The sequence below is a fragment of the Lysinibacillus sp. NPDC095746 genome (assembly GCF_044763535.1).
In the GTDB taxonomy this organism is placed as follows: Bacteria; Bacillota; Bacilli; order Bacillales_A; family Planococcaceae; genus Lysinibacillus.
Genome location: NZ_JBIWGL010000010.1, coordinates 1 through 57,671 on the forward strand (window position 1 = coordinate 1; position 57,671 = coordinate 57,671).

Genomic DNA, 57,671 nt, shown 5'->3' on the forward strand with positions numbered 1-57,671 from the left:
CGTTCTGATATGGTAAGATGGGTATAGCTCATAACGATTCCTCCGTTTGAATGTTTGTGTGGTAACTACATTTTACACGAGGTCGTTATGGGCTTCCTTTATATTGACTTCTGGGTGTTGCACTTAATATTACAATCCGTCTTTTATAATAATTCTCCTTTCTTTACTTATGTTAGTACCAAATCATCATTATCAATGTTTCAAAATAATCTTTTGCTATTTTGTTAACATAACTCGACTTAACTCATTCTTTAATGCTTTACTTCCAATTCAAAAGAGGGTTTTTTAGATCACTGCTCTCCCGCTTTTCTTTTCTTGCTTAGTACAAAATAAAGTTTCAAACTCATTTTTTTCTACAAACTTTGAAAATGAAAGAGCATTAGCTACAGCTCTGGCATTCACGCACGTTACATACAGAATAAGGTGATTAAAATATGTAGATTCCAGCTGACCACAACAGGAGTCTTTGAACAATGGAGATAGTTATTTCTAACGTTTTTATTATCAATGTAGCATATCATTTTAAAATACTTACTAAAAATCTTATGTATAAAAGGCATTATAAAAATATGTGTAGTATAGGGGATTCTCAAAAGATGAATCAGACAAAAGCAAATTTCAATTGGCGACCTAGAGGTTTTCTTCAGTGGCTACTCACAATCCTCTCTGTGGTAGTATGTTTTATTATTATTATAGTGGCCTACTATATTTTTAACCCGAGTAATATGGATAAAATAATGAGTCTCCTTGCATGGGGAGCTTCTATATTTCCGGTTATTCTAGTAGTGACAGCATTAATAATAATCGTTTTATTAGCTCTTTCTTTTTGGAAGAAAACTTTCATTGCTCTTACAGTGTTATTTCCTATTTTGTTGTTATTGATGTTTTTAACTGTGCAGTCAATTAGTAATATGAAAAGCTATGCTAAAAGCGAGAATGTATCGGTTGCTCTTAGCTCACATTTTTTTTATAAACAAACTATCTCAACAAAACCAAGTGTAGATGTGGTGTATGGGAAAACTAAGGACGGCATTGAACTAAAGCTTGATGTGTGGCCAGCGAAGAAAAAATCAGAGGATGCTTTAACACCGGTCATTGTTCAAGTGCATGGTGGTGGTTGGGTAAGTGGAGATAAAGGCCAAGTGCAAGACTGGAATCAGTGGATGAATGATCAAGGGTACACTGTTTTTGATGTCCGATATCGTATGCCTCCTGAAGCAGGTTGGAAAGATGAAGTAGGGGATGTTAAATCGGCGATTGGTTGGATCGTGCAAAATGCAGTTACGTATAAGATTGATCCGAACAGAATCATTTTAATGGGAGAGTCTGCTGGGGGAAATCTAGCTATGCTTGCTGCATATAGTTTGGGAGATAAGTATTTACTGCCATCAACGGATGTTCCGGATGTACCGATCAAGGCAGTGATTAACATGTATGGGCCGTCAGATATGACCGCGTTTTACAAGAACAATCCAAGTAAGAATTATGTCCAAGATGTTATGGATAAGTACATTGGAGGTTCACCATCCGATTACCCTGAGCGTTATAAGATACTTTCCCCTATAAGCTATATCCATGAACATACGCCACCAACTATTATGTTTTTAGGGACGGGTGATCGTATTGTTCCTGTAGAGCAGGCGAACATCTTGGATGAGAAACTGACTACAAGTGGTGTAGCGCATGAACTTTATCTTCTTCCAAAGGTCGATCATGGCTTTGATGCAAATCCAGGTAGTTTGAGCACGCAATTTGCCAAGGAGAAAGTAAAAGTATTTCTTCAAAAATATAATAAATAATCATTACGCGTAGCTCCAGTTATAGTAATAGGAAAAGCCTTTGCAGGAATTAATCATCCTTCAAAGGCCTTTATATTTAGAAAGTACATGTAGGATTATTATTATCCGTCTTAAAATATATATGAAAATGCTTACTGCAATTTGGATTGAAAAGAGTATGACAATGTTTACAGTTTGTGTGATTCATATAGTCATGAATCGTTAATTCACTTTTACATACACCACAAAATATTGCCTTTTCATGAAAGTCCTCTTTCTTCCATGGCTGAATTTTATGATTTGAATTTTCCTCATGACATTTATAGCAAGGATAATACTCCCCACAACATTTAAATTTAATTGAAATGGTATCTTGCTTTTTAAAATAGTGCTTACATCTTCCTTGATCATCAATAACATTTCCTAGAATCTTCATATGTCAAACCTCTTTTCATTTTAAAACGCTTAAATTAAAACTTCACTTGATGCAATCAATCGATTATATTGCTCCTTTATTATTGTAAAATGATGCTTTTCATGGATGGCAAGTAGCTGGATAGATTGAATAAGGTTAGGGTAGTGAGCGATAGGGTCTGGAAAGACAATATGCCCGGCAATATCCTCCTCAATATTTTTTACTAATTCTTGCATTGCGCTCGTTTCGTTTACTAGTAATTGTTCGATGTCGTTGCTGCTTAGCGTAAAACGAATTTTAGAGGGAGGCACTAATATTCCTGGAGCTCTCATGCCGCTTCCTTTTTTATTTTTATATTCCTCGTATATATCATGTATTTCTGTAGCGAAAGGCTTGTTTCTTCGCATTTTTGCGTAAGGCGTCAGTAGTAAGGAAAACTTTGTTGCTGTTTTTAGCATTTTTAAGATTAGATAAAGGTGATAGAAGTGTTCACCGATAGACCATTTTTCTTCTTTCTCGCGGTGCCATAGTTGTTCCTCTGGGAGTGAATGAATGCAAGGTACATAGTGAATTCGCTGCTCTTGTAATAGATGAAAATGGTGCGCCATACTGTTCGATTTCATATTTTAATCTTCTCCTTTGTACTGTTATTCCCATTTTAGGGAACTATCTTGTGGAAGTACATAAAAAACGATTAAGAATTGGCGATAAAAATGGAAAGTATCGTAGGAGGGATAAAAATGAATAGTAGACTTTTAATAGCTGCAGATGCTGAAGTCTATCGGAATTTAAGATTAGAAGCGCTACAAAATAATCCTGAAGCATTTGGCTCTAGCTTTGAGGAGGAAAAGGATAATCCGATTGAGCTGTTTGCCAGCAGATTTGAATCACAAGGCTCTTTTACGTTAGGGGTATTTGATCATGAACAATTAGTGGGCGTTGCGACGCTAGTGCAGGAAAGTAAGCTTAAGTTAAAGCATAAAGCGAGCATCTTTGCGGTGTATGTTTCTCCGAAAAAGCGCGGGCTTGGTATTGGTAAGCGTTTAATGGTCGAAGTAATTAACAAAGCGAGGGAGTTAAAGGGAGTTGAACAGCTTCATCTAACGGTTGTATCAACGAATGCTTCAGCAAAAAGACTGTATTCTTCTTTAGGGTTTGAGGTTTTTGGAACAGAGAAAAGGGCATTAAAAATAGATCAGCAATATTTTGATGAGGATTATATGACTTTGTATCTATAATTTATTTCAGTGGATGTTTGAACAGCCATTGAAGCGAAAACTCCAAGAGCTTTTACCCTTGGAGTTTTTTGATTTTTATGGCGTGGTCCAATGAAACAATAAAAATAAAGCAATGATTAAAAGAATGACAGCAATCGTAAAAGTGACGTAGCTACTAGCATTACCCGTTTTATTTTTCAATAGTTTTAAGCTCAGTACTATATTGATGATCGATAATGGGAATACTAGCCAAAATCCTAAATTGCCTAAGAGTTCAATTTGAATTGGTACATGGTTGTAAAAATAATTATAGGTGATACCTAAAGCAAGTAAAATTACCAGCACAATATTGACCTTTGCAATTTTATTGTTGCTAATCATAATTGCCTCCAATCGATCCCTTTATAGTTGTATAGTATGCTTAAAATAAAAATCTGATAAAGCATGTAAGCTTCCAGCATTTGATCACATTCCTTAGTTTATTCATCTGAATATTCAGTAAAATGAATGTATAAATCTTTAGTTTCTAGGACCTATTCTTCCACCTTTCGTTAACCAATTCCAACATATCTCGAAAAACTTTACCTTTTCTTGTAGTAAATAAGGAAAACCAATAAACAACCAATACAAAAAAGCAAGAACCAATACACCAGTTAATATACTGTTCACTTGTGTTGCAATAAAAATGCTAAGGAACATAATTAGAAAATATAGTACAGCAATTCTCCTGTAGGCTATCATAAATTTCCCCTCCCATTATTTACAATCATACAGAAGAGATAACCTTTTTAGCAATTAATTATATGTTGGTCAAAATAAAAAGTGAAAGAAAATAATACACCCACCAACGCGAGTTAGTAGAAAATGCAAGCGTAAGTCAATTACCTGCACAATAATAAATATAAGCGTTAAATGAAAGTCATATGAAAAGCAATAAAAGCTGTTACGCATCCGTTGGCTTAATAGATTTAGCTTTTCCTTTTTTAAAAATTCCTAAAAGAAGAAGCACAAGTCCAGTTAAAAATAGAAGTGGAAACATGACCATCATTAGTGCGACCGCCGCAAATCCCTCACCTGCATATCTCCCATACAGAATAGAAACAACCCCTGAGAATAAAGGAGCAATTACTAACATCATAGTTATTCCCCAAATTATATATTTCTTTTTATTCGATTTACCAAGACTTATCATAATAGCTATTCCTAGTACCAATACTAATCCCAAAGCAACTAATCCAATTCCCAATTTAGACCCTCCCACCCTTCATTTAAATTTTAGCAGATGTTTGAATACCCGCCAATAATTTTCCAATTTCCGTGTGGCTCACCCTCCTTTTTTGTAATTAAGAGATTTTATAACTTCCGATAACTCCATAATGACCGCTTCTAATTTATCTATTTTCCTTTCAAAGCGAATGAATAGATAGACTGTAATGGCAATAGGGAATCCAAAATTTCCTATTAGGCTAATCCAAATTGGAACATTTTCTGGTGTCATAATGTAAATCACCCTCCCTCTTACTCCAAATTAGTAATATAAGGTGATACTCGGATTCGAACCGAGGATCCAGGTTTTGCAGACCCTTGCCTTACCGCTTGGCTATATCACCAAAATTGTAACCGTACTATGTAAAGAGGATCCTTCTGTAATAAAAACAACCTTCCTGTAAAAAAAATTATTTTGTCACGGTTTCCATTTCTTATGTTTTAGACCTCTTTAAGGTCTCTAAGATGAAATATGATATAACGGTATATTCAAGCAAGGAATGTCACTATTGTGTTAGGGTTACAAGAAAATAATATTACGTATATCAATAAGATATTAATGAAGAGCACGTATTAAAGGAGTTTAAGCATTTTAACAGTAGTGCTATCCCATTTACTTTAATAGTCGCTGATCATAATTCAGCCAGAAAAAATAAAAGCTATTTTAGATATTTGAAAGAGTTGGATTAAATCACCTTTTTTGTATAAAAGGTGTTTTTTTTATTCTTTTTAAGAACATTTGTTCCTATTTTGGTTTATAATATAGATACAACATTCACTTTAAATAGAAAGAAGGCGGAAGTATTGGAGGGATAATTAAATGGAGAAACAAAAAATAGAGGAATTCTTCTATAGAAATAATGCGCAGGTTAACAATCCAATCATAAAAAGCTTTTTGTCGGATTCCAATAATCTTTATTTGGTGCAAAAGGCGATCTTATATCCAACCGAACAAAATAAGAAACTTGTCGATGAATCTTTCCAATCTCACTATATAAATGTTAGGAAAATCAAATATGTCAGTAATTTAATTTATTTTTTTAGCTTAGATTTTGATAAAAAAAGGAGAAGGCTACAAAATCGTGCTTTATTAATATTAGATAAAGGCTTATCAGAAGAAGGCGGCACGACCGCGAAAGAGCTAATAGAAGATGCAAGCGTTGAAATTGAACTGGATCATATAGTTGATGGAGGATTATTTGACAATATTGAAGATGAACTGCTTTTAAAGTCTTTGCAAAAACTAACGGTTAAACAACTTCAAATATTAGAGATGATTTATGTAAAAGAGCTTTCTATAAAAGAAATAGCTCACACATTACAAACTACACCGCAGAATATATCAAACCTTCATAGGAAGGCTTTAAATAAACTCAAAACTACACTCAGCAAAAAGGGGGAATAATATATGACGATTTTAGAAAATCAATACAATGAAGAGACGCTAACGATTATAGAGAATTTCATACCGAAAATAAAACAATGTCTGCACAATACAGACTTTCAGGAAAGGGAAGACTTGGAACAAGAAATTAAATTAAAAATTATAGAGAAGCTGGCAACAGTAGAATTTCAGGATGCACCTAGTTTTTGGGATTTTTTCTCGTGAACTTTATACCCGGTTGTTTCGGGTGGCTACCCGGCAACCTAAATTCCAACACCTTGAAATAAAAAACGATGCACATAGTGAAGACACTATGTACATCGTTTTTATTAATTAATTAGCCTTTTAGGAAATCAGGTTTTGCGAAGTTTGGGTTTGGATATTTATAGAAACCTTCGCCTGTAGCGCGGCCTAGTTTGCCTTTTTCGATATACTCTGTTTTTAAGAGATTGGCTAATTTTTTAAAGTTTTCTTCACCTGTAGCAGCGGCTTTTGCCTCTACAATGTTGAAGGCAGTGTTAATGCCGACAATGTCAAGGATGGCGAATGGACCTAGTGGTGCTCCTGTTCCAATCATCCATGTTTTATCGATTGTTTCTGGGTCTGCTACTTCTTTTACTAATAGTGATTCAGCAGCATCTAAAAATGGAACTAGTAATGAATTCAAAATATAGCCTGGTTGTTCTTTATATAATGGAAGTGGAACCATGCCGATTGAACGTGCAAATTCTACGACTTCATCGAACACTTTCATATCAGTTCCTGGATGCTTCATAATTTCGGCTGTGTTGTTTTTCCAAATCGTATTTGCAAAGTGAAGCGCTATAAACTTTTCTGGACGACCAGTTGCTTCAGCAAATTGGCTTGGTAATAATGTAGATGAGTTTGTCGCAAAGATTGTTTTAGCAGGGGCAACTTTGCCAAGGTTTGTGTAAAATTCCGTTTTAATTTTAACAACCTCAGGAATCGCCTCAATCACAAGATCGGCATTTGCAACCGCTTCTGACAAATCACTTTTAAATGATAATCGTGCATATGCAGCATCAACTTCTTCTAGCGTCGCGCCTAAGTCTTGTTGGTATAACGGTTTTAATTTTGTGATACGATCTTGTGCATTTGTTAAGGCCTCATCATTAATATCGTATACGGTTACATTAAATCCTTTAAAAGCGGATTGATAAGCAATTTGACTACCTAGAACACCGCTACCTGCAACTGTAATATTTTGATAATTCATCCTAAATTCCTCCTTTGAAATTGTTACATTAATATAATTGTATGGGTATGTGTTGTATCCCTAATTACACCTCCATACTACTTCTTCTAATATTGAAAAATCAAATGAAAGCCTCAATTATTATAATGATATAACGCCTTTATTAATTTCCCCAAAAGTAAAAAACGTCACCCGAGAGAGTGACATTTAATGTTCAATAGCCGCTAATGCTTTGTCCATTTGGCGTTCATTATATTTTATTGCATGACTATTAATGGATTCGAGTTCCTTAAAAGTATAATTAGCGTTTTGATAAAACCCAAAGACAAAATCGTTGATCGGCGATTCTTCTTCTCCATAGTATCTATTCACTACATATGCCTTAAAAATATTTTCTAGCATATATTCATTATTTTGTACGTCTGCTAAATATTTTTTAGTTTTATATTCGGCTTTCATGTAATCCTCGAATTCTTTAATTTCAGCCTTTGTAGCGGGGTACTTTTTAGCGTAGGCTTCAATTGTATCGAACTTTTTAGAAGGTGTGCTATTAAGAGAAGCAACCTCTTTTACTTTAGTTTGCCAAGTTGCACCTTCTATTGATTCTGCTTTAGCTACGGGTTTTTCTTCATATGTAACAGTCACCTTTTCTTTATTTGCTTTATATTCAGGTGAAATATCCCAAAAGCCAATCATACAAAAAATCATAATGATAATTGGGATTGCGGCTAATTTCAGCATTTTCAGAGCTTTAATTTTATCCATCTTTATGAAATTGAACACTGCAAGAAGAAGAAAAACAATTGCTATAACAATACTGAATAGAGTTATAAGGACAAATATATTTACAAGAGTATTTACCAAGTACTAAAACTCCTTTCTTTAGATCGAAATCTTCTATTTATCAAATATTTTAATATATAGAATCAAATAGAACTATACTTAACATTGAATTTTTCCCCATGCAAAGAAAATCCTTTGATTTTTCAATTTAAAGAGCGGCTATCTACTTTATACCTACTAAAGAATAAACTAATTTACTAATTTTTCTGCATAAATAAAAAGAGGCATAAAGCATATTTATGATATGGTGTTTATTCTAAACGAAGAATAATAGTACTTTTCGTTGGATTTATTGAAAAAAGTACTTAATGCATTGTAGAAATTATGTAATATACTTCCTGATAGTTTTGGAGATTTAGTAATTTTATATTTCTAAGAAAATAGGACTTTTTTATAATTTTGAATAATTTACATATTTTTATAGATTTACTAACAGTTGTTTTAGTACACTGAATTTATGAATGGAAAGGGGCAGGTATAATGAAAAAGACGTTTTTAGCTGGTGCGCTTAGTATTGCATGTTTTACAGGAGGTTTTGGATTACAAGCAAATGCTCAAGAAACTGTAGATGTTTCTAGTATTATCCACCCAAAACAGGCAGTTGCAGCGACTAAACAGGTGCAAAAGATGACATACCAAGATCTTTATAAGACACTAGTAATTTCCAAATTATCTTATGAAGATAAAGAGATAACGTTAGTAACGACGAAAAATAATATGACAGTAAAGATTTCGTTACAAGCACTATTGAAAACTACTGAAATGAGTGCACAAGAACAAAAAGAATTTAAAGAGCTTTTCGGTGACTCTATTCAAATGAGATTTACTCCATCTGGAAATGCATTTAAGGCGGAAGTATATGCTGAAGGGAAATGGCAAGCTTTAGCTGATGAGGATTTGAATGATATTATTGGACCAATTCAGGAAGAGGATCTTGTGTTAAAACCAGGTGGTTACTTCACAGATACTATTGGACATTGGGCAGAGGGCTATATCCAATTATTGTTCCAATTAGACATTATTAAAGGTACATCTGCTACAACATTTACTCCAAATGGTCAAGTAACACGCGGACAATTAGTTTCTATGATTTTCCGTGCTTCAGGACTAGATGTGAAGGAAGATTATGAAGGTCCTGCTACATATAAAGATTTGGCAAAATACCCAGGTGCAAAGGAAGTAGCGATTTTAGAGGAATATGGCATAATTGATATTTTTGATGGTGTTAATTTTGAGCCGTATAAACCTGTTACACGTGAGGAAATGGCATTTGTAACTGCAAGATTCCTAGAAGGAAAGGAATTTGATGTAAGTAAGGTTAGCAAAAATAACCCATTTGCAGACAAAAACCAAATGCGTAAGGAAACTGTTGAATCAATCGGATTATTAAAGCAATTAGGTGTAATCGATGGAGCAAACGGTCAATTTAATCCAAAAGGTAATCTTTCACGTGCACAGTTTGCTAAAATCCTATCACTAACATTAATGTTAATTGGTGACGAAGAGTAATTAAAAAGAAGCAATCCACAATTGGGGTGGATTGCTTTTTTATTCGACTAGCATATGAAATACGTGACTTAATAAATAACCTAATAAAACGAATGCTATAAGTGATTTTATTGAAACTGAACGAATATGATGCAAAATAAATTCTGAAATACTGGCTGTTGCTATTAACCCAATCGATACGCCCATTAGTACACCTTGTGCCTTATCAGATAACTCCCAATATTGGCCGATCTGTATGAAAACACTAAAGAAAATCGAAAATGCTATAAAATAAATAAAGAGTCTCCAAAGCCGTTCTCCTTGTGATAGTAATGCTGTAGAAAGTGCAAAGCCTTCTGGTAGATGATGTAGAATAATAGAAGCTGTTATGGCAACACTTAGTGAGGCTTTCCCTAACAACTGTCCGACAGTAAGACTCATCGGAATAGTGTGGATAATGATAGCGATTGCCAATAGTGATACTGAGGGATTTTGAGTATGAGAAGTGTGAAATAAACTATTAAGAACTTCAAACATTAAATAGCCTAACAAAATGCCAAGTAATAGGCCAAATGATTTGTATATTTGAAAAGAAGAAGGAATGACGTCTACTACAAGTAAGCCAACTAAAAATCCACCACATAATAATGATAATCCATGAGTTGTATGCTTGAATAGCCTAGAGAATACCCAAGCTAGAGCTCCTCCAATGCTAGCACTAAAAAAAAGAAAGCCACCAAGTATCATTGCGCTCAACTGCAAAATTCCTCCACCCTATATATTCTTTAAGCTGTTTTTAAAAAATATATGCTAAGTAGAAACGAATATGATAGTCGTAAGTTTTAGAAAAAGGTCCGTTGTATGAATTACTAAAAAGTAAGAGGTTAATTTATCGATAAATCTATTATTAGGGGCTTTATTATCGAAATATGCGTATCAAACCGGAATAGATATTAATCGCAAATTATAATAGGTTCTTTTCCATAATTTAAAAACCCCGAGCGTCAATGCATCGACGCTCGGGGTTTTTAAATCAATTATGCTGCTGCAAATTTTCGTGACACTCACTAAAAGGGTTAAAAGTGAATACCTGGTTTATCGTTTAGCTTACAGCCTGTACCATATTTCGCTTTTAAGGCACCTTTAAAATTAGTTTGTTCAAGTTCAGGGTATGCCTGTTTCCAAAGTTCAAATACATTGTGACTTGAAGCAGTACCCTCTTTTGTTAGTCGAACAATATGGAAACCATATTCATCGTTGCATCGAGCTAATGGGCGATTTTCACGTACTGTAATGATTCGACCGCTCGCCGTAACATCATATAAGCCTTCGTAACCTGAAATAGCACGTCTTTCTTCATCGAAGTCAGCTGTTTTTTCTAGTTTTTCTTTTTTTGCTTCATTTTTTTCTGCAGGTTTAGCAGTTTCTTTAATTTTAGCTTTCTCTACAGGCTCCACCACTTCTTTGATGTCATCTTTCTCTTCAGATTCAGCCTCTTCTTTATTTTGAGTTGAAAGCTGTTCCACAATAACGAAATCCTTGTTAGAAGCTTTGTCGCTCATTGTCGCCATGATGTTCATAATAGAACCTACATAACGGACTGGTTTATCTTTGCCTTCTTCAAATACAAAAATATTATAATCGGTTTTATTCATCTTCTTCATAATAATATTTCCTGTTTTAGTAGTAAAACCGATAAATTTGTTCTTTTTAAGTGCTTGTATTGCTTGTTGCTTTGTTAAAATCATTTTTTTAAATCTCCTAAAGAATTGTTTTTTCTATTTTACCATAAAATTAGTTTTCCTGTTTTTCTTAAATATTGGATGTTTTATTATTGCACTGATAATTCTTTTGGCCAAGGGAAGAATTGCGTTTGTCGCTATCGTGAGGGGGTGATTTCCGTTCGGGTTGGGCGTACGATGATCCCGAAGGAGCGACTATCTTCCATTTCCATAAAATTACTTTATAACTTGCAAACTGATTAGGCAGATAATAGAATTGGTCGGTAACGAAGAAAACGGAGTTAAGTGATGGAGCAAAGAACTGCTTAGGTCCCTAAAGTAAATGCTCTACTCGTACCCAATATAATCAAAAGGAGGAATTATTTATGGTTCAACATTTATTTACTATGAATTTACAATGGTCGGAGGGGAGAAATGGGACGGGTACTATTGTTGCAGACAATCTAAATACGAAAATTTCTATTCCTCGAGAAATGAATGGGCCAGGGATGGGGACAAATCCTGATGAAATGCTGTTAGGAGCGGCAGCAACCTGCTATTTAATTACACTGGCTACATTACTTGAAAATTCGAAGATTGCTGTATTGGATTTGTCTATGCAAGCTGAAGGCTTTGTTGATGTCACGAACGGTGTTTTTACTTATGAGAAAATCGTACATAAGCCAAAAATTATTGTACAAAATTTATCTGAGCGAGAACGAAAAAGAATTAATCGCTTAGCTGAGAAGGCAGAACAAACATGTATGATTAGTAAGGCATTAAAAGGAAATGTTCAAATTACATGCGAAGTACAGATTATACAAGGGTAAAAGGGAACATCTATATTCATGCTAAAATAGGAGGAGTTATTCAAAAATGATTTTGAAATAACTTCTTTTTTTCATGTATGCATTTTTAGTAGGCAGATTGGAGTGAAGACTTTGCGTCCTGTTGACTGACGCTTCACTTTTGCGCAGATAAAACATTGCCGCTGACGCTTCGCTTTCGCACAGACAAAACATTGCTGCTGACGCTTCGCTTTCGCGCAGTCAAAACATTGCCGCTGACGCTTCACTTTTGCGCAATAAACCTTGTTTCCCCGACATCCCCAAGAAAGCCCTAACTGGAACGGAAATCAACCCACGTTATGGTGTTGACCCTTTTTTCTACATATTATTGATTGCTTCCTCAAAAGTAGTTCTATAAATGTCCCAAATGAATATATAAAGTTAAGTGGTAAAAAATGCGAAGGATGATGTGTTGCACGAGCAGTCAGCTCAGACTATTAAATTTTATAGTCAGTACGGGAAAAGAATGTTTGATATTGCGGGGGCACTCCTAATACTTTTCATTACCATTCCTCTTATGTTAGTAGTATTCCTCGTTTTACTTATTAGCACAGGCCGCCCAGTTTTTTTAAAACAAATCCGTACCGGACAGGATCATCAGCGCTTTGTTATTTGGAAGCTGCGGACAATGACTATACAAGCAGTTCCAGTGAATATGCCTATAATGTGTGCAGACGGAATTCCGGATGATTATTTTTTTAAAACTGAACAGGATGCACGAATCACAAAAGTTGGGGCCGTTCTTCGCAAGTTCAGTATTGATGAAATTCCACAGCTCATTAATGTTTTAAAAGGAGATATGAATATTGTTGGACCACGTCCAGAAGTTCCGTCCATCACAAATGCTTATAACACTTTACAAGCACGGCGTTTAGAAGTAAAGCCTGGTTTAACAGGACTTGCTCAAATTAACGGCCGCTCTTCTTATGGGCAAAAAATTTCATATGACCTAGAATACATTGATCGTTATTCCTTTTGGATGGATTTTAAAATTATCATCAAAACAATTTTCGTAGTTTTAGCGCGAACAGGTGCTTATTAACAATTAAGGAGTGTGAGGTTCTGAAGATCTTTCACGTATGGATAAGATTGGAGGAGCGCAAAAGCATGTGGAGGCACTCGCCATAAAATTAAAGCAAGATAGTCACGAGGTAACTATTGTAGCAGGCCTTTATGATCCATAACTGTGGCGCTTCAGCCATGCAGCGAAATTGCTCCTGCTCATAAAATGCTGACATTCATAATGGCAGCGATCAAATAGAGATGCAAGTAGCACCTATAAAAGAGAATGAGGAGCATCCATTAATCGTGATGGTTGCTCGTTTTGAAGTGCCAAAAAGACAGGATTTATTCTGAGTACCTTGGTGCTTGCAATTGATCGGTGATGGCTCACTGCGCCCACGTTTAGAAGAATTTATTGCCGATAAAGGTTTAATAAATCGTGCTTCATTTTTGGGCAATCAATTGGATGTCACATCCTTACTTGAGGAAAGTCATGTATTTGTCTTGTTATCAGATTGGGAGGGCTTACCGATTTCAATTATTGAAGCAATGCGAGCAGGACTTCCGATTAACGCTACGAATGTGGGCGGTGTCAATGAGTTAATTTCCGATTTAATTAATCGAGATGATAACGATTTACTAAAGAAAAGACTTTAACAAGATGAGCGCTTACGTCAAAAAATGGGGACGCAAGTGAACGCCGCGTTTCTACCAATGTATCAGAAAACGCTATTTATCTACGAACAGGCTACATTAAAATCGGCTAAGAAAGGTGATTAAGTTGCAATTAATTCGCATTCGAACTGATGATGAGCTTATGTGGTACAAGGATATTTGGGATGAAATTTTAGCATCTGAGGACAATGATAATCCATTTATAGAATTTGCTTGGTTTTATAACTGGTGGCAAATTGTTGGACGAAGAGAGCGTGTCGAGCTCTATGCTGTTGAAGAAAATGGTACGATCATTGCCTTTTTCCCCTTCATAGTTCGACTTCGGTGGGGAGTACGAATTTATGCCTTTGCGGGAGAGAATATGGCGAATTATTCAGGTGTTGTAGCAAAAAAAGAATGGCTGTTGCCCGTTATAACCTTTGTGTTTGATCAGCTCATTGAAAAGTACAAACATGTACTATTTTCATTTCATGGATTATTGGAAAGCAAAGACTCTACAAAGGTCATTGAGCAATATTTTGTTGAAAGGCAGTTACGTCCAAGTATTTTTCGTGTAGTGACTCCGTATCTTGCCTTTCATGATGTAGATATTCCTAACTACTTCAATCAACGTAGAACAATGCATGGTATGGACAGCAGAGAACGGAAGCTACAAAAATTAGGCTCCTTAACGAGGAAAATCCCTTCGCGAGATGAACTTTGGCAAATGTTTAGATTATTTGATCGACGGTGGGCTAAAAAAATAGATACAAGTGATTTTACGAAAGGGAAGAAAAAGGACTTTTTCGAACAGTTAACGCTTCTTAAAGGGGAGGCATTGCAAGTGGAGGTAGACGCACTTGTTTTTGAAGACCAATGGATTGCCTTCACATACGGAATTTGCTGTCGTGGACGTTATGTAACTTACGCACTTGCACATGAGCCAACATTTAATATATTCGGGCCTAACAGATTAGTGAATCAAGAAACGATTAAGCGAGCCTATTCTGAAAACTATCGTTTGTTCGATATGAGTATTGGCTATGAGCCGTATAAGTTCGATTGGCGCTTTAATATTGATTTTACGAGGCGTATGCTCGTAAGCGGTGGAACGAAGCGAGCAAGGCTATTGGCAAGTAGCTATACGCTGAAGGAACGGCTCAAGGAATTTTTAAAAGGTAATCATCGTGTCGTGGAATGGAAACGCAATACTCTAGGTCAATTACGTTACTTAGTAAAGTATGGGAAAGTAAAAAATTGGCTAGAATGTGGACAACTATTCGTAGAAAAATTTATTCGTTTTAAGCAAGTGAATTTGTATGAATTATCCCCATCAGATAATGTTACACCGCAACGACCTGTAGGAGATTTATTTGAGGAGTTGTCGATACAGGAGGCGATGCAACTCGATAACGAAGAAATTATTTCTCTATTTTATAAGGGATACACGATTTACAAAGATTCTTATGCAGAAACGAATAAACCTGCGTTTGCATTACATGCGATGAACTGGCATGTAGATAATTTGCAAATTGTTGAAGCATTGCCAAAGCAGACATATTTTTTAACCTATGATGTTTATAAAAATATCGATATTATTACAGCCTTTTTCCAAAAAATGAAACCTGCACAAACACTTTGGGTTACTGCGAGATTTTGGCAATGGCGAAAGCGTAAACAATTATTGCAGCTAGGCTATAAACGTATTTCTCGAATGAAACATTTTAAATGTGCTCGTTATGAGCGAAATCATGTAGAAAAATACACAGAAAGTGGGGGCGATGTTCATTCTGTCCATTAAAAGTAAGCGATGGAATATCGCAATGCAGCATTTTTATTTCGTAGAGAAGCCAGCTAATGTTAGAAAATCAATGAAGGTTATTGGCTATACAAATTCACTTGTACCAAGCCGTAAGCTTGTTAAAAGTAAAACGGTTCATATTCACCTTACAGATAGTGAGTTATCATTATATCTTGCTCTTTCAGAAAGTAATCGGAAAATTCTTCGTCGTGCACAAAAAGAGTCCTATCAAGTTTTTATTTATAAGGAACCATCAGATGACAATTTACGAGCCTTTCAACAGTTTTATAATAACTTCGCAAAAAGAAAAAAGCTCGAGCTAATTAGTAAGTCTCAAATGGAAGCTATTACGCTTTTAAAAAATAAAGGAGCACTATGGTTGTCTGAGATTCGCAGTTTTTGTGGACAAACACTATGCTATAGACTCGATATTATATACGCTAAAAAAGCGATGTCCTATTATGTAGCGACTTGTCATTCACAATCAATGCCAGAGCATTTAATACGACCAATTCGATATGCAAATCGTTTCTTACTTTGGCATAATTTATTGCATTTAAAGGAGCAGGGCTTTGTGTTATATGATATGGGGAAGCTGACAGATGATCAAAATGTTCGCGCGTTTAAACTAGGCTTCGGTGGACAAGTCGTCGATGTATATTCTGGTTACATTACCCAATCCAAAATACGTGCACTGTTACTGGGCGTGCAAAAATGGAGGAAGTAGTTATTGAAGTAAATCGTGGAGGTCTTGTCATATCATTGGATTTTGAGCTAAATTGGGGTGTCCACGATGTATTTAAGCACGGACAATACAATAAAAATTTATATGGCGTCCGTGAAGCATTGCCTAAAATACTAGAGTTGTTTGAACAGTATGGTATTCATGCGACTTGGGCAACAGTAGGTCTATTGTTTGCAGAAACAAAAGCTGAAATGGCTCACTACTTAAGAGGTATTCCAATAAAATATAAAAACATGCGCTACGCAGCACATACACAACTTGCAAAAGTAGGAGAAAATGAGCAAGAGGACCTTTTACATTTCGGCAAATCCTTAATTGAGAAGATTAAACGTACGCCACATCAAGAAATAGGCAGTCATACATTTTCACATTTTTACTGTTTAGAAAATGGACAAACTGAAGCGAATTTTCGTGCAGATTTACATGCTACTGCCATGATTTGTGAAGAAAATATCGGACCAATGAAATCGATTGTCTTTCCGCGTAATCAAGTGAATGAAGCCTATTTCCCAGCATGTAAGGAAGTAGGATTTGTATGCTATCGAGGAAATGAAAAACATCCGTTGTACGATCCTCAAAAATTTACGAGAAAAGGTCGGCTATTAGCTGCAAAAAAATGGCTGGATAGCTATGTTAATATAACGGGAAATCATCTAGTAACGCTAGAAGAAATGCAAAAGGACTCCTTTATTAACATTCGTTCAAGTGCATTTTTAAGGCCCTATTGTAGACCTTTGCGATTTTTTGAAGGCTTAAAAGTCCAGCGTATAAAAGAGGGAATGCATGCAGCTGCAAGGTCTAAAGCCTTTTATCATTTATGGTGGCACCCTCATAATTTTGGCAAGAACATCGAAAAAAATTTAGCGATGCTTGAGGAGCTTTTACAGTATTATCAGGAATTGCGTCATCAATATAACTTTCAAAGCTATACGATGCACGAGGTCGCAGAGCTTTGCCAAACTTTATCCCGCAAAAGCACGATAGGTGAAGACTAATAATCAGTGGGGGTGAAAAAACCCTGCTGAATCAAACATAAAAAGTAGCAAACTAGAAAATGGCTTAGTTTGCTACTTTTTGTGTGTAAAGGGGTAAATGGAGTATATAGATTTTTTAAGAAATTAAGAGGGAAAATACCGAACTTTGACGAAATTGTATGTACTAATGGTACTATTAATGTGGAAAATATTTTACTAGGTATATTTATAGGATCAATAAAAAAGTATAGGGCAATTGACTTTAATTCGACATTGGACGCCCAGCTGATATGAATTGGAAATATTTAAAGATAGTATATAAAAATGACGTAAAGGCGGTCGGTTAACATGTTTATTCAACCAGAATGGCAGTATAAGCAAGAAAATGGTTCAGCTATGCATCAATGGGTGAAGCAAAAAGAAAATCCACTTCCAAATGATGTAGATATTATTTTGTACGGTGCTTTATTATCGTATGCTAGTAAACGATCCGAAAAGGCGCTGTATCCAACAGCATTTCGAAAGGCTTGGCCAAGTTTTCAATCTTATAATTTAGATGAGCAAGTAGATTTGCGTACGTTAGCAGTCGTCGATGTAGGTGATGTGGCCATCCATGAGACGGATAGAATGCTTTCGGAGTCTGCTATAGAAGCTGCAGCTGAAAGTTTAAGCACCGCATATTCTAAAAGTTTCACGTGTCTGATAGGGGGAGATCATGTGATAACAGCTTGCTCTCTTAGAGGAATAAAGAATGCTTTTCCAAAGGATCGCATAGGGATTATTCAAATTGACACGCATTTGGATGCTCGGAATCAAGAGGAAATTGGTTTAGCTATGGATTCTCCAATACAGCAGCTCATTGCAGCAGGCGTTGTAGAGGGGAAACATGTTTATAATGTCGGGTTACACGGCTTTTTTAATTCACCAGAAATGATTCACTATGCGAAAGAACAAGGGATACATATGATTACGTTAAAGCAAATGCGTCGTGATGGCATACAATTAACGATTCGTGAAATGCTCCGTCAGCTTATGTATGAGGTAGATCGTATTTATGTATCTGTTGATTTGGATGTGCTCGATATTACATTCGCCCCAGATGTACCTGCTGCAACACCAGGTGGTTTAACGGCCTATGAATTATTTGATATTCTAAAGCTCATTGGAGAAAATGAAGGGGTCCGCCATATTGACTTTGTCTATGCCGATCCAAAGGAGGGGGACCTACGCCCCGAAACAGTGAAAATGGGTGTGACAGCATTTTTACAATGGCTAACCGGTATTCGACTGGATTACCGCAATCGTATTCAAAAATATAACGTCCATGGTGTCAGTAAATAATCTAGAAAAAGTCGGCATCTTACGCAGGTCGTAAAGTGTGGTGGAATCAACTAAAAAATTTTACAGCCTATAAAAAGCTGTCGTTTTTGCATTAAAATTGTCCAGAACAAGGGGGCATATTGATAACAAAGGGGGAGGAAATATGGTGATAAAATTAGAATCCGAGCGTCTATGTATAGAACCTTTTACTATGGATGACGCAGTCAGAATCAAAGAATTGGCTAATGATAAAAGATTAGCCAATATTCTTGGGCTTCCGTACCCATATGAATTGAAGTTCGCACAAGATTGGATTGATATGCATCCAGAACTTCTAAAACGGGGAGTCGAATACCCCCTAGCAATTGTTTCAAAAGAATCGAGAGAAATTATAGGTACGATTACGTTAAGATTTGATAAGGTCAACAATAGAGGTGAACTTGGCTATTGGCTTGGTCAGGATTATTTGGGGAAAGGTTTCGCAACCGAAGCTGTAAATAGCATGATTCATTTTGGTTTTATCGAACTAGGTCTTAACAAAATTTGGGCATCTGCCATTTCTAGAAACAAACCATCGACTAGGGTGTTAGAAAAGTGTGGATTGCGCAAAGAGGGAACCTTGAGACAACATAGATTTTTAGTGGATACATATGAAGACGTTGATGTTTATGGGCTTTTAAAGACAGAATACCCCGTCTTGGCTCTCTAATAAAATGATGATTATGCCGGGCATAATTGATGAAAGTTTAGGTACTGCATAAAATTAACACTATGCTATATATTGTAGATGTTGTCATATAGTTTGCTATAATAGACAATGCTTTATAAAAGTATGATAGATAAATACAATTATTGTATTGTAATAGAGAGGACTATTTATATGACAACAAAACCAAAACTTTTAATTGTGGATGGCATGGCGCTATTATTCCGTTCATTTTTTGCATCGGCTGCGATGGGGCATTATATTCGCCTGGCGGATGGGACACCTTCTAATGGTGCCCAAGGATTTGTACGTCATGTATTAACGGCACAATCTATTATGAAGCCAACCCATCTTGCTGTTTGTTGGGATATGGGTGCACATACATTCCGTAACGAATTATTTGATGGCTATAAGGCTAATCGTCCATCACCACCAGAGGAAATGCTACCGCAATTTGATATGGCGAAAAATTTATCGCAACAAATAGGCTGGCAAAATTTCGGTGTTAAAGGAATGGAGGCAGATGATTTAATTGGCTCAATGATTACAAAGTTTCAGGATGAGGCTGACATTACGGTAATTAGCGGAGACAAGGATTTACTGCAACTTTTAAGACCATCAGCGGAAATTGCTTTTACGAAAAAAGGCTACACAGAATATGACATTTATACGCATACACGCTTTCAAGAGGAATATGGCATCGAACCTATTCAATTTGCGCAGGTCAAAGCGTTTATGGGAGATACGAGTGACGGTTACCCAGGCGTTAAAGGTATTGGACCAAAGCAGGCACTTACGTTAATTCAAACATATGGTTCTATCGAAAATGTTCTAACGTCGATAGACGAATTAAAGCCAGGTCAACGCACGAAAATTAAAGAGAATATAGACATGCTGAAATTGTCACACGAGCTCGCAACAATTCAAACGAACGTACCAATCGAGGCAGAATTAGCGAGCTTAGTATTACCTAATTACGATCCTCAAACGTTCAAAGAAATAGAAGAACGAGGCTACACATTAATTGCCAAGCAGGCACGTTCGTTATATTCACTGTAATAAAAACCTTAAACATTGGACTGACCTAGTCATTTAAGACACACATAAAACACCCATTAGGCTGCTTGGTAACCGTATTCTACGGGCGCTAAGTAGCCTAATTTTTCTTGTATTCTTCCTCATTATAACATCTCATATAATTTGCTATATGTGTTCTCGTCGTAAGCCCGAAATACAAAAATAAGTAGTGCACCTTCTCGGTACGCACGACGAATGGCCAGCTATCTGAGTTTTTTTCAGATAGCTGGCCATTTTGAATATGTGGCTTGGATATTTTTCGACCAAGGCATGTAATCTTGTAAGATCTCTGGCTGTTTTGGTAGCTCAGTTAATAGCTTCACAAGGTACTGATAGAAATCAATGCCGTTTGTTTTGGCTGTTTCTGCTAAACTCAGATGGCATTTGCTTTAGCACCGGCTTCACTAATGGAAAAAAGTTCCGACAGCCCATTTATATCTTGGTATTGGAAGTGTACATTAGAAGCCAATATCAGTTGGTAAATGAAAAGTGAGAACATCCATGAAACAATAGAGGATGTTCAGGAATTTGGATTAACTCAGGATGAAATAATAGTTTCTGCAAATCAAGAAGCCACTTTAGATTTTAAAGAAAATGAAAAAATGGTGGAGATATTTGGACAGACCCAGAGATTACAGCCGTTCTAATAAATAATGAGAAACAAATTGAAATTGAAATTGAAATAAAGTTACAGCTCAACAAATTATAAAAGACCAGGTACCCGCCCTTTAAATGAGCACCTAATCTAGCCCTAACATATTTGCGAAATCAGTAAGTTTTGAACCCTTGCTATTGCGCAAAAGCAATAAGGTAAACGGTAAAAAGTAAAAAGTAAATCCCCCTAAAACCATTGAAACAATATGGTTTTAGGGGGAAAAGTGAAGGGTTTCGCATTGTATGATGTATTCTTGTAAGTAGACTATATTTTTATTTTTTTAATTGGTCATATAGTTGATCCATTGCCATTGAGTTCCCAAGAGCTGAATAGTCTAACCAAGGTTGATCTGAAACAACAAAAATTTGGCCCTTTTGAACAGCTTTTAGAGATTTCCATATAGATGATTTAGCAAGTTCTTTGTATACTTTTTCAGCTTCTTCGTTGCTATTAACTACAACAAATATAATATCTGCATCGTAATCACCAATAACTTCTTTTGATATCACTTGATAAGGCTCTTCTGTACCCATTTCTGTAATTCCTGTAGCAGGTTCAAGATTTAAGTCTTTAAATAATATTGGGCCCATTGGTCGTGCTGTTGAGAAAACACGTAATTCTTTATCTGTAACACGGATTGCCATTGCTGTTGCATCTTCACCATATTGTTTAGCAAGTAAAGATTTTACTTCCTCCGTTTTCTTTTCGTAATCTGCAATAAATTGTTTCGCTAATTCTTCTTTTTTGAATTTTTCTCCAAGCAATGTTAAATGATCACGCCATGTTCCTTCATCTAAGTTATATAGTTGAACGGGTGCAATTTTTTTGTAGTGTTCTAAATTCGCTGCTGCAAATTCTTCATCTGCAACGATAACATCTGGTTCAGAGGAAAGTAATGATTCCATATCAACATCTTTTGCAGGGCCATATTTTGTAGCTTCTGTTAAGTACGGAGCTGCTTGTGGTAAAAAATCACCTAATGAACCGCCAACTACAGAACCAACGGGGGTAATATCTAGGGCAATTAAGTCATTTGTTAAGTGAATTGATAAAGAGCCAATACGTTGTTCTTCAACTACTTTCGTTGTTGAATTAGATGTTGTTGATTCTTCATTTCCACAAGCACCTAAAACTGCTGTTAATAGAGCTAAAGTTACTGGTAAATACCATTTTTTCATATTGTTATACACTCCTGTTGTTTTTTAATAGTAAATAAATAAAATAAGGTCCTCCAATGAAGGATACCAATATACCTGCTGGGATTGGGTTTGCTTCAAATAGAGAACGACCAATCGTATCAGAAAGTAGTAAAATGCCAGCGCCAATCAATGCAGATAAAGGTAGGTTGAGGCGATAGTCACTGCCAACTAATTGACGTGCCAAATGTGGCGCTAAAAGTCCTAAAAAGCTAATATTACCTACGATGGCTACTGAAACGCTTGATAACACCACAGCCATTATCAATGCGCTATTTTTTGTGCGTTTTACATTAATTCCGGTTGTTTGAGCGAATGCCTCTCCAACTTGTAAAAGGTTTAATCGATGCGCTAAGTGATAGGCAAGAAAACTAAATAGAGCAACCCATGGAATTAAAATAGAAACATGAATCCAATGACGTCCCCAAATATTCCCAAGTAACCAACTAGCTGCAAAAGAATAAGTATCTTTATTTAAACGTAATGATAAAAATAGCGTTATTGCATTAAAAAGTGCCGATACAGCAATACCAATTAAAATCAATTTATTTGTATTGATACCGCCATTTTTTGATTTTGCTAAATAAACAATCGAAACGGCGGCCAAAGCACCACCTGAAAAGGCGAATAAAGGTATTAAAATTTCAGCATATAAAAATTTTTGACTGAAAAAGCTCATGAATATAATTAATCCACATGAAGCACCCGCATGGAGACCTAATAAACCAGTATCCGCTAAATGGTTGCCCGTATAGGATTGGAGTAATGATCCTGCCACAGCGATACCAGCACCACCGACTAATGCCATCAAGATGCGGGGTAATCGATACTCAAATAATACGAGTATATTATGATCCTGCCCTTGACCAAATAGGTTATTCACCACTTCTAGTAAAGAAAGTTGATAGCTTCCTGTGTTAATTGAAAAGAAAAATGTTAGAAAAATGAATATCAAAGTGATCGAGATGTATAAAAGAAATGGAATTCTTCGCTTTGTTGCCATTTAAGTTCCCTCCAGTTTCTTCGCGACAACTAGAAAAAATGGCACACCAATAAAGGCAATTAATATTCCTAATGCAAGCTCTTTAGGTGCAAAAATTATTCGAGCTGATAAATCAGCGATTACTACAAGTGTACTTCCTAATAAAGCGCTTACTGGAATATTCCAACGGTAATCATGTCCAACAAATTTACGTGAAAGATGAGGGATAATTAGTCCAACAAAACTAATAGAACCACCGACTGCAACTCCAACACCACCAAGTAAAACGATAACTCCCATACTTGTGAATAGTAAGAACTTAATGTTAATACCTAAACTCGATGCCATTTCTTGGCCTGTACTTAAAATCGTTAATTGCTTACCAAGTAATGTTGCAATAATGATGGATACGATAACGATAGTAATCAATAAAGGAAGTTGCCTCCACGTAACACCTGCAACTCCACCTGCATACCAAAAAGCCAATTCTTGATTCAAATCAAAATAAATGGCAATACCTGAACTAATTGCATGTAGAAATGCAGCAATCACTGCCCCAGCAATTGTAAATGTTAAAGGGGAAAGATTCCCACGAGCGACTATACCGATTGAAAAGACAAGGAAGGTCGATAGTGCGGCCCCGATGAATGAAAAGAACGTAAGCCAACCGTAGGAAATCGCTGGATAAAATGCAAAACAGATAGTCACAAGAAGTACTGCCCCACCGTTGATTCCTAAAATGCCTATATCAGCAAGGGGATTACGTGTGATTGCTTGAATTACTGTACCAGCGACTGCGAAAGCAGCTCCAACAAATACGGCCCCTAACACTCGTGGTAATCGAACGTCATAAATGATCTGATGTAAGTTATCCTCTGAGTTGAATTGGAAAATGGATGTCCACACTGTGATAAAGGGAATATTTTTAGCCCCTATACTGATTGCAAAAATAATGGAAGCAAAACAGATAATTAAAAGTACGAATATCATGATCCATTTGTGCCAAATTGTCATCTTATCACCTCTTATAAACTAGTGTCGTAAGATAGACAAATTGGTTTTTTAGTATAAGGATCTTCACTAATGACAGCATCTATTTGAAAAACCTGCTTTAAATTATCAGTAGTCATCACTTCATCAACGGCTCCAGCTTTTACGATTTGACCAGAATTCATTGAAATCATATAGTCTGAATATCTAGCTGCTAAATTTAAATCATGTAGTACCATAACAATTGTACGATTTTCTTCCACATTCAATTGTTTAAGAAGTTTCATTAAATCAAGTTGATGTGCAAGGTCCAAATAGGTTGTGGGCTCATCTAAATAAATAATGTCCGTTTGCTGGGCTAATGCTAAAGCGACCCAAACGCGTTGACGTTGCCCACCCGACAATGAATCAACAATAGAATTTTCTACGTCATTTAACTTGGTCTTGGAGATTGCCCAGTTAATAATTTCTTGATCTTGAGAGCTTAAAATACCGAAATTCCCTTGATGGGGATACCTTCCGTAAGCAATAAGTTCACGTACTGAAATGTTAGAAGGTGCAATCTGAGATTGCGGAAGTAATGCCATTTTTTTCGCCAAATCTTTTGTTTTATATGAGGTTAAAGCTTGTCCATCTAATAAAATTTGACCTTTGGAATAAGGCAATATTTTTGTTAGAGCCTTTAATAAAGTTGATTTCCCACAACCATTCGGTCCAATAATTGTTGAAATACTATTATCAGGAATATGTAATAATAGGTCTCTAAGAATAATATTTTTATCATATTTTACTTCGATGTCGTGTGCAGAAATTCGAAACAATTTGTTAGTCTCCTTCTACTGAGAATGATTATCATTATCGAATTGTATTCTATTTGCATTTTTAAGTCAATATAGCATTAAAAAATAAGTTATTTAAATATAAGTTAAATTAAACATCGTTTATTCATTTTCATCCACTTATAAAAGCGTTAAATATAGCTAGGAAAGGTACATTCAGTTTATTCTGCTCTGAAATCTATTCTATTCTTTTCCTTTTAGAACCCCAAAAAACACTATTCATAAGTGGGATGGTGTTCAAGAAATAGTTGTTTAAGTGGGAAGATGTTTATGAAGAGTTCAGTGAATTAACTAAATCAGAGCAAATGGCGTTATTTAATGCGATGAGACAAGACCTGTTTCCAGACGAACCCGATAAAAGAATTTAATCGGAGAAGATTTTTATATTAGTGTTACAGAAAAAAGATATAATACTGATTACAAAGATGTTTTAATCTGTTACAAAATTAAATGTCAAGCTGAATAAATCACATACATCATGGTAATTAATGCAGAGTATAGAATTATGCTCTGCTTTTTTATGTCTCATCACCAAATGTTGAGGTAAATATTTAGTGAAATATGCCATGTTCATGGGTTGATTGGAGTGGAAATAGGTGACTCCTTGGGGCTCAGCAATAGATTGAACGAAGACTAAAACCATCACGTCCTGTAATCACGTTTTGTAATCAACATCGTGTTTGCCCGAGACCCTGAGCGAGCAGCACGAGTGAAGCGGCTCGGCGGACGCCCTCGGGAAGCTTGCTTGCTCTGTTGCGAAAGCGAAGCGTCAGCTACAAAGCCCCCAGCCGGAACGGAAATTAACTACACTTTATGGTGATGAGCATTTTTATATAAAATTTTGTAACCTTTTCCGAACCTCAAACGAATTATAAGCAAATAAGTAAAAGGAGGGGAAAGATTGATCGATTCAAATAACTTAGAATCAAGAATAGTTGAAATTTACAATTTGTATTACTTAGACGTTTATAGATTTCTTGTTTGTTTTACGGGAAATCAAAATGATGCTGAGGATTTGACCCAAGAAGTATTTATTCGGGTATTAAAAGGGTTATCGAATTTTAATGGTAACTATCATTTAAAAACATGGATTTTTTCAATCGCAAAACATGTAGCAATAGATCACTACAGAAAGAAAAGGTTTGCCTCACTATTTAAGGACGCTTTTTTTAATCAGTTATCTTCGAATGAAAAGAAACCTGATGAGGAATTTGAGGTAACAGAATTAAAACAATTTATTCATGAAGCTATCGCTAAATTAAAACCTAATTATAGAGCAGTAGTCATTCTTAGAGGTATTAATGAATTTTCCATAAACGAGACTTCGGAAATTCTTCAATGTAGTGCGGCGAAAGTAAAAGTTGATTATCATAGAGCCCTAAAAGAGCTTAAAAGAAAACTGAATATTGAAATAGAGGGGGTTTTGACAAATGCAAAATGAAAAAGACTTATTTGACATGCTGAAAGAAATGTACCCTCAACATCCTAGAAAGGAATTTGTTTCTGCAACTGAAAATACTCTTAGACAACGAGCACGAAGCTTGGGTAAAAAAAGGATCTTCACAAAATTCTCTGTGATTACAAGCGGTGTTTTAGTTTGTGCATTTATTTTTTCATGGCTAATCTCTTTAAATGGGAGTGGCATAGTTTCAAAGGTAGCCCATAGTGATGGGAGGGGGGCATTGTCTTATGCAATGGAAGAAAAGAAACCTGTGGTATATATTTATCAATCACATAACAGGGAATCATTTTTCCCGGAGCTTCCTGAACAGCGGGCGTATAAAGAGCAGCTACCGTATAGTGATACTAAAAATGTAATACTGGTAGGTAAAGAGTTAAGTAGAGCTTTAAAAGAAATGGATATTAATTCAATTCATGATGAGACAGATATAGATGGAATCTTAAAACAAAGGGGTTCATACTTTCCAGATTCATATAAAGTGTCACGAGAAAATTTACAGAAAGTTTTAGCTGAAAATGACAGCATCCGCATGGTTTTTGATATACATCGCGATTCTCAAAAAAGAAGTGAATCCACAATTGAAATGAAAGGGAAAGATTACGCAAGAATTAAATTTGTCGTATCAAAAACGAGTGGAAACTATGAAACGAATAAAATATTTGCCACTCAGCTTCATGAACAACTAGAAAAATTATATCCGGGACTATCCGTAGGTGTAATAGAAAAAGGGATTGATCCCCAAAATACTTATAATCAAGAACTCCATGATAATTCAGTATTATTAGAAGTTGGAGGTATAGATAATACGTTAGAAGAAACGTATAGATCAATGGATGTTTTTGCAGAAGTTCTAAAAGTTATTCTTGAGAAGAGTAAATAAGCCTTGGTTATTGATGAAAAAAGAGCGTGTCTAACATTGCAGGCACGCTCTTACTTAGTTCGGTGTAATTTTCACGAAGCTCAACACTTTTTCATTATCTTTAAAAGGAGCCGTTCGAATTTTACTTTCACGCTTAGGGCCGCCGTTATCATGGAATATTAACCATAGCTCATCATTGCGTATTTCATAGCCAATGAGGGGGACCCAATGATAGGCGAAAGCAGATTTTTTATCGCACCAATTTAAGCTGAAATAGCGGTCAAAGCGTATGGCGACAGGGCGACCTGCATCGATTTCCTGCATAGCCTCCTTTAACGTACAGTCACGAATATTCCATGTCGGACGAAGCTGGCGCAGATTGCGAATTAGACGCCATTTAAATAACCCGATTTTGGTGCCACCGAGAAGTTTATAAAGCTCATTTACCGAAGGAGCTTGATCTTCTAAATAATTTAAGACTACGTGTACAGTTGTAGGACCACAAGCTGAATTATGGTATTTTGGTGAAATGGATGCATCATATTGAGACTTTCCAAGTAGCGACAGTTGCTGGCGCATCATAATCCCCTTTTTAAAAGAGCCGCATTTCAAAAAGAAATGCAGCTCGTTTTTCCATTATTTTTTGTGCAGATAAAAATTCTGTCCTTGCGGCTGACGCTTCGCTTCGCCACATATTAAGCTGTTCTACATTCACTTTGCTATTTTAGCCTAGTTAATTATTGTTGAGCAGATAAGAATTCTATAACTTGCTGAGGTGTTTTAGCATTTGCACTATGTAAGTGTGCTAATTTTTCACCGTTTTGGAAAATTAGTAGGCTTGGAATACCCATTACATCATATTTGTCCGCGATTTCTGGAAGCTCATCACGGTTAAGTTCATACCAGTCATATTGGCTGTACTCTTCGATAATTGGATCGATGAACATATTCATGCGTGTGCAATCTGGGCACCATCCAGCGTAAAATTTCACTAGAACTTTTTGATCACCTGAGATCAGTTCATTAAATTGTTCAGCAGTTGTAATTGTTTTCATTAGTATTTCACTCTCCTTGCTTTCCATTCTACACATTTTTTCCTCAACCTGAAAGTTTTCTGTTTGGATTTATCGCTATCTACTTATTGTTATGTTTTCGCTCGTAAAAAACAAAAAAAGTTGTATATCGAAAAAATAATTGGTGAAAAAAGATTGCTAAATCAGACAAAATAATCTAAACTAAAAACAGAAAAAGTAGTTTTATCTTTATTCAGCAGAAGATATTAACCTCTAATCCAAAATGGTAGCTGAATGAAGATAAGCCTCAGTCGTATGTCAAAGATTACGCGTAAAATGATCTAGACAAAAATACACTAAGGCAAACTTGAAATTTTTTTGGCCAAAAAATGAATGGCTATTCATTCAATGGGAGAATAAGGGGGAATTGCTTGTGACTTACAATATTAAAAAAGCTGCTGTTCTAGGTTCTGGAGTAATGGGTTCTGGAATTGCAGCACATTTAGCAAACATCGGTATTCCAACATTATTATTAGACATTGCACCGAAGGAACTAACAAAAGAGGAAGAAGCGAAAGGTCTTTCCTTAGAGCATCCTGCTGTAAGAAATCGTATCGTTAACGGAGCGCTTCAAAAGTTATTAAAGCAAAAGCCAGCACCACTTACTTCTAAGAAAAATTTATCACTACTAACGGTTGGTAACTTTGAGGACGATTTAGAGCAATTAAAAGATGTAGATTGGATTATTGAAGTTGTCGTTGAAAATTTAGCGATTAAACAAAGTCTATATGAAAAAATTGATGCTGTACGTAAGCCTGGCACAATTATTAGTTCTAACACATCTGGCATAAGTATCGATGCAATGGCAGAAGGGCGTTCAGAGGATTTTAAAAAGCATTTCCTAGGAACTCACTTTTTCAACCCGCCACGCTATTTAAAATTACTTGAAGTCATTCCGGCAAACACAACAGCGCCTGAGGTTGTAAGCTTTATGAAAACATTTGGCGAAGATGTGCTTGGAAAAGGTGTCGTACTTGCTAAAGATACACCGAACTTCATTGCCAACCGTATCGGAACGTACGGTTTACTAATTACTTTACAAGAAATGATGAAGGGTAGCTATTCGGTTGGTGAGGTAGATTCTGTAACAGGTCCACTAATCGGTCGTCCAAAATCTGCAACATTCCGAACGCTGGATGTTGTTGGTTTAGATACATTTATCCATGTAGCGAAAAACGTTTATGATCAAACAACTGGTGAAGAGCAGCAAGTATTTGCAGTGCCAGAATTCCTACAGAAAATGGTCACAAACGGCTGGTTAGGAGCAAAATCAGGTCAAGGGTTCTTCTTGAAGCAAGGTAAAGAGATTCTTGAAATTAATCCAGACACACTTGAATATAGCCCAGCAAAAAAATTAAAAACACCTTCTATTGAAATGGCAAAACAAACTCGTGGATTAGCCAATAAAGTAAAAGCACTAACATATGCGAAAGATCGCACAGGAGAGTTGTTATGGGGTATTTTCGCTCCAACGTTAATTTACTCCGCACAGCTACACGGTGAAATTGCTGATGATATTGTTGCGATTGACAATGCTATGAAATGGGGCTTCGGCTGGCAGCAAGGGCCATTTGAAATATGGGATGCAATTGGTGTCAAAGAGTCCGTAGCTAAAATGGAGGCTGAAGGTCGTGAAGTGCCGGCATTTGTTAAAGATATGTTAGCAAGCGGCTTTGAAACTTTCTATTCGGAAATTGACGGTGATCTAGCGTATTATAATGGCTCTGAATATGTAAAAGTGCCGGTTAATGAAAAAGAAATAAACTTAAAACGCTATAAGAAAAAGCACGGTGTTATTAAATCAAATACAGGTGCTAGCTTAATAGATTTAGGTGACGGAATTGCCTTACTTGAATTCCATTCCCAATCAAATGCAATTGGCTTAGACATTATTCAAATGATTAACTTTGCAGTCGATGAAGTAGAAGCTAACTATAAAGGCTTAGTCATCGGTAACCAAGGGAAAAACTTCTGTGTTGGTGCGAATCTAGGAATGATTTTAGTAGAAGCACAGGATGATAATATTTTTGAGCTAGATTTCGTTATTAAAGCATTCCAAGATGCAATGCAAAAGATTAAATACTCTCGTAAGCCTGTTGTAGCGGCACCTTTTGCTATGACACTTGGCGGAGGAGCAGAGGTTTGCTTACCAGCTGCACATATTCAAGCAACAATGGAAACGTATATGGGCTTAGTGGAAGTCGGCGTAGGATTAATTCCTGGCGGCGGCGGTAATAAGGCACTTTACCAAAAATTCATCAAAGGGCTACCAAATGGTGTTGAGGTAGACTATCAACATATTGCTAATAAAGTATTTGAAACAGTTGCGATGGCAAAAGTTTCGACGTCTGGCGAAGAAGCACGTGAAAATAACTTCTTAAACTTTGCTGATGGGATTTCTGTTAACCCAGATCATCAACTATATGATGCAAAACAAGCTGCACTAGCGCTTTATGAGGCAGGCTATCAACCACCTGTACCTGCGAAAGTTCCTGTAGTCGGTGCATCAGGCTACGGTACGCTATTAATCGGTGCGCAAGGATTGTTTGAATCAGGCTATATTAGTGAACATGATTTAAAAATAGCTAAAAAATTAGCGTATGTCATTGCTGGTGGTAAAGTTCCGTATGGCACATTAGTAGACGAACAATATTTATTAAACCTTGAGCGTGAGGCGTTCCTAAGCTTAGTTGCAGAACCTTTATCTCAACAAAGAATGCAGCACATGCTTTTAAAGGGTAAACCACTGCGTAACTAAATTTAATTTCTTTCAGCAGGAGTCTCCTAACTTTATAGGTGGTGAGATGAATGCGAATTTAAGTCACTTTTCAGCGGGGATCCACGTCCGCTGAAATAGAGGAATTCAGTTTAAGAACGCCACGTCCTGTGGCAACGACTGAGTGACCAACAACCTGTTGGCCTAAAGCTTCCAGCGGATGTCACGGAATCGGAAAGGCGTTAATAACGGATGTTAGCCTAAAATCATCGCATCCATGCGATAGCGGCTAACTAAACTGCATCAAGCGGGCCTAAGCACAAAGCCGATTCCGGACGCAATTATGTCCGAGGCATATTTGATAATACGAAATTAACCATACTTGCACATGAAACAAAGGGGGATTAATACATGCGTGAAGCCGTTATTGTAGCAGGAGCACGAACTCCGATTGGAAAAGCGAAGAAGGGTTCTTTAGCAACAGTTAGACCAGATGATTTTGGAGCGGTTGTTGTCAAAGAAACATTAAAAAGAGCGGGCTATGAAGGTCCGATTGACGATTTAATTTTAGGGTGTGCTATGCCTGAAGCTGAGCAAGGCATGAACGTAGCACGTAATATAGGAGCGCTTGCTGGGTTACCAGATACAACACCAGCGCTGACGATTAATAGATTCTGTTCATCAGGTTTACAAGCAATCGCTTTTGCAGCAGAGCGTATTATGCTAGGACATTCTAAGGCGATTCTTGCTGGTGGAGTCGAGTCTATGAGTATGGTGCCAATGGTAGGTAATACACCTCGCTTAAATTCAACGCTAGCAGAAACTGCTCCCCAATATTATATGGGGATGGGGCACACAGCGGAGGAAGTGGCACGTCAATACAATGTAAGTAGAGAAGATCAAGATGCATTTGCTGTTCGTTCACATGAGCTTGCAGAAAAAGCGATTAAAGAAGGTAAGTTCAATGATGAAATCGTACCAATCGAAGTAGAGCAGCATTATGTAGATGACAACAACAAGCCACAGGTGAAAAAATTCACGTTTAGCATGGATGAAGGTGTACGTCCAGGTACATCTGTAGAAGGTTTAGCGAAGCTTCGTCCAGCCTTCCATGTTAAGGGCAGTGTTACAGCTGGTAATGCCTCTCAAACTTCGGACGGTGCAGCAGCAGTACTTGTAATGGATCGTGAGGAAGCAGAAAAGCAAGGGCTGACACCAATGGCGAAGTTTTTAGGCTTTGCAGTTGGCGGTGTACCTCCTGAGGTGATGGGTATTGGACCAATCGTGGCAGTACCAAAAGCACTTGAAATTGCAGGGTTAGCAATTGATGACATTGATTTATGGGAAATTAACGAAGCATTTGCGTCACAATCCTTACAGGTCGTACGTCATTTAGGCATCGACCAAAATAAAGTAAATGTCAATGGTGGAGCAATTGCCGTAGGTCACCCACTTGGTGCAACTGGAGCCATTCTAACATTAAAGCTTATTCATGAATTGAAGCGTCAAGGTAAGAAGTATGGCGTCGTGACAATGTGTATTGGTGGCGGAATGGGTGCTGCTGGGGTATTTGAAATTTTATAATTCAACGTTCAAAGAAATAGAGATAGTTGCTAGATCAGCTTGGAGTGCAGCGTTTCCGGTTGCCTCCGAACACAGTGCTTCAAGCTTTTCTATATATTGGGGATTAAAGCTACTAATAATAGATAAATAGGGAGGAATTTAACATGACAGAAAAAACAACGGATTTCATTAAAGGCGGCGGGTTTATTATTGAAGATGTGGAATTAGATCGTGTATTTACACCAGAAGATTTCACAGATGAGCATAAAATGATTGCTAAAACAACTGAAGAGTATGTAGCAAATGAAGTGTTACCAGTCGTTGAAAATTTAGAACACCATGAATTTGAGCATTCAGTTCGTCTACTAAAAAGTGCAGGTGAACTCGGCTTATTAAGCGCAGATGTACCTGAAGAATATGAGGGTCTAGGATTAGACAAAGTTTCTTCTGCATTAATCGCAGAAAAAATGTCTGTTGCTGGCGGCTTCTCTATTACACATGGTGCACACGTAGGTATTGGTTCTTTACCAATCGTACTTTTCGGAAATGAAGAGCAAAAGCAAAAGTATTTACCGAAGCTTGCGTCAGGTGAATTAATTGCTGCTTACGCATTAACTGAGCCAGGTTCAGGTTCAGATGCACTAGGTGCAAAAACTACTGCGAAGTTAAATGAAGCAGGGACACATTATATTTTAAATGGTGAAAAGCAATGGATTACAAATGCAGGCTTTGCGGATGTATTTGTTGTCTATGCAAAAATCGACGGTGATAAATTCACGGCATTTATCGTAGAGCGTGCTTACAATGGCGTTTCAGTAGGACCAGAAGAGAAGAAAATGGGTATCAAATCTTCTTCAACTCGTACATTAGTGCTTGAAGATGCAGAAGTACCTGTGGAAAATCTACTAGGTGAAGTGGGCCGCGGACACGTAATTGCCTTCAATATTTTAAATATCGGGCGCTATAAATTAGGTGTTGGAACAATTGGTGGCTCGAAGCGTGCGTTAGAGCTTGCCATTCAATATACAAACCAACGTCAGCAATTTAAAACGAAGCTGTCTGATTTCAATTTAACAAAAGAAAAACTATCAACAATGGCATCGCAATTATATGCATCTGAGTCATTAAACTATCGTACAGTAGGTTTATTTGAGGATCGTTTAAGTCAGCTAAGCCCAGATGAGCAAAAGCAAGGGAAAGTGATTGCTGGCGCAATTGCTGAATATGCTATTGAATGTTCTATTGCTAAAGTATTTGGTTCTGAGACGTTAGATTACATTGCAGATGAAGCGGTTCAATTACACGGTGGTTACGGCTTTATGGCTGAATACGAAGTAGAGCGTATTTATCGTGATTCTCGTATTAATCGTATTTTTGAAGGTACAAATGAAATTAACCGTATGATTGTACCAGGTACATTTATGAAGAAAGCATTAAAAGGTGAATTGCCATTGCTACAAGTTGCTCAAAACTTACAACAAGAGCTTCTTATGCTAATGCCTGAAGATGTAGGCACAGAGCCACTAGCACAGGAAAAATATCTTGTGAAAAATGCGAAGAAAATTGCTGTATTAGCAGCAGGCTTAGCAGCACAACGCTACGGCGCGAAGCTTGATCAAGAGCAAGAAATATTGGTGAATATCGCTAATATTGCAAACCAATTATTCGCGATGGAATCTGCTGTATTACGTACAGAAAAAGCGATTGCTCGTGACGGTGTTGAAAAAGCGCATCAAAAATTACTGTACACTCAAATCTTCTGCCAAGAAGCATTCGCAGAAATTGAAAAAGAGGCAAAAGATACGATTCTTGCTTCAGCAGACGGCGACGCTGCACGCATGACATTGTCTGCGCTCCGTAAATTAACTCGTAACAACCCATACAACTTAATCGCGAAGAAACGCGAAGCTTCTGTTAAATTAATTGAAGCAGAAAAATTTGTAGTTTAATATGACAGCTTTAACCTAGCTATCCACAGAGATGTGATAGCTAGGTTTTTTTGGAAATAATAGTATAGCTCTTGCAAAATGGGGAGGTGATTTCCGTTCCAGGCTACTCGCTTTCCTGTGGACGAGCGTCGAGCCGCTTCCTTCGCTTCGCTCAGTCCAGGGTCTCGACTGTCTCGCTTTCCCACGGGAGTCGAGTAGCCTTCCACTCCAATCAACAATATTGTAGAACTTTAATAAATTTTATGATTATGATATTGCAGCTGACACTTCGTTTTCGCGCAGAAAACATTTGCCGCTGCCGCATTGCTTTCGCACGATAAAATACTGGTAGCTAAAGTTTGATTTTATTACATCAAATTAGAGAAATATGTAAGAAAACACATGATATATGGATTGGTTGATTGTAGTGGAGGCTGGGCGACTCCTTGGGGATCAGCGATAGAGGAACGAAGGCTAAAACCATCACATCCTGTGATAACGCCTTCGTGACCAACCTCGTGTTGGCCCGAGACCCTGCAGCGCAGCGAAGCGGCTCATCGGACGCCCCCAGGAAGCTTTGCTCTGTGCGAAAGCGAAGCGGCAGCAACAAATGTTTTTTCTGTGCGAAAGCGAAGCGAAAGCAACAAAGCGTCCAGCAGGAACGGAAATCAACCACTCGCTATGAGTAATAATTGTTTCATTTTGGTTCGTAACAGTTATGATGGTATACTACAGAAAATGAGGGATACACTGAAAAGGTAGTTCCTAAAAATGATAGTAGAGGAGCCTATAAATGACGATTCAATTTATTCAATATCCGAAATGTACTACTTGCAAAAAAGCTCAAAAATGGCTAAATGACAATGGGGTTTCATACGAAGTGGTACACATTGTCGAACAACCACCTACAAAGGACGAATTATCAAAATTATGGCAAGCTAGTGGACAACCTTTAAAGAAATTTTTTAATACTTCTGGTATGAAATATCGAGAGCTTGGCTTGAAGGATAAACTCGCTGCAATGACTGAAGAGGAGCAGCTTGAACTGCTGGCATCAGATGGTATGTTGATTAAACGTCCGATAGTAACTGATGGAAAAAAAGTTACTTTAGGGTTTAAAGAATCAGATTTTGAGCAAGCTTGGAAATGACGCTTTTAACTTGTTTCAGTAAAGGTTGTATGTAGTGAAAGCGAAGCGTCAGGTTAGAAGTCTTCACCTCTATAGGTTTGAGATGAATGAGCATAATTGATTCTTGTTTTTATGGTAGAAGTATGGCACACTGAAAATGAATATATTACATATTTATGGAGGGGTTTTTGCATGAGCACACCTAAAGACTTACGTTACTCTGAAGAGCACGAATGGGTAAAAGTAGAAGATGGTAAAGTACGTATCGGTATTTCTCATTTCGCACAAGCTGAACTTGGAGATATCGTTTTCGTTGAACTTCCACAAGTTGGCGACGAAATCAAAACTGATGATCCATTCGGTAGCGTAGAATCTGTTAAAACAGTTTCTGAATTATACGCACCAATCTCAGGTACAGTAGTTGAAGTAAATGCAGATTTAGAAGATAGCCCAGAATTCGTTAATGAATCACCATATGAAAAAGCATGGATGATCGTTGTAGAGCCTGCTGATGCTTCAGAAATTGATAAGCTTATGACAGCTGAGCAATACGAAGAAATGATTGCAGAATAAGACAAGCCTTTAGCTTATTACAGCAGGTGCCTAAACATTAGCAACAAGAAGTTACAGCCTCCGGCGGATGTCACGGAATCGGAAAGGAGTGCTTAAAGGATGTTAGCCTAAGATCATCGCATGCATGCGATGATGGCTAACTGACCTGCATCGGTAAAAATGCCACGTCCTTGTGGTATTACCGAAATGACCGACATCGTGTCGGCCATCGTGCAGGCCTAAGCGCAAAGTCGATTTCGGACGCAATTATGCCGAGGCATAATTAATTAGAAAAACGTCGGAAACTACCGACGTTTTTTTATTATCCTCATGCATTCTCCCACTATTGTTGGTGAAGTAAATGCAAGTATATTCCTTTATTAATAGGTATCTAACTGTATCAACGACAAGGTTTATTGATATAATGAATTATAAGGGCTATGTCTAAATGGGGGTGGCGTGATGTTCGAGGGAAAATGCTTAATTGTCGAAGGCCGATCGGATAAACTTCAAATCGAACCTATTTTAAATGAAGACGTAAAAATACTTTGTACAAATGGTACAATTGGTGTGCATCAATTAGAAGAGCTACTCGATCCATATGAGGGTTGTGAGCTTTATACATTTTTTGATGCAGATACATCAGGTAATAAGCTACGGGCATTAATGGACAGACATTATCCAGAGGCTGAGCATTTACGAACGATGCCAACATATAAGGAAGTTGAGACAACTCCGAGGAAAGTGTTAGCGGCTATATTGCTTCGTGCACATTTCTCAATCCATAATGAGTATATTTTGTAAGGTTGCGTGAGAAAGATGGAAGAATGGTCAACAGAGCAGTGGAACGCGGCTATCCAGTCCGGTGAAAAAGCTGCCTTTTATTTATATACGCCAATGTGTGGAACGTGCGCAGTTGCATCGAAAATGATGATGGTAGTTGAACAATTGTTGCCACAACTACAGATTGGTAAAGCGAATATAAATTTTATAGAGCAAATAGCTTATGATAATAAAATCGAAAGTGTACCATGTTTACTCGTATATGAAGGCGGAGAAATGACAGCAAAGGTTTATGCCTTTCAATCTGTACCGTATTTATATGAATTGTTAAAAAATTAATTGACGGAATATTAATCGCATGGTAAAGTAACAAATATATTAAAAAAACAATAAATATATCGAACTCTTATAAAGAGCGGCGGAGGGAAGTGCCCTATGAAGCCCGGCAACCATCACAAATGTGAAAAGGTGCCAAATCACCCAAAGATTTATCTTTGAAAGATGAGAGAACGGTTTAGCGTATGAGTTACGTGACCCCTTCTACTTGTCTATAAGTGAAGGGGTTTTTTTAATAGAGGAACTCAGTTCTAAGAATGTCATGTCCTGTGGCGATCAAGCGAAGCGACAGCAACACGGTTTTATCTGTGCGAAAGCGAAGCGACAGCAACACGGTTTTATCTGTGCGAAAGCGAAGCGACAGCAACAACAACAACGACTGAGTGACCTTAACGAGGCATAATTGATATGAGAAAAGGAGAATTCGCTATGATTAATCTTCAAAATATTACGAAGAAATACAAAACTTCGAATGGCGAATTAACAGCAGTTAAAGACGTCAACCTTTCTATTAAAAAAGGTGAAATTTTCGGCATTATCGGCTATAGTGGCGCTGGTAAAAGTACAATGATTCGCTTGTTAAATGGGTTAGAAAAGCCTACATCTGGTACGGTGACGGTTAACAATCAAGAGTTTTCATCCATAAAGGGGCAAAAGCTTAGGGATGCTAGACAAAAGGTAAGTATGATTTTCCAGCATTTCAATTTACTTTGGTCTAGAACTGTTGCAGAAAACATCGCTTTCCCACTCGAAATCGCAGGTGTGCCAAAGGCAAAACGTGAAGCACGTGTGAAAGAATTAATTACACTAGTTGGCTTGGATGGGCGCGAAAAAGCATATCCATCACAACTATCGGGGGGACAAAAACAACGGGTAGGTATCGCTCGTGCACTTGCTAATAATCCAGAGGTATTGTTATGTGATGAGGCAACATCCGCGCTCGATCCAGAGACGACAGATGCTATTCTTGATCTACTTGTCGATATTAACGAACGATTAGGTCTAACGATTGTATTAATCACACATGAGATGCACGTTATTCGTAAGATTTGTCATCGTGTAGCGGTTATGGAAGCTGGAGAAATTGTAGAACGTGGTGAAGTATTACAAGTATTCCAAGCTCCACAAGCTGCCATTACGAAAAAATTCGTTTCTCAAATTACAGATACGAAGGAAACACAGGAAACTGTGGCACAAATTAAAGCAAATTATCCAAATGGACAACTTGTTAAGCTTATCTTTGTAGGAGAAAAAACAGAGCAGCCTGTCATTTCACATCTTGTGAAACAGTTTGATGTAGAAGTAAGTATTGTACATGGTAATATTTCGCAAACGAAAAATGGAGCGTACGGTACACTTATTGTGCAAATTGATGGCTTAGGTGCCAATGTTGCTGCTGCACTTAGCTACTTAAATACAGTCGAAGTACAAACGGAGGTGATTGCAAATGCTAACTAGTCTTTTTCCGAATGTCGACTGGGAAAAAATGTGGGATGCTACGTATGAAACATTGTACATGACAACAATTTCTACGGTTATCACATTTATACTTGGATTAGTAATTGGAATCTTATTATTTTTATCAAGTCCCAACCAACTATGGGCCAATAAAATTGTGAATTTTTTAACAGGATCAATCGTTAATATTTTCCGTTCGATCCCATTTATCGTCTTGATTATCTTATTAATTCCATTTACGAAATTTTTACTCGGCACAATTCGTGGCGCAGATGCGGCTTTACCAGCATTAATTATTGGGGCTGCACCATTTTATGCTCGTATGGTATTAATTGCTTTACGCGAAATTGATAAAGGTGTTATTGAAGCGGCTCGTTCAATGGGTGCCAAAACGTCAACGATTATTTGGAAAGTATTAATTCCCGAATCGTTACCAGCGCTTATGTCTGGTCTTACTGTAACGGCTGTAGCGCTTGTTGGTTATACTGCGATGGCCGGTATTATCGGTGCAGGTGGTCTAGGAAACTTAGCATTCTTAGATGGCTTCCAACGTAATCGCTCCGATGTAACTTTAATGGCGACTATATTAATCTTAATAGTAGTATTTGTTATTCAATGGATTGGCGACTTCATTACAGCGAAAACAGATAAACGCTAAAAAGAGCATCACACTACTAACATTTGGTTATCTCGGTTTTATACCGCTAACATATTTAATATAAGTAAAAAGGGAGAGTAATAAAATGAAGAAGTTATTAACAGGTTTATTTATATCTGTATTAGTACTAGCTCTAGCCGCTTGTGGGGCTGGTAAAAAAGAAGAAACAGGCTCAAGCTCATCATCTAGTAATAGTGACAGTAAAGAAAGTGTAACATTAACAGTAGGTGCTTCGAATACACCACATGCTATTATTTTGGAAAAAGCAAAACCAATTTTAGCTAAAGAAGGTATCGATCTTAAAATTGAAAAATACCAAGACTATGTATTACCAAACCAACATTTAGAATCTGGCGAACTTGATGCGAACTACTTCCAACATTTACCTTACTTAGAACTTAGCATGAAAGAAAATGGCTATGACTTTGTAAATGCTGGTGCTATTCATATTGAACCAATCGGAATTTACTCTAAAAAATATAAATCTCTTGAGGATCTTCCAAAGGGGGCAACAATTTTACTTTCTAGCTCAGTATCAGACCACGGTCGTATGCTGTCATTGTTAGAAGCTAAGGGCTTAATTAAATTAAAAGATGGTGTTGATAAAACAGCAGCAGAAATAAAAGATATTGCAGAAAACCCTAAAAACTTTAAATTCGATGCAAATACAGCGCCTGAAATGCTTGTACAAATGTACGAAAATAATGAAGGTGATGCGGTTCTAATCAACTCGAACTTTGCAATCGATAATGGCTTAAATCCATTGAAAGATGCAATTTCTCTTGAAGATAAAGAATCTCCATATGTAAATATAGTCGCTGTGCGTGCAGGTGATGAAACAAAACCTGAAATTAAAAAATTAATAGAAGTATTAAAATCTAAAGAAATCCAAGACTTCATTATTGAAGAATGGAAAGGCTCAGTTGTACCAGTTAAATAAATAGAATTTACCGAAAAGGGTATGTAAGTATGAAAAGCTTACATATCCTTTTTGCTTGTCGAAAAGAATAAATCCGTATAGCTCTGGGTTCGTTTCCATAGCCATTTGCTGTATTAACCTCTATGGAATACTGTTGCTTTTCGTAATGTTTGTCAAAAAAATACTATATCATTGCGGTCTTAAAGGGACCTTTTTTTGTTGTTTTAGGAAACGTGTCTTTTGTCAGAAAAATATAACTTTTTATCAAAAGAAGTCTTCTTTTGTATTTTATAACAAAAATATAATATATTTTAAAAGTGACTGATTTACCAATAATTTTGTATAGATATTGTTGAGTAATATTTATTACTATAGTTGATGTGTTTATAGATCAAAAGAATGATAGAAAAATAATGGAGGAGAATAAATATTTCTTACATCACTGGAGTGGACATAAATGAATAAATTAATCATTGCAGAAGACATCATGCAGGAGCATGAGGTGAAGGGTTATTTTGAAATTTTGCGTGAGAGTGTTATTCGCTCGCGTTTAACAATGACGGTAGTCTTTTTTAAATTAGCTAGTTCCCCACAAGGAACTGATATAGAACGTAATCAAGTGAATCATCAAATTTCAGCTTTTCTAACATCCAAAATACGAAAAACAGATTTACTTTTCCAATTAGCGGATGGCGTACATTGGGGAATATTTTTTCTGCAAAGTAGTGAAGTCGAGGTAAAGGCGTTTTTAAAGCGGATTTTTGCAATTCTTAAGCAAGAAAGGGAATATCAGCAAATAGCTTTAAAAGCCTCGATTACTGAAATAAGAAATAATAGCGTTAACTTTGAAACGTTGTTAGACAAGAATAAGCAAAAACTAGCAAATGACGAACAGCCGATTTGGTCGATAGAACAGGTTACAGATTATCGTGTACAACCGATGGAACAAGTAAAAGTTAGTATTATTGAACAAAATGCAATCTTTAGAAAAGTGCTAGAAACAACGTTCACTCACTTAGACATCCCTCATTTTACGCTAGACGTTGCTACTTATGAAGATGGCTATAGTTTTTTACAGTCCGAAACTTATAAAACAGGCCATATGCATTTAGTTATCATGAACGATATTTTACCACGTAAAAATGGCTTAGAAATTTTGCACATTTTACGAGAAATGCCGAATGAGAAAAAGTTCATCATTTATATGATGTCGGAACGAAACTCAGAAGGGGCGACACTTAATGCTTATGAAGGTGGAGTCGATGAATTTATCGTAAAACCATTTAATTTACGTTTGTTAGAAGCAAAAATCAGGAGAACATTTGCGAGGTTTTGGCTATGATCGAGCTATCGATTTCTTTTCTTTTAACGGTCATCGTTGTTTTATTAGTTATTTTATTTTTATTTACCATATATCTACTTTTGCAACATGAGCGGGAGATTCGCTTTGCAAAAACACGTGATTCTTATTTACAAAACTATTCACAGCACTGGTACAACTATTTGTTCAATGATGGAAATTTCTCTATGGTGCTTGTACCCCGTGGAAGAGCTCAAGTAGCAGCTATCGAAATAATCTTTTCATCGTATTTGAAAAATATAACGAATGAAAAAGTTGAACATAAAATCAAAGAGTTTTCTAATCACTTTTTAAAAAAGTTTTATGAAAAGGATTTAGCAAGTAAACGTTGGAGCATTAGGATGAATGCTTTATATCGTATTGCTGATTTACAGATAGATGAATTATTAGATACTTGTCAACAATTCGAGAAAACCAAAATTTCGGAGGAAGAATATTTTCAGTTGTTAAAAATATACTCTATTTTCCGACAAGAATTGTTTATCGAAAAAATTAAAGAATCGAGCATTCATTATTCTGAAAGCGAATATAGAAGATTATTTGTATTGTTAGACGATTCCGTATTTATTCGATTATTTGAAGACTTTAATAGCTGGACGAAAAATATTCAATTCGCTGCAATTGATACTGCAGCAGTCAAAAGACATATGCAATATATTGAGAAATTAAAACAGCTATTAACATACGAGGAACCAGAAATAAAAATAAGAGCATTAAAAGGTCTTTACGAAATTGGTGTCATTGATGAAATCGATCCTTACGTGCCATTTGTGGCATCAGATATGTGGGAAGTAAGATTAATGATTGCAAAAATCTTTAAGCATGTGCCGCTAGAATATACCTATGCTTATTTAGAACAGCTTCTTGAAGATGAAAATTGGTGGGTACGATCACAGGCAGCAAAAACAATTGCGGAAAATAGAGAAGGAATTGCAAAATTACAGCATTTTATGGAGTCTTCAAACGACCAATATGCAATTGAAATGGCACAGGAAACAGTAGTCAGAAGGCAGGGGATCAAATGAAATTAATGTTAGATTATTGTATGTGGTTCTTTGGCGGCATTATTATGTTTTATATGTTATTCGTTATTGTTTCCTATTGCGCAATGTTTGTAATTGCCATGCTAGATTTACGCAAACGCTATAAATTAGATCCCTCAGAATATGATGATGCGCATATCGATGCCTTCTACTCAAAACCAGTATCCTTACTAGTCCCTGCTTACAACGAAGAGGTTGGAGTTGTAGATACAGTCTATTCATTGTTGAATTTACGATATCCGCAAACAGAAATTATCATTATTAACGATGGTTCTACCGACACAACACTGCAAACTGTCATCGAGCATTTCCGAATGAAACCCGTTGATAAAATTATTCGTACAAATATCCCTACAAAAGAAGTTAAACAAATCTATGAATCAGAAATCTATAAGAATTGTATTTTAGTAGATAAAGAAAATGGCGGTAAGGCAGATGCATTAAATGTAGGTATCAATGTTTCGCAATATCCTTATTTTTGCTCTATTGATGGGGATTCAATTTTAGATGAAAAATCCTTACTTCGTGTAATGAAGCCGATTATTTTATCTGATGGTGAAGTGATTGCGGCAGGAGGAAATATTCGAATTGCCAATGGAGCGAAAATGCACCTTGGTTCTGTTACTGAAACCCACTTACCGAATAACTACTTAGTCATCATGCAAATAATAGAATATTTGCGAGCTTTTTTAATGGGGCGAATCGCTTTAAGTAAATTCAATCTTGTGCTTATTATTTCCGGAGCATTTAGTGTCTTTTCGAAGGAATGGGCTGTGGAAGCGGGCGGTTATTCAACGAATAGTATTGGAGAAGACATGGAGCTTGTCGTGAATATTCACCGTTTGATTAGAAAGAAAAAAGAAAAGAAACGTATTGAATTTGTACCAGATCCTGTGTGCTGGACGGAAGCACCTCAGACATTAGGGGTTTTGCGAAATCAACGTAGACGTTGGCATCAAGGATTATTCGAAAGTCTTTGGAAACATAAAACGATGACATTCAACCCAAAATATGGCTTGTTAGGGTTTATTGCATTGCCTTATTTTTGGCTTGTAGAATGCCTAGGTCCAATTGTTGAGCTAGGTGGTTATATTTATATCGTAATAGCATTTTTCTTAGGGAAAATCTATTATGAAGCAGCGGTAATATTGTTGCTACTCTTTGTTATTTATGGAGTTATTTTTTCAATAGCATCTATATTATTCGAGGCATGGGCCATGAATACTTATCCTAGAAAAAGAGAGCTATTACGAATGATACTTTTAGCATTTACTGAAATTTTTTGGTATCGACCACTCACTCTTTTGTGGCGCTGTGAAGGATTAGTTCGGTTTATGCTAAGAAAAAGCGATTGGGGCAATATGAAGCGTGTCGGCATTGCTGAAAAGGAGAAAAGTGTATGAAGCGAATATATATAGGGGTCATAGCTACTCTAATTCTCATTGTTACACCTATAGCATGGTGGTATTTGAGCGATGAAAAACCGCTGAACGTTGCGATCCTAGATAAAACGGTTCCGAACGAAACCTATCGAGAGCATTTAGGTGTGAACTGGTTTTTAAACCATTATAAATACACAATTGATCATCAACCATATGATGCACAAAAAAATTACTATGGTACGATTCCGAATGATAAAACGAAAAGAGTATCTGAAAAAAAGTTTCCGACCGACTATAGTAATTATGATGTTATTTATTTGGCAGATACGTATGGTGTTTATAAGGATGATTTAAATGAAAAAAAGCGTTTAGGTAAACGCTCAGAAAAAATTGTTGGTGGCTTAGAAATGGAAGAATGGCAATCAATAGTAGGTCGTTTAGCAAGCAACAAGAAAAGTATGCTTATAGCTGAATACAATACATTTGCGTCACCAACATCAGAGGCAGTTAGAAAAGAGCTACAGGACTATTTAGGCATATCATGGTCTGGGTGGATTGGGCGTTATTTTGATGAGCTTGATTATCATAAAAATTCAGAAATCCCACAATGGGTCATAGATGAACATGGTGATAATTGGCCATATAAGGGCGGTGGCTTTCTTCTATTTAATGAAATTACAGAAAAGCTCATTGTGCTGGAACTGGACAAGCATGTAAAAACAGAAGGTATTCAGGTGCAATTTACGGAAGAAGGGCAAAAATTCTTTAATACTTCCGCTAGTGCAGAATATGGCTATTGGTTTGATATTATCACGCCTAAATATGCGGAGGATGCTCTTGCTAATTATAAATGGGACTTAACAAAAGATGGAGAAAAACTATTAAAGGACAATGAAATTCCGCAGCAATTTGCGGCTATCGTTTCACAGGATAAACGTTACACGACAAGCTATTACTTTGCTGGAGATTTCAACGATATGTCACGGGTACCGAACCTTTATAAAATAAAGGGTTTACCGACTATTTATAAATATGCTGAGAAGTATGCAGATAGTTCATTTTACTGGTCGATTTATATACCAGTCATGCATAAAATTTTTGAAACGTTTGAGCAAAAAGAGGTTAAAGAAAACGTTAATCATGAAAAACAAAATTATAATGCACGTATTAAAGGTGAATCATTTGAAGTCTTACACGATGGGAAATGGGAGCCGCTAGTCTTTAAGGGCGTTAATATCGGTATGGGGAAACCGGGAGCATTCCCTGGCGAGGCCGCAATTACGGAAGAAGAGTACTATCGCTGGTTCCGTCAAATTGCTGAGATGAATGCCAATACGATTCGCGTCTATACATTACACCCACCAGGTTTTTATCGGGCACTTGCTAAATACAATGAGGAAAACCCAGATAAACCATTGTATGTATTGCATGGTGTGTGGATTAATGAGGAAGGCTTGTCAGATTCACTAGATGCCTATGATGAAACTACCTTAAAGGATTTCCAAGTAGAAATGAAGCGCATGGTAGATGTTATCCACGGTAATACTTATGTGAAGCCAGTAGCAGGACATGCTTCAGGCTTATACGATGTTGACGTTTCAAAATATGTTATTGGCTGGGTGCTAGGAATCGAATGGTATCCGCACATGGTAGTCGGTACGAACGAAAAACACGCTAATATAGGCGAATACAATGGGACGTATTTTGAAACGAAAAATGCTGCACCATTTGAGCATTGGTTAGCGGAGCAAATGGATCTTATTACTACTTATGAAAAGGATAAATACAATTGGATTCGCCCAATGAGCTTCACAAACTGGGTAACAACCGACTTGCTAGACCATCCTTCTGAACCTTCTGAGGATGAAGATTTGGTTGGAGTCAATCCAAATGTCATTTATACGAAGGGTGAAATGCAGGCGCCAGGACAATTTGCTTCTTATCATGTGTATCCATATTACCCTGACTTCTTTAACTTCGACCAAAAATATTTAAATTATAAAGATTTCCGGGGCAATAAAAATAGTTATGCAGGATATTTAAAAGACTTACATCAAGCTCATCGTATGCCTGTCCTTATTGCGGAATTTGGAATCCCAGCAGCTCGCGGGATGACACATGAAAATGTTTATGGCTGGAATCAGGGGCATATGTCCGAACAGCAGCAGGGTGAAACACTTCAACATTTATATGAAGATATTATGCATGAAGGCTTGCTAGGAGGTCTTATCTTTACATGGCAGGACGAGTGGTTTAAACGAACGTGGAATACGATGGATTATGATGACCCGAATCGTCGACCGTTTTGGTCCAATGCACAAACAAATGAACAGCAATTTGGCGTACTAAGCTTTGATAGATTTAAAGTGAAAGTAGACGGAGATACAAAAGAGTGGAAAGGTACACAACTGTACAATACCTCACCTTCAGATGCCACAGATTTTGCTGTCGATTATGATGAAAGATATTTGTATTTCAAAATAAAAAGTGATGTACTAGACAAAGCCTCACCACGTATTTTACTTGATGTAGTACCAAATCAAGGAAATACATCGGCGACATCTATAAAAGATATGACGTTCTCAAATGGCGTTGATTTTATAGTGGAATTAAATAAAAGCGGAGACTCACGAGTGGTCATAGATCAATACTATGATTTCTATGATTATTTTTACGGTCATAATTTAAAAATGATTCCGCCTCGTATGGCAACTATCACAAAAAATAGTGGTAAGTTTGCACCGATTTATTATGTATTAAATAAACAGCTATACTTACCAGAACAAAAAATTACGACCGATTTTAGTTTTTATGAAACCGGGAAGCTGCTTCAAGGGAACGCCAATCCAAAAGCGAAAGATTACAATTCGTTAGTGGACTATACGTGGACGGATGATCATGTGATTGAGCTACGAATTCCTTGGCTACTAATCCAAGCAAAAGATCCGAGCCAGCGTGAGTTTATCGGAGATCTATATAAGGATGGGAAGGAAGCTTCGACTAAAGTCGATAATATTTATATTGGTGCCGTTTTTGTAGATAAAGACGGTAAGGTTGTAAAATCTTTACCAGAGACAAATGGTCAAGTCTTACCGAAACTTTCACCTTATACTTGGGAACCATGGCAAACACCTAAGTTTGAAGAGCGTCTAAAACAATCATATTATATTTTACAAAAATTATTTAAAGCATATTAAATGAGAGCTTAGGATAGGTAAGTTTTTGCCTATTCTAAGTTTTTTTGCTTATTACTAAAAGTTGGGATGTTCGTTGATTAGAGTGGGGACTAAGCGACTCCTTGGGGATTAGCCATAAATTGAACGAAGGCTAAAAGCATCACGTCCTGTGATAACGCCTTCGTGACCAACATCGTGTTGGCCCGAGACCCTAGAGTGAGCATCGCGAGTGAAGCAGCTATCGGACGCCCCTAGGAAGCTATGCTCTGTAGCGAAAGCGGAGCGACAGCAACAAATGTTTTCTGTGCGAAAGCGAAGCGGCAGCTACAAAGCGCCCAGTCAAAACGGAAATCAACCCCACGTTATGGTGATGAACTATTTTGTTCGAAAATATAAAAATATTTTATAATTCCGACTATTTATTAAACTGTATATTCTCACGATTGTTTATGTTAAATTACTACTAATACATTCTAGAAATACAGTTGTATTTTTAAGGAGGACAATATAATGAAGCTTAAATTTGGTCTATTGGCAAAAATTATTGTCGCTATTTTGTTAGCGGTAATACTCGGAAGCTTTATGCCAGAGCCAATTGTACGTATATTTGCAACATTCAATGGCTTATTCGGTAATTTTTTAAATTTTGTTGTACCACTTATTATTATTGCATTTATTGCTCCGGGCATTGCTCAGCTTGGGAAAGGCTCCGGGAAATTATTAGGTTTGGCAACATTCTTTGCTTATTTCTCAACAATCATTGCAGGTATATTTGCCTTTTTGGTAGCGCGAAATGTGTTGCCCAATTTCATATCAAGTGGTGCTATGGAAAGCATGAAAAACCCAGAGGAATTTTTAGCACAGGCATTCTTTAAAGTTGAAATGCCGCCATTAATGGGTGTTATGTCAGCATTAATTTTTGCATTTATCGTAGGAATTGGAATGACAGCCATTCAAAGTGATGTGATGAAACGGGGTTTTGAAGAGTTTAATAAGATTATTGAAAAATTAATTTCATTTGTTATTATTCCACTTTTACCGTTTCATATTTTTGGTATCTTCTTGAACATGACATTTGGTGGGCAAGTCGCAAAAATTTTATCTGTCTTCGCAATTGTCTTCGTACTTATAATTGTGATGCATTGGGTAATATTGCTAGTGCAATACACTGCTGCGGGAACTTTAAATAAGAAAAATCCATTTATGTTACTTCGAACAATGCTGCCTGCGTATTTTACAGCATTGGGTACACAATCTTCAGCTGCAGCTATTCCAGTTACATTACGACAATCGCAAAAAACAGGGGCTTCAGAAAAAGTAACGAATTTTACAATCCCACTGTTTGCAACCATTCATTTATCAGGTAGTACGATTACAATCGTCACTTGTTCTTTAGGTGTTATGATGATGAATGGTATAGATATAGGTTTTGTACAATATATCGGCTTTATCTTTATGCTAGGTATTACGATGGTTGCTGCACCAGGTGTTCCGGGAGGAGGAGTCATGGCAGCAATTGGTTTACTGCAATCAATGCTCGGCTTCGATGAAACAATGGTTGCACTTATGATAGCATTGTACTTAGCGCAAGATAGCTTTGGTACAGCTACAAATGTAACTGGAGATGGCGCATTATCTATGATTGTTGATCGTTTCAACAAAAAAACAAATTAATACAGGATGAGTCATGGACAGCATCATCTAAGCAAAAAAATCGCCTGCTACGGCGATTTTTTTGCTTAGATGATGCTGTTATACAGTTGTTGGAGTTTTCTTAAAGATTAATGACAGAGTGCATGGATTTACTAATAATTAAATAGCCTTAAAAGAATAGTGGATTTTTTTGTTACAAATTATTACAGTTTGTGCTTACTAAAATTCAATAAAATTTCACGATTATGTAGGGAGTTGTTGAAAAAAACGTAGTGCTAAAGAATTGAATTTAAAATTTTGTTAGAAAAAAATGCGATAAGATAGTTGTTTTTTCATTTTGTATGGAATTTGTTTAGAAAATGTTTAGTTTTATTTAGTACTATATGTGTGAAGAGATATAAATTTCAAATTTGTGGATTATATTACTGAGAATGGGTGTGGGAATGAGGGGAATTCATAATACAAAAGAATGAAGCGTAAAAGAATTAGCAATTGAGAAGTAGTCTTTGAATTTAAAATAACTTAGACAGGAGTAATTGCTTATGGGAATAAAAATTGAGTCACCGATATTAGCTTTATCACAAAAAATCAAAACAAGAAGCGCTGTAATTGGGGTTATTGGACTTGGCTATGTGGGGCTTCCATTAGCCTTAGAAATCGTCAATAAAGGTTTTGAAGTAATTGGTTTCGATAAAGACAATGAAAAAATTTCTAAATTAAAAAGTGGTGTTAGCTATATTGCTGATATGTCTAATGCAATCATCGAAAAAGCAATTTATGAAGAGAACCTTGAGCCGACAAATGATTTTGCTAAACTTGCACATGTAGATGTCATTATTATATGTGTACCGACACCTACGACCGCAGATGGAGCACCTAATATCTCGTTTATTGTTGATGCAGCTAATGCAATCCAACAAAACATGTCCCCTAATACTTTAATAATTCTTGAAAGTACAACTTACCCCGGAACAACCGAAAAAGTAGTTCAACCAATCCTTGAAAAAGGTAACTTCTTTATTGGGAAAAATATTTTTTTAGCTTATTCTCCTGAACGTGTGGACCCAGGGAATTTAAATTTTTCAGTTTCCAATACGCCTAAAGTAGTTGGCGGCATAACAGCAGCTTGTTTAGAAGTTTCCAAGCTTTTTTATGAAAAAGTAATCAATACAAATGTGTTTGCTGTAACAAGTCCAAACGTTGCTGAAATGGAAAAGTTACTAGAAAATACATTTCGACAAATTAATATTGCCCTAGTTAATGAGTTAAGTCAGATTTGCCATAAGATGGATATTGATGTGTGGGAAGTGATTGAAGCCGCCTCAACAAAGCCTTATGGTTTTATGCCATTTACACCTGGCCCTGGAGTTGGCGGTCATTGTATACCAGTAGACCCTAAATATTTATTATGGGCAGGCCAGCAGCATGGTATTTCTGCAACATTAATTGAGGCAGCAGATAAAATTAATGATTCCATGCCGAACTTTGTAGTTGAAAGACTAGAAAATTATTTAAATGCACAGGAAAAAGAAATAAGTGAGGCAGAGATTGTAGTTATTGGAATTACTTATAAGCCTAATATTAATGATTTCCGAGAATCACCAGCACTACATGTTATTAGGGAATTAAAGGAAAAGCAGTGTGATCTAAAGGTTATTGATCCATTTATCGGAACAGTTTCAGTTGATAATGACATTTTTAACACTGTTTCACTAACACGAGAATTAATTCAAAAGGCTGATGCTGTCGTCATTTTAACGAATCATACAACTATTGATTATTCCTTAATTGATCAACATGCTGCTTTAATTTTTGATACGAGAAACACCCAATATCTATTTAAGAATGAAAATTATTACAAATTATAAGGGGATTCTTTAGAAATGATACGACTAAAATTATGTAGTCTATTCATCATTTTATTTTTAGCTGGGTGTCAAGCGTCTACTCAAAATCAGATTAAACCAGTTGATTCAACAATTGAGGTAAAGGAACATGATGGGACGATGAGTGAAACTTATAGTCACATAGGCATTATTAGTCCAAAGGTAGCATTAACCTTTAATGGGCTTGCAGACAATGAAACAATGCAGCGTCTATTAAAGGTATTGGATCAATTTAATATGAAGGCAACATTCTTTGTAGAAGGTACACGAGTAGCGCAAGATCCGGAGTTAGTGAAGGACATTTTAGCTAAAGGTCACGAGGTAGAAAACGGAACATTAACATTTACTGAAATGACTGATTTAAATTATGAAGAAACGTATAAAGAAATTTATTTGGCGAATGAAGTTTTTGAAGAGCAATTAGGTTATACACCGAAATACGTTCGTAGTCGTTCCGGTGACTCAACTGACAATATGCGTTTAGCGGCTAAAACCCTCAATATGAAGGGAGTTGTAGAGTCTTCCATTAATCCGAAAGATCGCAATATGCAAAGTGCTGAGGAAATAGTGGATTATATTCATCGCTTTATCAACAGCGGATCTGTTATTCATTTAAACACATACATTAATCCTGCGATTATTGATGTTATACCACTACTGTCTAAAGTAGGGGAAGAAAGAGGATACGTTTTCTCTACATTAACGGATGTAATAGATGAACAATATTTAGCAAAATCGTTAGAGGAAATTGCAGGCTATGATGCTATTAAAATGAACCCAGATTACAAAAATGTTAAACCCAATATGTTCTACCGTAAAAATACTTCAAAAAAGGAAGTTGCTTTAACCTTCGATGATTGGGCAAGTGAGGAGAGAATTAAAGAAATTTTAGATGTTCTTGATAAGTATCATGTTCAATCTACATTCTTTTTAATTGGCAAAGGTGTAGAAAAGGACCCGCAATTAGCACGATTAATTGTTGAGAGAGGACATGAGGTCGCAAGCCATTCTTACAATCACCTTGATGTTACGACAATGACACCAGAAGAGTTACAAAAGGATGTCGTGATGGCACATAGGGCGTTAACATATGCCTTACAGGAAGAACCTTTGCTGTATTTCAGGCCTAATAAAGGTGCTATTAATGAGGAGTCAGCGAAAATTATTGCCGCTACAGGTATCAAATCTATTGCTATGTACGATATAGCATCATTCGATTGGAATTTAAAATATACCGTTCGAGATATTTATAATCGTGTGATGACTAGAATTGCTCCAGGAAAGGTGATTGTTATGCACATTTTAGACGGTACAAAAACAGTTGAGGCATTGCCATTAATCATTGAAAAACTGCAAAAAGATGGGTATAGTTTTGTGAAAATGTCGACTTGGATTGAAGAAGATTCAAATAAGAAAGTGAATTGATAATCATGAATAAGAAAAAAGAGATATTAACGATACCACGCTCTGATCGACGCATTTTATCGAATATTCCTGACCCAGAACATGTCCGAAGTCTCGTTAATCGTCGAGGTGCTTCGTATCAAAAGGAAGAAATCGATCCTACAGATGTCAATGAAATATATCGCTTACAACTGTTAAGTTTACGCTATGAAACGAATTTTGAAGTACAAATTAAAAGAGCAAAGCAAAAGGGTAGTGACAAATATTATGCGGAGGATATCTCGGTTACAGGTATCCTTGTATTTTCCAATAGTCCTACTAATTTTTTAATAGATGAAATTATTACGATGAAATTTACTATACCTGGTGGTGCGATGCCGGAGGGCTATGAATCTAAGGTAAAGGTAAAAGCGAAAGTTGTTCGTCACTTTACAAAAGAAGTAGATGGTGAAACTAGATGCTATTATGCATGTGAATTTTTACAGCCTTTAAATGACTATATGGTAAAAAAACGATGGGGACTATCAATCTTTATGGCAAGTATTTTTTTATTGATAGTTTCTCTAATCGTTATGTTAATGCGGGCTGAAAGTGTCATTTATTTTAGATTCAATAAATTCTTATATCTATATAGTATTATTGCTGCAACTTTTCTTTTAAGTAGATATTTATTTGGTATTTTCTATAGGAATGTTCCGATAAACCCTAAGTTTGAACCCGGCGTTTCTATTATTATTCCAGTATTTAACGAAGAACAATGGATTCATAGAACAATCTTAAGTTGTATTAATCAGTATTATCCTGTAGACAAATTAGAGGTTATTGTTGTAGATGATTGTTCGACAGATAGAACTGAGGAAAAAGCAAAAGAAATGATTGCCCTTATTCATAGCGAGGGTGAGCGTTTTAAAACGGAGGATCGTTTAAGCTTCTATAAACTACCTCAAAATGGGGGGAAACGTGAGGCTTTAGTGGCAGGAGTGCATCTTGCTAAACATGATTTAGTTGTTTTCGTAGATTCTGATAGTTTTTTAGAACCTCATGCCATTCGAAATTTAGTACAGCCTTTCCAAGATCCAAAAATGGGTGGTGTGGCTGGAAGAACAGAAGTGGAAAATAAATTTACAAATGCTCTGACAAAATTGCAAACAGTTCGCTATTATATAGCCTTTCGGATCATGAAAGCTGCTGAATCTTGGTTCGATACAGTCACTTGTTTATCTGGTCCTTTAGCATGTTATCGAAAAGAGCTTATTTTGAAGAACGAGACAGCATGGTTAAACCAAAAATTTCTTGGACAGCCTGCGACATTCGGGGATGACCGTAGTATGACAAACTATATTTTGAAAACACATCGAACAGGATATCAGGACAATGCTGTATGTTCTACAATTGTTCCATCCGATACCAAAGTCTTTTTATCTCAACAAATGAGATGGAAACGATCATGGCTACGCGAATCATTACGAGCATTTTTATTTATGTGGAAGAAGGAACCTTTTATGTTTCTTTTCTTCATCATCGGTTTAATCGTACCAATAGCAGCGCCTATTGTTGTTGTTTACAATTTAGTTTATGTGCCAATTATGCATGGCATTTTTCCAACTACATTTTTAATGGGCTTGTTATTGATGGCAATGTTAATGAGCTTGGCCCATCTTTTCTTTAGAAAAAGTAAATTGTGGACGTTTGGTTTTATCTTTGTTCTTTTCTACGAATTTATTTTGCTGTGGCAAATGCCTGTTGCATGGGTAACATTTTGGAAATCAACTTGGGGAACGAGAGAAACACCTCAAGATGTCATCGCTAAAGAAAAGAAATTAGAAAAACAAAAATTACGAAAATCTCGATTTTCGATTCTAAAAATTAGCAAAATGGGTGAGAAGGAATGAGTGAAAAAAATGTTGCATTAAATCCAGCTAAAAAGAATCGAAGGAAAATAATACGATCAATTGTTCAAACGATGATCGTTGTATTTTTAGCTGTTATTTTAATACGTGTGGTATTTTTAACGGATAAAAGGGTAGAGGAAACAGTTCCTTTAGTGAATGAAGATGGTTTCATTGCAATATCATATTTTGGTGTGAGCAGGGGTGAATCTCCTAAATATGTATCTAAAGAGAATTTGAGAAAACAACTGGCACTGCTTGAAAGTCAAGGCTATAAAACCATTACTCAGCAGGATATTTTAGATTTTTATCAGAAAAACAAACCATTGCCAGAAAAGGCGTTGTATTTATCATTTGAAGATGGACGTACAGATTCTAGTATATTTGCTCAAAACATCATGGAGGATCTCAATTATAAAGCTACCATGTTTACGTACGCCAATAAAATGGATACACGGGACAACAAATTTTTAAAGCCGAAAGACTTATTACTCATGAAGAAAAGTGGCTATTGGGAGTTGGGCTCTAATGGGTACCGTCTGACATATATTAATATGTATAACGATAAAGGACAGTCATTAGGTGTAAAAGATGAAAATAATGTGCCGAATAAAACGACTATCGAGTATTATAATCATTATTTAATGGACTTCATTCGCAATCAATATATGATTCCAAGTGAAACGCGACAAGAAATGGAAAAGCGTATCCGAAAAGATTACAAGCTAATGCATGATATTTATGAGGAGGAATTAGGAGAAGTTCCGAAAGCCTATGCTATTATGCATGCCAACTCACTTTATAATAATATGGATTCGTTAGTTGAAAGTGCGAATAATAAAGAAATTAAGGATATATTTAAAATGCATTTCAATTTGGAGCTAGGGGCATATAATGATGCGGATGCTGATCTCTATAATTTAAGTAGATTACAAGTATCCCCCTATTGGTCTACCAATCATGTGATGATGAAAATCCGCCAAGCGAGTAAGCAAAATGTAGCATTTGAAGTCGGAGATTCTGAACGCGCCAAAGAATGGTCAGTATTGAAGGGGGCAGCAGAATTTGAAAATAATGAGATTACAATAACATCGGAACCTTCTAGTGAAGGACGGATAATATTAAAGGAAACTCTGCCAGAGAAATACAATATAAACTTTGCCTTTAAAGGGAATGTCGTAGGACAACAATCTATTTATTTAAACTATGATGAAAAATATAATAGCTATATTCGGGTGGCATTAATCGATAATGAGATTGTTGTTTCTGAAAAATCACCACAAGCAAGCGTTATTGAGAAAGAACGTTTTCCGTTAAACGAAATAAAGTGGAATGAAGAAGAGTATGCATTTAATAAGGCTACTGTATACGATTATCTGGATACGCAAAAAGGCTCTAGAATTGACGAGGAAGAGTATCCGCGAAACTTAACGAAAAAGAGAGTATTTAACATTAATGTAGAAAATGGTAAAATCGACATAAGTGTAGATAATGTATTATCCAAGACAATTCAAGTAAATCCTGACATTCAAGGAACTAAAATTGGATTTGGTGCGTTGTTCAGCAAAAAAGAAACATCGCATGAACAGTATGCAGATGATATTTATGATACATTCATCGAAGATATTTTGATTACAGATGTTAACGATCAGACGCTTTTTACTAACCAATATACGAATTTCGATAAAGTAAAGCACAAAACATTGACTTTATTTAATAATGTTGTTGATTTCTTTATTGAAACCTTCTAAAACGGGGGGAACTAAATTCAAGTGAAAAAAATTTTTCTGTTTATCTGTATAGCACTACTAATTATCACAGCTTGTAGTAATAGCAAAGAAGCACCTGTTCAGGCAAGGGAAGGTTTGAAGTACAAAGACAACCTTCAATTATCTATTTGGTTACCTGAATGGCAAAATAAATCTGCCATCGAGGATGTGAAAAATTCACAACAGGGCTTACAAGACATTCACGTTTTTGGAGCTTATTTTAATAAGAATGACCAATTATTATTAACTGAAGATGCAATAGAAACATTGAAACAAACACAACAACAATTTAATGAATCACATCATGTAATACTCACGTTAATTAACGATTACGTTACAGATAACGCCCCAATAGTTCAGAAGGATAGTGCGTTATTACATCGGTTGTTTCAAGATACATCATCAAGGCAGCAACATATTGATAATATTATGCAGGTTGTTGAACAATACAATGTGAATGGTATCGAAATTGATTATGAAAAGGTTGCTAAAGAGGATCTCTCTAAGTACGTCCAATTCATAGAGGAACTTTATGAACAGCTATTAAAAAAGGATGTTTCATTACATGTCGTACTAGAGCCGGAGTTTCCATTTAATATTAAATTACCGAGTGGGCCTAAATATACAGTGATGGCTTATAATGTGCATGGATATCATAGTGGCCCAGGTGCAAAGGCAACCTATTCATTTTTAAATGAATTAGTAAAAAAAATTAAAAAGTCTAATCAAAAATTAGCGATTGCCTTCTCAACTGGCGGATTCCAATGGATAAATCAAGGCAAGACGGTTGCTTTAACGGAGGTAGAGGCAGAGGACTTACTAAACAAAACGAAAGCAGTTAAACAACGCGATCAAGCAAGTGGTGCGGCTTATTTCACTTTTTTAGATGAACAAAATGTTAAGCATGAAGTTTGGTACGCCGATCAAGAAACACTTAAAAAATGGACAGCGCACGTGCAAAAAAGAAGCTACAATGAGGTTGTTTTATGGCGTGCCGGAGGTCTAAGCTCAAAAACGTTACAATGGATTAACGAACAATGAAAGGAATGATTGAAAGAATTGCCGGAGCGACGGATGGAAGAGCCGGAGTGACTGATGGAAAGGCGAGAGTCACGGAAAGAAGAGCTGAAGTGACGGATAGAAATCAAAGCGACGGAAAGAAGAGCCAAGGCGACGGAAAGAAGAGCCGAAGTGACGGATGGAAAACAGAGCGACGGAAAGAAGGAGCCAAGGCGACGGAAAGAATCGTCAGAGCGACGGAAAGAAGAGCCGAGGCGACGGATAGAAATCAGAGTGACGGAAAGAAGAGCTGAAGTGACGGATAGAAATCAGAGCGACGGAAAGAACAGCCATAACCGTGGATAAAACCGCTCTGAAGAATAGAACACCTTAAACCAAAAAAATCGCCAGCTTCGGCGATTTTTTTTATTGGAATTGAGAAAGGCGTGAAAAGAAATTTGTTACGAAGTCTAAAAATATTTTTTCTGATGGTGCAATTTCACGGTTTACAGGTGAAATAATACCGACTGTTCTTGGAATCGCTGGTGCTTTAATTG

The 57,671-nt window shown here is 36.5% G+C and carries 56 protein-coding genes, 1 tRNA gene, 2 pseudogenes and 1 riboswitch (1 of these 60 running past the window's edge); of the genes and pseudogenes, 40 read left to right on the forward strand and 19 right to left on the reverse strand.

What is annotated here, in order from left to right; translation table 11 throughout:
* The first annotated feature begins 596 nt into the window (after nucleotides 1–596).
* On the forward strand, nucleotides 597–1,799 hold the full coding sequence (locus tag ACIQ7N_RS09210) for an alpha/beta hydrolase fold domain-containing protein (RefSeq protein WP_402931515.1): 1,203 nt from the start codon (nucleotides 597–599) through the stop codon (nucleotides 1,797–1,799).
* 76 nt (nucleotides 1,800–1,875) lie between these two features.
* On the opposite strand, the gene ACIQ7N_RS09215 is transcribed toward ACIQ7N_RS09210, so the two are convergent.
* Nucleotides 1,876–2,214, reverse strand: coding sequence for a CHY zinc finger protein (locus tag ACIQ7N_RS09215; protein ID WP_402931517.1), 339 nt, complete (start codon nucleotides 2,212–2,214; stop codon nucleotides 1,876–1,878).
* A 29-nt stretch (nucleotides 2,215–2,243) separates the two neighbouring features.
* Entirely contained in the window at nucleotides 2,244–2,816 is a 573-nt protein-coding gene (locus ACIQ7N_RS09220; protein ID WP_402931519.1) for a DinB family protein, read from the reverse strand.
* A 117-nt stretch (nucleotides 2,817–2,933) separates the two neighbouring features.
* Here ACIQ7N_RS09220 and ACIQ7N_RS09225 point away from each other — a divergent pair, with 117 nt between their 5' ends.
* Entirely contained in the window at nucleotides 2,934–3,431 is a 498-nt protein-coding gene (locus tag ACIQ7N_RS09225) for a GNAT family N-acetyltransferase (protein WP_402931521.1), read from the forward strand.
* A gap of 75 nt (nucleotides 3,432–3,506) precedes the next feature.
* Here ACIQ7N_RS09225 and ACIQ7N_RS09230 read toward each other — a convergent pair whose 3' ends face one another.
* From ACIQ7N_RS09230 to ACIQ7N_RS09250, 5 genes are all read right to left on the reverse strand, one after another.
* The gene (locus ACIQ7N_RS09230) at nucleotides 3,507–3,791 is read right to left on the reverse strand and encodes a hypothetical protein (RefSeq protein ID WP_402931523.1); all 285 of its coding nucleotides are present in this window, start codon (nucleotides 3,789–3,791) and stop codon (nucleotides 3,507–3,509) included.
* A gap of 138 nt (nucleotides 3,792–3,929) precedes the next feature.
* Nucleotides 3,930–4,151: a hypothetical protein gene (locus ACIQ7N_RS09235; RefSeq protein WP_402931525.1), complete on the reverse strand. Its 222-nt coding sequence runs from the start codon at nucleotides 4,149–4,151 to the stop codon at nucleotides 3,930–3,932.
* Nucleotides 4,152–4,353: 202 nt separating this feature from the next.
* Complete coding sequence (locus ACIQ7N_RS09240) at nucleotides 4,354–4,656, reverse strand: hypothetical protein (protein ID WP_402931527.1); 303 nt, start codon at nucleotides 4,654–4,656, stop codon at nucleotides 4,354–4,356.
* A gap of 78 nt (nucleotides 4,657–4,734) precedes the next feature.
* Nucleotides 4,735–4,908 (reverse strand): YvrJ family protein, encoded by a 174-nt coding sequence (locus ACIQ7N_RS09245; protein WP_016993736.1) that lies wholly within the window; start codon nucleotides 4,906–4,908, stop codon nucleotides 4,735–4,737.
* 41 nt (nucleotides 4,909–4,949) lie between these two features.
* Nucleotides 4,950–5,020 (reverse strand) — tRNA-Cys (locus ACIQ7N_RS09250).
* A gap of 476 nt (nucleotides 5,021–5,496) precedes the next feature.
* Between ACIQ7N_RS09250 and ACIQ7N_RS09255 the strand changes: the two genes are divergently transcribed.
* Together ACIQ7N_RS09255 and ACIQ7N_RS09260 are read left to right on the forward strand one after the other, a co-directional pair.
* Nucleotides 5,497–6,081 carry a sigma-70 family RNA polymerase sigma factor gene (locus ACIQ7N_RS09255; RefSeq protein ID WP_400938863.1) on the forward strand — a complete coding sequence of 195 codons (585 nt, stop codon included), beginning with the start codon at nucleotides 5,497–5,499 and terminating at the stop codon, nucleotides 6,079–6,081.
* Nucleotides 6,082–6,084: 3 nt separating this feature from the next.
* The gene (locus ACIQ7N_RS09260) at nucleotides 6,085–6,285 is read left to right on the forward strand and encodes a hypothetical protein (protein WP_400938861.1); all 201 of its coding nucleotides are present in this window, start codon (nucleotides 6,085–6,087) and stop codon (nucleotides 6,283–6,285) included.
* 112 nt (nucleotides 6,286–6,397) lie between these two features.
* Here ACIQ7N_RS09260 and ACIQ7N_RS09265 read toward each other — a convergent pair whose 3' ends face one another.
* Entirely contained in the window at nucleotides 6,398–7,297 is a 900-nt protein-coding gene (locus tag ACIQ7N_RS09265; protein ID WP_402931529.1) for a 3-hydroxyacyl-CoA dehydrogenase, read from the reverse strand.
* 186 nt (nucleotides 7,298–7,483) lie between these two features.
* On the reverse strand, nucleotides 7,484–8,140 hold the full coding sequence (locus tag ACIQ7N_RS09270; protein WP_402931531.1) for a hypothetical protein: 657 nt from the start codon (nucleotides 8,138–8,140) through the stop codon (nucleotides 7,484–7,486).
* Nucleotides 8,141–8,599: 459 nt separating this feature from the next.
* Between ACIQ7N_RS09270 and ACIQ7N_RS09275 the strand changes: the two genes are divergently transcribed.
* A complete protein-coding gene (locus tag ACIQ7N_RS09275) occupies nucleotides 8,600–9,628 on the forward strand; it encodes an S-layer homology domain-containing protein (protein WP_402931533.1) in 1,029 nt (342 codons plus the stop codon).
* A gap of 39 nt (nucleotides 9,629–9,667) precedes the next feature.
* Here ACIQ7N_RS09275 and ACIQ7N_RS09280 read toward each other — a convergent pair whose 3' ends face one another.
* Nucleotides 9,668–10,354: a ZIP family metal transporter gene (locus tag ACIQ7N_RS09280; RefSeq protein WP_402931699.1), complete on the reverse strand. Its 687-nt coding sequence runs from the start codon at nucleotides 10,352–10,354 to the stop codon at nucleotides 9,668–9,670.
* A gap of 329 nt (nucleotides 10,355–10,683) precedes the next feature.
* A complete protein-coding gene (locus ACIQ7N_RS09285) occupies nucleotides 10,684–11,355 on the reverse strand; it encodes an NUMOD4 domain-containing protein (RefSeq protein WP_402931535.1) in 672 nt (223 codons plus the stop codon).
* A 359-nt stretch (nucleotides 11,356–11,714) separates the two neighbouring features.
* Between ACIQ7N_RS09285 and ACIQ7N_RS09290 the strand changes: the two genes are divergently transcribed.
* The 9 genes from ACIQ7N_RS09290 to ACIQ7N_RS09330 all read left to right on the forward strand — a co-directional run bounded on the left by ACIQ7N_RS09290 (nucleotide 11,715) and on the right by ACIQ7N_RS09330 (nucleotide 20,437).
* Nucleotides 11,715–12,158, forward strand: coding sequence for an SACOL1771 family peroxiredoxin (locus ACIQ7N_RS09290; RefSeq protein ID WP_402931537.1), 444 nt, complete (start codon nucleotides 11,715–11,717; stop codon nucleotides 12,156–12,158).
* Between the two features lie 484 nt (nucleotides 12,159–12,642).
* Entirely contained in the window at nucleotides 12,643–13,218 is a 576-nt protein-coding gene (locus tag ACIQ7N_RS09295; RefSeq protein ID WP_402931701.1) for a sugar transferase, read from the forward strand.
* Between the two features lie 326 nt (nucleotides 13,219–13,544).
* Nucleotides 13,545–13,835 (forward strand): glycosyltransferase, encoded by a 291-nt coding sequence (locus tag ACIQ7N_RS09300; RefSeq protein ID WP_402931539.1) that lies wholly within the window; start codon nucleotides 13,545–13,547, stop codon nucleotides 13,833–13,835.
* A gap of 115 nt (nucleotides 13,836–13,950) precedes the next feature.
* Nucleotides 13,951–15,633, forward strand: coding sequence for a GNAT family N-acetyltransferase (locus tag ACIQ7N_RS09305; protein ID WP_402931541.1), 1,683 nt, complete (start codon nucleotides 13,951–13,953; stop codon nucleotides 15,631–15,633).
* Complete coding sequence (locus tag ACIQ7N_RS09310) at nucleotides 15,614–16,360, forward strand: hypothetical protein (RefSeq protein WP_274067532.1); 747 nt, start codon at nucleotides 15,614–15,616, stop codon at nucleotides 16,358–16,360. Before ACIQ7N_RS09305 ends, ACIQ7N_RS09310 begins: the two co-directional genes overlap by 20 nt.
* Nucleotides 16,348–17,373, forward strand: coding sequence for a polysaccharide deacetylase family protein (locus tag ACIQ7N_RS09315; protein ID WP_274067531.1), 1,026 nt, complete (start codon nucleotides 16,348–16,350; stop codon nucleotides 17,371–17,373). Before ACIQ7N_RS09310 ends, ACIQ7N_RS09315 begins: the two co-directional genes overlap by 13 nt.
* Before the next feature lie 327 nt (nucleotides 17,374–17,700).
* The gene (locus ACIQ7N_RS09320) at nucleotides 17,701–18,693 is read left to right on the forward strand and encodes an agmatinase family protein (RefSeq protein ID WP_402931543.1); all 993 of its coding nucleotides are present in this window, start codon (nucleotides 17,701–17,703) and stop codon (nucleotides 18,691–18,693) included.
* A gap of 142 nt (nucleotides 18,694–18,835) precedes the next feature.
* Complete coding sequence (locus ACIQ7N_RS09325) at nucleotides 18,836–19,381, forward strand: GNAT family N-acetyltransferase (protein ID WP_402931545.1); 546 nt, start codon at nucleotides 18,836–18,838, stop codon at nucleotides 19,379–19,381.
* A gap of 171 nt (nucleotides 19,382–19,552) precedes the next feature.
* Nucleotides 19,553–20,437 (forward strand): 5'-3' exonuclease, encoded by an 885-nt coding sequence (locus ACIQ7N_RS09330; protein ID WP_402931547.1) that lies wholly within the window; start codon nucleotides 19,553–19,555, stop codon nucleotides 20,435–20,437.
* A 236-nt stretch (nucleotides 20,438–20,673) separates the two neighbouring features.
* Here the strand turns inward: ACIQ7N_RS09330 and ACIQ7N_RS23680 are convergent.
* Nucleotides 20,674–20,873: pseudogene (locus ACIQ7N_RS23680) on the reverse strand (transposase domain-containing protein); the annotation flags it as partial.
* 64 nt (nucleotides 20,874–20,937) lie between these two features.
* Here ACIQ7N_RS23680 and ACIQ7N_RS09340 point away from each other — a divergent pair.
* Nucleotides 20,938–21,102: a hypothetical protein gene (locus ACIQ7N_RS09340; RefSeq protein ID WP_402931551.1), complete on the forward strand. Its 165-nt coding sequence runs from the start codon at nucleotides 20,938–20,940 to the stop codon at nucleotides 21,100–21,102.
* Nucleotides 21,103–21,382: 280 nt separating this feature from the next.
* On the opposite strand, the gene ACIQ7N_RS09345 is transcribed toward ACIQ7N_RS09340, so the two are convergent.
* The 4 genes from ACIQ7N_RS09345 to ACIQ7N_RS09360 are packed head-to-tail and all read right to left on the reverse strand — an operon-like array spanning nucleotide 21,383 to nucleotide 25,099.
* Entirely contained in the window at nucleotides 21,383–22,288 is a 906-nt protein-coding gene (locus ACIQ7N_RS09345; RefSeq protein WP_402931553.1) for an ABC transporter substrate-binding protein, read from the reverse strand.
* A gap of 4 nt (nucleotides 22,289–22,292) precedes the next feature.
* The gene (locus ACIQ7N_RS09350; protein WP_402931555.1) at nucleotides 22,293–23,309 is read right to left on the reverse strand and encodes a FecCD family ABC transporter permease; all 1,017 of its coding nucleotides are present in this window, start codon (nucleotides 23,307–23,309) and stop codon (nucleotides 22,293–22,295) included.
* Nucleotides 23,310–24,302: a FecCD family ABC transporter permease gene (locus tag ACIQ7N_RS09355; protein WP_402931557.1), complete on the reverse strand. Its 993-nt coding sequence runs from the start codon at nucleotides 24,300–24,302 to the stop codon at nucleotides 23,310–23,312.
* Between the two features lie 11 nt (nucleotides 24,303–24,313).
* Nucleotides 24,314–25,099 carry an ABC transporter ATP-binding protein gene (locus ACIQ7N_RS09360; protein WP_402931559.1) on the reverse strand — a complete coding sequence of 262 codons (786 nt, stop codon included), beginning with the start codon at nucleotides 25,097–25,099 and terminating at the stop codon, nucleotides 24,314–24,316.
* 266 nt (nucleotides 25,100–25,365) lie between these two features.
* Here ACIQ7N_RS09360 and ACIQ7N_RS09365 point away from each other — a divergent pair.
* The 3 genes and pseudogenes from ACIQ7N_RS09365 to spoIIP form a co-directional block, all read left to right on the forward strand.
* Nucleotides 25,366–25,476 (forward strand): annotated as a pseudogene (locus tag ACIQ7N_RS09365) (IS1595 family transposase); the annotation flags it as partial.
* Nucleotides 25,477–26,018: 542 nt separating this feature from the next.
* Complete coding sequence (locus ACIQ7N_RS09370; protein ID WP_323656100.1) at nucleotides 26,019–26,558, forward strand: RNA polymerase sigma factor; 540 nt, start codon at nucleotides 26,019–26,021, stop codon at nucleotides 26,556–26,558.
* Complete coding sequence (spoIIP, locus tag ACIQ7N_RS09375; RefSeq protein WP_402931561.1) at nucleotides 26,548–27,459, forward strand: stage II sporulation protein P; 912 nt, start codon at nucleotides 26,548–26,550, stop codon at nucleotides 27,457–27,459. Before ACIQ7N_RS09370 ends, spoIIP begins: the two co-directional genes overlap by 11 nt.
* A 54-nt stretch (nucleotides 27,460–27,513) precedes the next feature.
* Here the strand turns inward: spoIIP and ACIQ7N_RS09380 are convergent, their stop codons facing one another.
* Nucleotides 27,514–28,017, reverse strand: coding sequence for a C39 family peptidase (locus ACIQ7N_RS09380; RefSeq protein ID WP_402931703.1), 504 nt, complete (start codon nucleotides 28,015–28,017; stop codon nucleotides 27,514–27,516).
* A gap of 158 nt (nucleotides 28,018–28,175) precedes the next feature.
* Complete coding sequence (locus ACIQ7N_RS09385) at nucleotides 28,176–28,520, reverse strand: thioredoxin family protein (protein ID WP_132362090.1); 345 nt, start codon at nucleotides 28,518–28,520, stop codon at nucleotides 28,176–28,178.
* A 364-nt stretch (nucleotides 28,521–28,884) separates the two neighbouring features.
* Between ACIQ7N_RS09385 and ACIQ7N_RS09390 the strand changes: the two genes are divergently transcribed.
* From ACIQ7N_RS09390 to ACIQ7N_RS09495, 22 genes are all read left to right on the forward strand, one after another.
* The gene (locus ACIQ7N_RS09390) at nucleotides 28,885–31,269 is read left to right on the forward strand and encodes a 3-hydroxyacyl-CoA dehydrogenase/enoyl-CoA hydratase family protein (protein ID WP_402931563.1); all 2,385 of its coding nucleotides are present in this window, start codon (nucleotides 28,885–28,887) and stop codon (nucleotides 31,267–31,269) included.
* 369 nt (nucleotides 31,270–31,638) lie between these two features.
* Entirely contained in the window at nucleotides 31,639–32,811 is a 1,173-nt protein-coding gene (locus ACIQ7N_RS09395) for an acetyl-CoA C-acetyltransferase (protein ID WP_402931565.1), read from the forward strand.
* Between the two features lie 143 nt (nucleotides 32,812–32,954).
* Nucleotides 32,955–34,739, forward strand: a complete 1,785-nt coding sequence (locus ACIQ7N_RS09400) for an acyl-CoA dehydrogenase family protein (RefSeq protein ID WP_402931567.1) — start codon at nucleotides 32,955–32,957, stop codon at nucleotides 34,737–34,739.
* A 772-nt stretch (nucleotides 34,740–35,511) separates the two neighbouring features.
* Nucleotides 35,512–35,868 (forward strand): arsenate reductase family protein, encoded by a 357-nt coding sequence (locus ACIQ7N_RS09405; protein ID WP_402931569.1) that lies wholly within the window; start codon nucleotides 35,512–35,514, stop codon nucleotides 35,866–35,868.
* A gap of 171 nt (nucleotides 35,869–36,039) precedes the next feature.
* Complete coding sequence (gene gcvH, locus ACIQ7N_RS09410; protein ID WP_132361837.1) at nucleotides 36,040–36,420, forward strand: glycine cleavage system protein GcvH; 381 nt, start codon at nucleotides 36,040–36,042, stop codon at nucleotides 36,418–36,420.
* Between the two features lie 441 nt (nucleotides 36,421–36,861).
* Nucleotides 36,862–37,203 (forward strand): toprim domain-containing protein, encoded by a 342-nt coding sequence (locus ACIQ7N_RS09415; RefSeq protein WP_132361835.1) that lies wholly within the window; start codon nucleotides 36,862–36,864, stop codon nucleotides 37,201–37,203.
* Between the two features lie 15 nt (nucleotides 37,204–37,218).
* On the forward strand, nucleotides 37,219–37,521 hold the full coding sequence (locus tag ACIQ7N_RS09420) for a thioredoxin family protein (protein WP_132361833.1): 303 nt from the start codon (nucleotides 37,219–37,221) through the stop codon (nucleotides 37,519–37,521).
* A 64-nt stretch (nucleotides 37,522–37,585) separates the two neighbouring features.
* A riboswitch (SAM riboswitch) is annotated at nucleotides 37,586–37,690 on the forward strand.
* Nucleotides 37,691–37,726: 36 nt separating this feature from the next.
* Nucleotides 37,727–37,921, forward strand: a complete 195-nt coding sequence (locus tag ACIQ7N_RS09425; RefSeq protein ID WP_402931571.1) for a hypothetical protein — start codon at nucleotides 37,727–37,729, stop codon at nucleotides 37,919–37,921.
* A gap of 26 nt (nucleotides 37,922–37,947) precedes the next feature.
* Nucleotides 37,948–38,976: a methionine ABC transporter ATP-binding protein gene (locus tag ACIQ7N_RS09430; protein WP_132361829.1), complete on the forward strand. Its 1,029-nt coding sequence runs from the start codon at nucleotides 37,948–37,950 to the stop codon at nucleotides 38,974–38,976.
* Nucleotides 38,966–39,634, forward strand: a complete 669-nt coding sequence (locus tag ACIQ7N_RS09435) for a methionine ABC transporter permease (protein WP_132361827.1) — start codon at nucleotides 38,966–38,968, stop codon at nucleotides 39,632–39,634. The genes ACIQ7N_RS09430 and ACIQ7N_RS09435 overlap by 11 nt, the downstream gene beginning before the upstream one ends.
* 85 nt (nucleotides 39,635–39,719) lie before the next feature.
* Nucleotides 39,720–40,574, forward strand: a complete 855-nt coding sequence (locus ACIQ7N_RS09440) for a MetQ/NlpA family ABC transporter substrate-binding protein (protein ID WP_402931574.1) — start codon at nucleotides 39,720–39,722, stop codon at nucleotides 40,572–40,574.
* 436 nt (nucleotides 40,575–41,010) lie between these two features.
* On the forward strand, nucleotides 41,011–41,895 hold the full coding sequence (locus tag ACIQ7N_RS09445) for a response regulator (RefSeq protein ID WP_402931576.1): 885 nt from the start codon (nucleotides 41,011–41,013) through the stop codon (nucleotides 41,893–41,895).
* Nucleotides 41,892–42,938 (forward strand): HEAT repeat domain-containing protein, encoded by a 1,047-nt coding sequence (locus ACIQ7N_RS09450; RefSeq protein ID WP_402931578.1) that lies wholly within the window; start codon nucleotides 41,892–41,894, stop codon nucleotides 42,936–42,938. Before ACIQ7N_RS09445 ends, ACIQ7N_RS09450 begins: the two co-directional genes overlap by 4 nt.
* Entirely contained in the window at nucleotides 42,935–44,359 is a 1,425-nt protein-coding gene (locus ACIQ7N_RS09455; protein WP_402931580.1) for a glycosyltransferase family 2 protein, read from the forward strand. The genes ACIQ7N_RS09450 and ACIQ7N_RS09455 overlap by 4 nt, the downstream gene beginning before the upstream one ends.
* The gene (locus ACIQ7N_RS09460; protein ID WP_402931582.1) at nucleotides 44,356–47,535 is read left to right on the forward strand and encodes a hypothetical protein; all 3,180 of its coding nucleotides are present in this window, start codon (nucleotides 44,356–44,358) and stop codon (nucleotides 47,533–47,535) included. Before ACIQ7N_RS09455 ends, ACIQ7N_RS09460 begins: the two co-directional genes overlap by 4 nt.
* A 489-nt stretch (nucleotides 47,536–48,024) precedes the next feature.
* Entirely contained in the window at nucleotides 48,025–49,188 is a 1,164-nt protein-coding gene (locus ACIQ7N_RS09465; protein WP_402931584.1) for a dicarboxylate/amino acid:cation symporter, read from the forward strand.
* Between the two features lie 521 nt (nucleotides 49,189–49,709).
* Nucleotides 49,710–51,035: a nucleotide sugar dehydrogenase gene (locus ACIQ7N_RS09470; RefSeq protein WP_402931586.1), complete on the forward strand. Its 1,326-nt coding sequence runs from the start codon at nucleotides 49,710–49,712 to the stop codon at nucleotides 51,033–51,035.
* Nucleotides 51,036–51,050: 15 nt separating this feature from the next.
* On the forward strand, nucleotides 51,051–52,478 hold the full coding sequence (locus tag ACIQ7N_RS09475; protein ID WP_402931588.1) for a polysaccharide deacetylase family protein: 1,428 nt from the start codon (nucleotides 51,051–51,053) through the stop codon (nucleotides 52,476–52,478).
* A gap of 5 nt (nucleotides 52,479–52,483) precedes the next feature.
* Nucleotides 52,484–54,349 carry a glycosyltransferase family 2 protein gene (locus ACIQ7N_RS09480; RefSeq protein WP_402931590.1) on the forward strand — a complete coding sequence of 622 codons (1,866 nt, stop codon included), beginning with the start codon at nucleotides 52,484–52,486 and terminating at the stop codon, nucleotides 54,347–54,349.
* Nucleotides 54,346–56,097: a polysaccharide deacetylase family protein gene (locus ACIQ7N_RS09485; protein WP_402931592.1), complete on the forward strand. Its 1,752-nt coding sequence runs from the start codon at nucleotides 54,346–54,348 to the stop codon at nucleotides 56,095–56,097. The genes ACIQ7N_RS09480 and ACIQ7N_RS09485 overlap by 4 nt, the downstream gene beginning before the upstream one ends.
* A 21-nt stretch (nucleotides 56,098–56,118) precedes the next feature.
* Nucleotides 56,119–57,156 carry a glycosyl hydrolase family 18 protein gene (locus ACIQ7N_RS09490; RefSeq protein WP_402931594.1) on the forward strand — a complete coding sequence of 346 codons (1,038 nt, stop codon included), beginning with the start codon at nucleotides 56,119–56,121 and terminating at the stop codon, nucleotides 57,154–57,156.
* A gap of 150 nt (nucleotides 57,157–57,306) precedes the next feature.
* Entirely contained in the window at nucleotides 57,307–57,480 is a 174-nt protein-coding gene (locus ACIQ7N_RS09495; protein WP_402931595.1) for a hypothetical protein, read from the forward strand.
* Nucleotides 57,481–57,540: 60 nt separating this feature from the next.
* Here the strand turns inward: ACIQ7N_RS09495 and gltC are convergent, their stop codons facing one another.
* A protein-coding gene (gltC, locus tag ACIQ7N_RS09500; protein WP_402931597.1) for a glutamate biosynthesis transcriptional regulator GltC crosses the window boundary here: on the reverse strand, nucleotides 57,541–57,671 show its 3' end. Its footprint extends 772 nt past the window's final position; only the last 131 of its 903 coding nucleotides appear in the window; its start codon lies off the right edge, out of view; it ends in the stop codon at nucleotides 57,541–57,543.

Excerpts from the sequence above, each read along its gene's own strand:
- ACIQ7N_RS09210 (WP_402931515.1), top strand. The coding sequence starts at position 597 with ATGAATCAGACAAAAGCAAATTTCAATTGGCGACCTAGAGGTTTTCTT.
- ACIQ7N_RS09215 (WP_402931517.1), bottom strand. The coding sequence starts at position 2,214 with ATGAAGATTCTAGGAAATGTTATTGATGATCAAGGAAGATGTAAGCAC.
- ACIQ7N_RS09220 (WP_402931519.1), bottom strand. The coding sequence starts at position 2,816 with ATGAAATCGAACAGTATGGCGCACCATTTTCATCTATTACAAGAGCAG.
- ACIQ7N_RS09225 (WP_402931521.1), top strand. The coding sequence starts at position 2,934 with ATGAATAGTAGACTTTTAATAGCTGCAGATGCTGAAGTCTATCGGAAT.
- ACIQ7N_RS09230 (WP_402931523.1), bottom strand. The coding sequence starts at position 3,791 with ATGATTAGCAACAATAAAATTGCAAAGGTCAATATTGTGCTGGTAATT.
- ACIQ7N_RS09235 (WP_402931525.1), bottom strand. The coding sequence starts at position 4,151 with ATGATAGCCTACAGGAGAATTGCTGTACTATATTTTCTAATTATGTTC.
- ACIQ7N_RS09245 (WP_016993736.1), bottom strand. The coding sequence starts at position 4,908 with ATGACACCAGAAAATGTTCCAATTTGGATTAGCCTAATAGGAAATTTT.
- ACIQ7N_RS09255 (WP_400938863.1), top strand. The coding sequence starts at position 5,497 with ATGGAGAAACAAAAAATAGAGGAATTCTTCTATAGAAATAATGCGCAG.
- ACIQ7N_RS09260 (WP_400938861.1), top strand. The coding sequence starts at position 6,085 with ATGACGATTTTAGAAAATCAATACAATGAAGAGACGCTAACGATTATA.
- ACIQ7N_RS09265 (WP_402931529.1), bottom strand. The coding sequence starts at position 7,297 with ATGAATTATCAAAATATTACAGTTGCAGGTAGCGGTGTTCTAGGTAGT.
- ACIQ7N_RS09275 (WP_402931533.1), top strand. The coding sequence starts at position 8,600 with ATGAAAAAGACGTTTTTAGCTGGTGCGCTTAGTATTGCATGTTTTACA.
- ACIQ7N_RS09280 (WP_402931699.1), bottom strand. The coding sequence starts at position 10,354 with ATGATACTTGGTGGCTTTCTTTTTTTTAGTGCTAGCATTGGAGGAGCT.
- ACIQ7N_RS09285 (WP_402931535.1), bottom strand. The coding sequence starts at position 11,355 with ATGATTTTAACAAAGCAACAAGCAATACAAGCACTTAAAAAGAACAAA.
- ACIQ7N_RS09290 (WP_402931537.1), top strand. The coding sequence starts at position 11,715 with ATGGTTCAACATTTATTTACTATGAATTTACAATGGTCGGAGGGGAGA.
- ACIQ7N_RS09295 (WP_402931701.1), top strand. The coding sequence starts at position 12,643 with ATGTTTGATATTGCGGGGGCACTCCTAATACTTTTCATTACCATTCCT.
- ACIQ7N_RS09310 (WP_274067532.1), top strand. The coding sequence starts at position 15,614 with ATGTTCATTCTGTCCATTAAAAGTAAGCGATGGAATATCGCAATGCAG.
- ACIQ7N_RS09315 (WP_274067531.1), top strand. The coding sequence starts at position 16,348 with ATGGAGGAAGTAGTTATTGAAGTAAATCGTGGAGGTCTTGTCATATCA.
- ACIQ7N_RS09320 (WP_402931543.1), top strand. The coding sequence starts at position 17,701 with ATGTTTATTCAACCAGAATGGCAGTATAAGCAAGAAAATGGTTCAGCT.
- ACIQ7N_RS09325 (WP_402931545.1), top strand. The coding sequence starts at position 18,836 with ATGGTGATAAAATTAGAATCCGAGCGTCTATGTATAGAACCTTTTACT.
- ACIQ7N_RS09330 (WP_402931547.1), top strand. The coding sequence starts at position 19,553 with ATGACAACAAAACCAAAACTTTTAATTGTGGATGGCATGGCGCTATTA.
- ACIQ7N_RS09340 (WP_402931551.1), top strand. The coding sequence starts at position 20,938 with ATGAAAAGTGAGAACATCCATGAAACAATAGAGGATGTTCAGGAATTT.
- ACIQ7N_RS09345 (WP_402931553.1), bottom strand. The coding sequence starts at position 22,288 with ATGAAAAAATGGTATTTACCAGTAACTTTAGCTCTATTAACAGCAGTT.
- ACIQ7N_RS09350 (WP_402931555.1), bottom strand. The coding sequence starts at position 23,309 with ATGGCAACAAAGCGAAGAATTCCATTTCTTTTATACATCTCGATCACT.
- ACIQ7N_RS09355 (WP_402931557.1), bottom strand. The coding sequence starts at position 24,302 with ATGACAATTTGGCACAAATGGATCATGATATTCGTACTTTTAATTATC.
- spoIIP (WP_402931561.1), top strand. The coding sequence starts at position 26,548 with ATGCAAAATGAAAAAGACTTATTTGACATGCTGAAAGAAATGTACCCT.
- ACIQ7N_RS09380 (WP_402931703.1), bottom strand. The coding sequence starts at position 28,017 with ATGCGCCAGCAACTGTCGCTACTTGGAAAGTCTCAATATGATGCATCC.
- ACIQ7N_RS09385 (WP_132362090.1), bottom strand. The coding sequence starts at position 28,520 with ATGGAAAGCAAGGAGAGTGAAATACTAATGAAAACAATTACAACTGCT.
- ACIQ7N_RS09395 (WP_402931565.1), top strand. The coding sequence starts at position 31,639 with ATGCGTGAAGCCGTTATTGTAGCAGGAGCACGAACTCCGATTGGAAAA.
- ACIQ7N_RS09400 (WP_402931567.1), top strand. The coding sequence starts at position 32,955 with ATGACAGAAAAAACAACGGATTTCATTAAAGGCGGCGGGTTTATTATT.
- ACIQ7N_RS09405 (WP_402931569.1), top strand. The coding sequence starts at position 35,512 with ATGACGATTCAATTTATTCAATATCCGAAATGTACTACTTGCAAAAAA.
- gcvH (WP_132361837.1), top strand. The coding sequence starts at position 36,040 with ATGAGCACACCTAAAGACTTACGTTACTCTGAAGAGCACGAATGGGTA.
- ACIQ7N_RS09415 (WP_132361835.1), top strand. The coding sequence starts at position 36,862 with ATGTTCGAGGGAAAATGCTTAATTGTCGAAGGCCGATCGGATAAACTT.
- ACIQ7N_RS09420 (WP_132361833.1), top strand. The coding sequence starts at position 37,219 with ATGGAAGAATGGTCAACAGAGCAGTGGAACGCGGCTATCCAGTCCGGT.
- ACIQ7N_RS09430 (WP_132361829.1), top strand. The coding sequence starts at position 37,948 with ATGATTAATCTTCAAAATATTACGAAGAAATACAAAACTTCGAATGGC.
- ACIQ7N_RS09435 (WP_132361827.1), top strand. The coding sequence starts at position 38,966 with ATGCTAACTAGTCTTTTTCCGAATGTCGACTGGGAAAAAATGTGGGAT.
- ACIQ7N_RS09440 (WP_402931574.1), top strand. The coding sequence starts at position 39,720 with ATGAAGAAGTTATTAACAGGTTTATTTATATCTGTATTAGTACTAGCT.
- ACIQ7N_RS09445 (WP_402931576.1), top strand. The coding sequence starts at position 41,011 with ATGAATAAATTAATCATTGCAGAAGACATCATGCAGGAGCATGAGGTG.
- ACIQ7N_RS09450 (WP_402931578.1), top strand. The coding sequence starts at position 41,892 with ATGATCGAGCTATCGATTTCTTTTCTTTTAACGGTCATCGTTGTTTTA.
- ACIQ7N_RS09455 (WP_402931580.1), top strand. The coding sequence starts at position 42,935 with ATGAAATTAATGTTAGATTATTGTATGTGGTTCTTTGGCGGCATTATT.
- ACIQ7N_RS09460 (WP_402931582.1), top strand. The coding sequence starts at position 44,356 with ATGAAGCGAATATATATAGGGGTCATAGCTACTCTAATTCTCATTGTT.
- ACIQ7N_RS09465 (WP_402931584.1), top strand. The coding sequence starts at position 48,025 with ATGAAGCTTAAATTTGGTCTATTGGCAAAAATTATTGTCGCTATTTTG.
- ACIQ7N_RS09470 (WP_402931586.1), top strand. The coding sequence starts at position 49,710 with ATGGGAATAAAAATTGAGTCACCGATATTAGCTTTATCACAAAAAATC.
- ACIQ7N_RS09475 (WP_402931588.1), top strand. The coding sequence starts at position 51,051 with ATGATACGACTAAAATTATGTAGTCTATTCATCATTTTATTTTTAGCT.
- ACIQ7N_RS09480 (WP_402931590.1), top strand. The coding sequence starts at position 52,484 with ATGAATAAGAAAAAAGAGATATTAACGATACCACGCTCTGATCGACGC.
- ACIQ7N_RS09485 (WP_402931592.1), top strand. The coding sequence starts at position 54,346 with ATGAGTGAAAAAAATGTTGCATTAAATCCAGCTAAAAAGAATCGAAGG.